Source organism: Massilia luteola, from assembly GCF_034420155.1.
GTDB classification, from domain to species: Bacteria; Pseudomonadota; Gammaproteobacteria; order Burkholderiales; family Burkholderiaceae_D; genus Telluria; species Telluria luteola.
The window spans coordinates 173,015-227,751 of the sequence record NZ_JAXOFN010000002.1 but is presented as its reverse complement, the minus strand read 5'-3'; the positions used below and the strand labels follow the sequence as shown (position 1 = coordinate 227,751).

Sequence of the window (54,737 nt, the reverse complement as noted above, 5' to 3'; positions counted from 1 at the left end):
GTCGAACGCGTGGGCCGAGACGATCGCGTGGGCGACCCGATCGACGCGGGTACACAACAAGTCGATACGCGAGGCCAGCAGCGGATCTTCGAGCGCGTACTGGCGGCGCACCTGCAGCAGTTCGGACTGGATCGCCACCAGTTGCGCGAGCGGATCGAGGCTGCCGCGGCGGGCGTCGGCGCCACCGGTCAGGCGGCCCAGCAGCATGTCGGATTCCGCGAGCGCCTGGTCGGCCTGGCTGCGGGCCTTCTGTTCGCGGCACAGCGCGGCCTCCAGGCGCGCGATCCGGTCTTCGCTGCGCACGCGCCGGAACAGCGCGGCGAACAGCACACCCATCATCACGAGGACCAGCGCGCCCGCCTGCATGCGCTCGGGCATGGCGAGCACGCGGCCATGCCCGGCGAACCCGACCCACATGGTCAGCACCAGCAAGGCACCGAGGGTGACGCGCAGCGACTGGAGCAGCACGGTTTTCATGACGATCCCTTCGACGAGGACTAGGATGACGCGATTAGGAACTTTCCGTATTCAAAGGTACGACTTTCCGAACGACGCGTTTTTGCTCGTCGTCAATTTTGACGTCTTTACGGCATGCCGCGACCAACGGCGGACCTCTTCTGCGACCCCGTGCCGACGCGGTATAATGGAAGGTTGACGCGAGCTTCCCCGGATTTTTATCGTGACTTACAGCATCAAAGAGATCTTCTATACCCTGCAGGGCGAGGGCGCCCATGCCGGCCGGCCGGCCGTGTTCTGCCGCTTTTCCGGCTGCAATCTGTGGACGGGACGCGAGAGCGACCGTGCCACGGCCGTGTGCCAGTTCTGCGATACCGACTTCGTCGGCACGGACGGCGAACGCGGCGGCAAGTTCAAGGACGCCGCCAGCCTGGCCGCGGACATCGACAGCCTGTGGCCGGACACTTATCCGTCCAGCAAATACGTCGTGTTCACGGGCGGCGAGCCGCTGCTGCAGCTGGACGCCGCGCTGATCGATGCCATGCACGCGGTCGGCTTCACGATCGCCATCGAGACGAACGGCACCTTGCCCGTCCCGGCCGGCGTCGACTGGATCTGCGTGAGCCCCAAGATGGGCTCGACGCTGGTGGTCGGGCGCGGCAATGAAATCAAGGTCGTCATCCCGCAGGCGGGGCAGGACCTGTCCGCCTATGAGCACCTGGAGTTCGACAATTTCTTCCTCCAGCCGATGGACGGTCCGCTGGCACAGTTCAACACGCAACTGGCGATCGACACGTGCCGCCGCAATCCCAGGTGGAAGCTCAGTCTCCAGACCCATAAACTCCTGAACATTCCCTGAAGCACACATGCTGACCATTACCCGCAAGCTGGAATTCGACGCCGGCCACCGCATCCCCGACCACAAGAGCCAGTGCCGCAACCTGCACGGCCATCGCTACACGCTGGAAATCACGCTGACCGGCGCCGTCATCGACGTCGAAGGCAATTCCGACAACGGCATGATCATGGATTTCTCGGACATCAAGGCGCTCGCCAAGGAACATCTGGTCGACGTCTGGGACCACGCCTTCCTCGTCTATGAGAAGGACGACTCGGTGCGCGGCTTCCTCGCCAGCCTGCCGGACCACAAGACCGTCGTGATCGACCGCATCCCGACCGTCGAGAACCTCGCGCAGGTGGCGTGGAACATCCTCAAGGCCGCCTACAAGGACCGCTACGGCACCGGCTTGCGCCTGCAAAAGCTCGTGCTGCACGAAACGCCGAACTGCTGGGCCGAAATCACGGATGCCTGACCCGACCGTCATCGCCAGCCCGGACGACGCCGCCTGGATGGGCCTGGCGCTGCAGGAAGCGCGCAAGGCCTGGGCGGCGGGCGAGGTGCCCGTGGGCGCCGTCGTCGTGCGCGATGGCGAGGTCATCGCCGCCGGCTTCAACCAGCCGATCGGCCGCCACGACCCGACGGCGCACGCGGAAATCGTCGCCCTGCGCGCGGCGGCCGAAAAGCTCGGCAATTACCGCCTGCCGGGCTGCGCACTGTACGTCACGCTGGAGCCGTGCGCGATGTGCTCGGGCGCCATGATGCATGCGCGCCTGGCGCGCGTCGTGTATGCCGCGCCGGACCCGAAGACGGGCGTGTGCGGCTCCATCCTCGACCTGTTCGCGCTGGAGCAGTTGAACCATCACACGGCCGTCGTCGGCGGCGTGCTGGCGGACGAGGCCAGCGCCATGCTCAAGGCCTTCTTCGCCGAACGCCGCGCCGCCCGCCGCCCGCCTCTAGCTGCCGCCACCGCGCCCGCGTCCACGGACTGACCGGCCGCGCGCGCCGGCGCGCATCGCTGACGCCACCGCTTTGCCGAAAATGGTATGCTGGCTCCATGCCGCTGCTGCGCCACGGCAGGGGAGTACATCTTGGATCAACCGCTCAACTTTCGGCACCCCTACCTGATCCGGTCGACCCGGTGCCGGCGACGCCGCCATGCCTAGTCTGAACGCCAACGGGATCCGCATCGCCTTCGACACCGCGGGCGATCCGAAAGCCGTGCCACTGCTGCTGATTTCCGGCCTCGGCCTGCAACTGACGGCCTGGCCCGACGAATTCGTCGAAGGCCTCGTCGAGCTGGGCTTTTACGTGATCCGTTTCGATAATCGCGACAGCGGCCTGTCCACCAAGTTCGAGCATGCCGGCACGCCCAGCCTCACGCTGGCCTGGCTGAAGTCGCTGCTGCACCTGCCCCTGAGCCCGCCATACCGCCTGGACGACATGGCCGACGACGCCATCGGCGTGTTGTCCGCGCTCGGTGTGGCGCGGGCCCACGTCGTCGGGATATCGATGGGCGGCATGGTCGGGCAGTTGATGGCGGCCAGGTTCCCGGCGCGCGTACTCAGCCTGACGTCGATCATGTCCAGCAGCGGCCGCCGCGGCTTGCCGGGCCCGACGCAGGCCGCCCGCCGCGCACTGCTGCGCCGGCCGCGCGGCTGGAACGGCGCCGGCGACATCGACGGCGCCGTCGACTACAACGTCCAGCTGCTGCAGGCCATCGGCAGCCCCGCGTACCCGACGCCGGAAAAACATCTGCGCCGCCGCGTCGCGCGCGCGTTGCGCCGCAACTGTTGCCCGGGCGGCGTCGTGCGCCAGATGCTGGCCGTCACGGCCTGCGGCGACCGCACCCCGCAACTGCGGACCATCGCCGCGCCGACGCTCGTGATCCACGGCGCGGCCGACCCGCTCATGCCGCCGGCCTGCGGCGTCGACACCGCGCAAGCCATCCCCGGCGCCCGGCTCGAAGTCATCGAAGGGATGGGCCACGACCTGCCGTCCCAGCTGCTGGAGCGGCTCCTCGCCTTGATCGACGCCCACGCGCACGGTAAGATGGCGCCCGACTCGACTCCAAGGCTCTTCGTCAAACAGTGACTATTTCCAAGCTGGGCATTGCCCTCGTCGCGCCGGGCGGATACGCCCCCGAGCCGGACGCCATCCCGCGCGGCATCGCGCGCCTCGAAGCCCAGGGCATCCTGGTCCACAATTACTACAGGCACGACGAGCGCCACCAGCGCTTCGCGGCGACCGACGCCGAGCGCCTCGCCCAGCTGGAGGCGGCCGCCGCCGACCCGGACGTGCAGGTGGTGATGGCCATCCGCGGCCAGTACGGCATGACCCGGCTGCTGGCGGACATCGACTTCGAGCGCATGGCCGCGAGCGGCAAGATCTTCGTCGGCTACTCCGACATGACCGCCTTCCAGATGGGGCTGTACGCCAGGACGGGCGCGCCCAGTTATGCCGGTCCGATGTTCGCCGGCGACTTCGGCGCCCAGGAACTCGTCGGCTTCACGCTGGACGATTTCTGGCACTGCCTGGCCGGCCCGACGCACACCGTCTCCGGCCGCGGCGCCGCGAATCCGCGCCTGGACGTCACGGGCACGGTGTGGGGCGGCAATCTGGCGATGATGATGTCGGTGATCGGCACGCCGTGGTTCCCGCAGATCGACGGCGGCATCCTGTTCCTGGAAGACATCGCCGAGCATCCATACCGCGTGGAGCGCATGCTGCTGCAACTGATGCACACCGGTGTCCTCGCACGCCAGCGCGCCATCGTGCTGGGCGATTTCTCCGGCTACCGCCTGGCGCCCGCGGACAATGGCTACAACTTCGACGAGATGCTGGCCTATGTGCGCGCCACGTTGCCCGTGCCCGTGCTGACCGGACTCGAGTTCGGCCACGTCCCGCGCCGGGTGACAATTCCATTCGGCGCGCGCGGGCATCTTGCGTGCGATGGCGAGCAGTGGAAGTTGACCCTGTCCGATTATCCGACACTGCAGCGGGCCTGACGCAGACCACCCCCGCAGTGGTAAAATACGCGGTTAATCGAAAACACACGCAATAAGGTTTCCCAGTGCTCAGTACAGCCAACATCACGATGCAGTTCGGCGCCAAGCCGCTGTTCGAAAATATTTCGGTCAAGTTCGGCGACGGCAACCGTTACGGCCTCATCGGCGCCAACGGTTGCGGCAAGTCGACCTTCATGAAGATCCTCGGCGGCGACCTCGAGCCGTCCGGCGGCAACGTCAGCCTCGACACGAACGAGCGCCTCGGCAAGCTCCGCCAGGACCAGTTCGCGTACGAAGACGTGCGCGTGCTCGACGTCGTCATGATGGGCCACACGGAATTGTGGAACGCCATCCGCGAACGCGACGCCATCTACGCCAATCCGGAAGCGACCGACGACGACTACATGAAGGCCGCCGAGCTGGAAGGCAAGGTCGCCGAATACGACGGTTACTCGGCCGAAGCGCGCGCCGGCGAGCTGCTGCTGGGCCTGGGCATCGGCACCGACCTGCACCAGGGTCCGATGAGCGCCGTCGCGCCGGGCTGGAAGCTGCGCGTGCTGCTGGCGCAGGCCCTGTTCTCGGATCCGGACATTCTGCTGCTGGACGAACCGACCAACAACCTGGACATCCACACGATCAGCTGGCTGGCGGACATGCTGAACCAGCGCAACTCGACGATGATCATCATCTCGCACGATCGCCACTTCCTGAATTCGGTCTGCACCCACGTCGCCGACATGGACTACGGCACGCTGAAGGTCTATCCGGGCAATTACGACGACTACATGGAAGCGTCGACGCAGGCCCGCAACCAGCAGCTGGCCAACAACGCCAAGGCCAAGGAAAAGGTCGCGGAACTGCAGGACTTCGTGCGCCGCTTCTCGGCCAATAAATCGAAGGCCCGCCAGGCGACGTCGCGCGCCAAGCAGATCGACAAGATCAAGATCGAGGAATTCAAGCCGTCGTCGCGCGCCTATCCGTTCGTGCGCTTCGAAGGCGAGAAGAAGCTGCACCGCCTGGCCGTCGAGACGGAAGGCCTGTCGAAGTCCTACGACCGTCAGCTGTTCAAGAATTTCTCGATCATGGTCGAGGCCGGCGAGCGCATCGCGATCATCGGTGCCAACGGTGCCGGCAAGACGACCTTGCTGCGCTCGATCGGCAGCGCCCCGATCACGGGCCTCGACGCCGACACTGGCCGCGTGAAATGGGCCGAGAACGCGAACCCGGGCTATATGCCGCAGGATCCGACCGAGGAATTCGCCACCGACCTGAACCTGACCGACTGGATGGGCCAGTGGACGAAGGAGGGCGACGACGACCAGGCCGTGCGTTCGATCCTGGGGCGCCTGCTGTTCGGCGGCGACGAGGTCAAGAAGTCGGTGCGCGTGCTGTCCGGCGGCGAGAAGGGCCGCATGATGTACGGCAAGCTGATGCTCGGCCGTCACAACGTGCTGCTGCTCGACGAGCCGACGAACCACATGGACATGGAATCGATCGAGTCGCTGAACGTCGCGCTGGACAAGTATGCCGGCACGCTGATCTTCGTTTCGCACGACCGCGAATTCGTGTCGTCGCTGGCGACCCGCATCCTCGAGATCAAGGAAGACGGCGTCATCGACTTCCAGGGCAATTACGAGGACTATCTCAAGAGCCAGGGACTCGACTGATACGTCGGCGCGCTTGATTGGTGGGCACCACGTGCCCACGCGTTCAACGTACGCCGGCACGGACGCGCCATATAAAGGAATACAATCGGCGGCATCCGGCCCACGCCGGCACGTTTTCGCCCGCCATGCGATCATATTGTCTATGAATACCATTGCCCCCGTTAAAGTCTTCGAATACGACCGCCCGGTCGGCGGCGTCTGTTCCACCGCCGAGGCCTGGGCGCGCACGCCGTCGCCGCTGGAAGTCGCGGAAAAGACCGCGCTGAAGGACCGCATCCGCCGCCTGCTCAAGGAGCGTGAAGCCGTCCTCGTCGCACACTATTACGTCGATGCCGACCTGCAGGACCTGGCCGAGGAAACCGGCGGCTGCGTGTCCGACTCGCTGGAGATGGCGCGCTTCGGCCGCGACCACCCGGCCAGGACGCTCGTCGTGGCCGGCGTGCGCTTCATGGGCGAGACGGCGAAGATCCTGAGCCCGGAAAAGACGATCCTGATGCCGGACCTGGACGCGACCTGCTCGCTGGATCTCGGCTGCCCGGCCGACGAATTCGCCGCGTTCTGCGACCAGCATCCGGACCGCACGGTCGTCGTCTACGCCAACACCTCCGCGGCCGTGAAGGCGCGCGCCGACTGGATGGTGACGTCGTCGATCGGCCTGGACATCGTCAAACACCTGCACGAGCAGGGCAAGAAGATCCTGTGGGCGCCTGACCGCCACCTGGGCTCGTACATCCAGAAGCAGACGGGTGCCGACATGCTGCTGTGGCAGGGCTCCTGCCTCGTGCACGATGAATTCAAGGGCGTCGAGCTGGACCTGCTGCGCGCCGAGTATCCCGACGCGAAAGTACTCGTGCACCCCGAATCGCCGGCCAACGTCGTCGCCCAGGCGGACGTCGTCGGCTCGACCACGCAACTGATCAATGCGGCGCAGACGATGGACGCGACACACTTCATCGTCGCCACCGACAACGGCATCCTGCACAAGATGCGCATGGCCGCGCCCGGCAAGATTCTGATCGAAGCGCCCACCGCCGGCAACAGCGCCACCTGCAAGAGCTGCGCGCACTGCCCGTGGATGGCGATGAACGGCCTGCAGAACCTGGCCGACGTCCTCGAATCCATGGACGGCAGGAACGAGATCTTCGTCGATCCGGAAACCGGCCGGCAGGCCAGGCGCGCGATCGACCGCATGCTCGACTTCGCCGCCGCCAAGAAGGCGAAGGCGCTGCCGACCGGGGCGCTGGAACAGGAAGCCAAACTTTTCAACGGGATCGGACCTGCATGAGCACGCTGCGCAACCCATACGCCGACGAAGGCCGGTTCGACGAGAAACTGCAGGCCGCTTTCGAACAGAACCTGCTGGCCGCGCTGCTGGAAGACATCGGCAGCGGCGACCTCACGGGCAAGCTCGTGCCGGAAGAGCCCCGCGCGCAGGCGCGCGTGCTGGTGCGCGAGCAGGCCGTCCTGTGCGGCGCGCCGTGGTTCGAGGGCATCATGCTGGCCGTTGACCAGGACATCGAGATCGACTGGCGCTATGCCGAAGGCGACGTGATGGCGGCCGACAGCATTGTCTGCACGATGACCGGCTCGCCGCGCTCGCTGCTGACGGCGGAGCGCGCGGCGCTGAACTTCCTGCAACTGCTGTCCGGCGTCGCGACGGCCACGCGTACCTATGTGGACGTCATCGCCGGCACGAAAGCGCAGATCCTCGACACGCGCAAGACGCTGCCGGGCCTGCGCCTGGCGCAGAAATACGCCGTGCGCGTGGGCGGCGGCGCCAACCAGCGCATGGCGCTGTACGACGGCATCCTGATCAAGGAAAACCACATCGCGGCCGCGGGCGGCATCACGCCGGCGCTGCGGGCGGCCACCGCGCTGGATGCCGGTGTGTCGATCCAGATCGAGGTCGAATCGATCACCGAGCTGGAAGAGGCGCTCGACGCGGGCGCGAAGTCCGTTCTGCTCGATAATTTCGACCTGGGCATGATGCGCGACGCGGTCCGTATCAACGCAGGGCGCGCGCTGCTGGAAGCGTCCGGCGGCATCAATCTGCAGACGGTGCGGGCGATCGCGGAGACGGGTGTCGACCGGATTTCGATCGGCAGCCTCACGAAGGATGTGAAGGCGACCGATTACTCGCTGCGGATCGTCGGCTGACCGTCTTACGCCGCACCAGAACACCGTCGTTCCCGCGGAGGCGGGAACCCAATTTCCCGTGATGCGCCACTGAAATTAGGCTCCCGCCTGCGCGGGAGCGACGGGTCATTGTGCGTCTTGCCCCTTACGTCCCGCTCTCGCTGGCCCTGGCCAGCGCCTCCGCCTGCGGATTGCGCCGATAGACGGATTCCCCGACCCGCGCCGCGATCCCGTCGATAGCCGCCACCACCTTGTCCGGATGCGCGTAATGCGTCATGTGCCCGACACCGGGCTGCAGTTGCAGCTCGCTGTCCGGCAGGCGCTCGTCCAGGCGCTCGGCGTTGTGGCCGACATCGACGATCCGGTCCTGCGTGCCGGCCATGATCACCGCCGGCACCTTCAGTTCCGGATAGCGCTTGGCCAGCGCGACCGCGGCCGGCACCATCATCACGGTCTCGGCGGCGCTGGCGCGCAGCTGGCTCGGCCGCAACATCATCCACACCGGCAATTCGCGGAAACGTGCGTCCACCGCTTGCGGCGCGAATACCCGCTTCGTCAGCGGCCGCCACAGCATGCGGGTGATGAGCGGCGACACGGTGTAGCGCATGAGGTCGCCGACGAGCGGGATCGCGGGCCCGGACAGCAACGGCACGTCCGCGCGCAGGCTCGGGTAGTAATAGCCCGACAGCAGGACGAGGCCACGCACGAAGTCGGGCACCTCCAGCGCCATCGACAGCGCGACCAGCGTCCCCCACGAGTGACCGAGGACGATGGCCGAATCGACGCCGATTTCCTGCAGTGCGTGATGCAGCAGGCGCGCCTGGGCCTGCGGCGTCCACACCTTGCCGCGCGGCCGTTCGCTGTAGCCGAAGCCCGGGCGGTCGAAGGCGATCACGCGGTAATGCTCGGCCGCCTTATCCATCAGGCCACTGGCCTGGAAATCGCTGGCCAGTACGCCGTTCCCATGCAATAGCACGAGTACGGGGCCGCTGCCGCGCTCCACATAGTGCAGGCGCACGCCGTCGGCTTTCACGAAACGGCCCTGGGGCGGATTCTCCGCTTCGGCCTGCTTCGTTTTGGAACGCACATAAAAATAGGATGCCGCGAGGCCAAGGCCGGCCAGCATGGCGCCGGCCTGCCAGGGTTTGATCGGCGTGCTGCGCAAAGTTGTCGTCACAGTATTCCCCCGTCGAGTGGTATGGATGGTGTGTCTGTTCCAGTGTGTTCCGAACCCTTGGTGAGCAGTTCCAGCGCGAGCGGCAGCACGCGCTCGGCCGTTTCCTCGATCTTGATGTCGAGCAGGTCGTCGGCGCGCGTGCGGCCGAGGTTGATGGCGGCGATCGGTTTGCCGGCCGCGTGTGCCATGCGGCAGAAGCGGAAGCCCGAGTAAACCATCAGCGACGATCCCACGACGAGCAGCGCATCGGCGCGCTCCATCTGGACGAGGGCGATGGTCGTGCGAGCCGGCGGGACGTTATCGCCAAAAAACACCACGTTCGGCATCAAGGTGCCGCCGCAGCACGTGCAATAGGGCAGGCGAAAATCGGCCAGTGCCGTCGGTTCGACGGACGCATCGCCATCCGGCAGCGGCGTCGCGTTCGCGCCCGCCACCTGCGGATTGAACTCTTCCAGCTGTCCCTGCACGAACGCGCGCGGGAAGACCGCCGAGCAGTCCAGGCACACGACCGTGTGGATATTGCCGTGCAATTCCAGCACGCCATGACTGCCGGCCTGGCCGTGCAGGCCGTCGACGTTCTGCGTCAGCACGGAACCGATCCGTCCGACCCGCTCCAGCCCGGCGAGCGCCCGGTGGCCGTGATTGGGCCGGGCCTGCGCGAGCACGGGCCAGCCGACCATGCTGCGCGCCCAGTAGCGCCGCTGCACGGCGTCGGATTTGCGGAAATCCGGACCGTGGATCGGCGGCTTGCCGCGCCGGGTGCCGTCGCGGTCGCGGTAGTCGGGAATGCCGGATGCGGTCGACAGCCCGGCGCCCGTCAGCACGAGGGCGCGCGGGTGGCGGTCGAGAAATGCGGCGATCCGCGCCGCGTGGTCGTGGATGGTGAATGCTTCGGCCATCGATGTGCTCCTTCCGCTTGGGATCGTAACATCCTTGATGCCCGGACGAAAACACGATTCCCGCGGCCATCGCCGCAGCCCGGCGTCAGCGCTTGGCGGACACGACGATGCCGCCGACGATCAGCACGAACGCGAGCACGTGATAGGCATGCGGCAGCTCGCCCAGGAAGGCGGACGACAGCAGCGCCGTGAACAGCGGCGTCAGGTTGACGAAGAACGCGCCGATGCCGGGCCCCGCGCGGCGGATGCCGGCACCCCACAGCGCGAACGCCAGCACGGCCGGGCCGACGGCGACGAACAGCAGCGCGGCGGCGACGGGCCAGCTCCATGCGATCGCCTGTGCGTCCAGCCCCCATTCGACGCCGGCGAAAGCCCCCGACCACAGCAGGCCGAAGGCGACCTGCGTACCGAGGAACGCCGCCCAGTCGGCGCGGAGCAGCGGCTCATCCTGCGGCTGCAGCAGCATCCAGCTGTAGAACGACCATGCGATCGTCGCGAGGATCATGTACAGGTCGCCCGCGACGAGGCGCAGCGCCAGCAGCTGGCCGACGTCGCCCCGGCACAGCACGACGAGCACGCCGGCGATCGACAGGAGCGCGCCGGCCACCTGGCGCGTCCGCACCGCCATGCCGTAGAACAGCCGGCCGACGAGCATCATCCAGACAGGCATCCCGGACGCGACGAGGGTCACGTTGATGGGCGTCGAACTTTGCAGCGCCAGGTATTGCAGCGAGTTGTACATCCCGATGCCGAGCAGGCCCAGCAAGGCGTAACGGCGCCAGCGGACCCGGATGGACGCCAGCACGCCGGCCTGGCGCAAGGTCGCCCAGCCCAGCGGCAGCAGCACGGCCAGCGCGATCGCCCAGCGCAGCAGGTTCAGCGTCATCGGCGGGACGGCCGTGCGCACCAGCCGTCCGACGATCGCGTTGCCGGCCCACAGCAGCGGCGGGACGGTCAGCAGCAGGGCGGTGGACGGGGTCAGCTTCTGGTTCATCAACCCGGTCAGCGGCGGCGCGGCGTCAGCACGCTGGGCAGGGCCTTGGGCAGGGTGTCCGGATAATCGCGGGAATAATGCAGGCCCCGGCTCTCGCGGCGCGACAGCGCGCTGCGCACGATCAGTTCCGCCACTTCGACGAGGTTGCGCAGCTCCAGCAGGTCGTTGGTAACGCGGAAGTTGCGGTAGTACTCGTCGATCTCTTCCTTCAGCAGCTTGATGCGGTGCTGCGCCCGTTCCAGGCGCTTGGTCGTGCGCACGATGCCGACGTAGTTCCACATGAAGCGGCGCAGCTCGTCCCAGTTGTGGGCGATGACCACTTCCTCGTCCGCGTTCGTGACGCGGCTCTCGTCCCACGCGGGCAGCTGCGGCAGCTCGACGGGCGGCGCCGCGGCGATCTGGTGCGCGCAGGCGCGGCCCACGACGAGGCATTCCAGCAGCGAATTGCTGGCCAGGCGGTTGGCGCCGTGCAGGCCCGTGTACGCCGTCTCGCCGACCGCGTACAGGCCCGGGATGTCGGTGCGGCCCGCCATGTCCGTCACGACGCCGCCGCACGTGAAGTGCACGGCCGGCACGACGGGAATGGGTTCCTTCGTGATGTCGATGCCCAGTTCGAGGCAGCGCGCGTAAATCGTCGGGAAGTGTTCCTTGATGAATTCCGGGCTCTGGTGCGTGATGTCGAGGTGGACGTAGTCGAGACCGCGCTTCTTCATCTCGAAGTCGATGGCGCGCGCCACGACGTCGCGCGGGGCCAGTTCGCCGCGTTCGTCGTGCGCCGGCATGAAGCGGGTGCCGGCCGCCGCGCCCGCCTCGGGCGGCAGCTTGAGCAGGCCGCCTTCGCCGCGCACGGCTTCCGTGATCAGGAACGATTTCGCGAACGGGTGGTACAGGCAGGTCGGGTGGAACTGGATGAATTCCATGTTCGACACGCGGCAGCCGGCACGCCAGGCCATCGCGATGCCGTCGCCGGTCGCCGTGTCGGGATTCGTCGTATACAGGTAGACCTTGCCGGCGCCGCCCGTGGCCAGCACCGTGTGTTCCGCCTCGCAGGTCAGCACCTTGCCGCTCTGTTCGTCCTGCACGTACAGGCCGTGGCAGCGCGGCTGGCCGACGAGGGCCGGACCCGCGTGGATGCCGCCCGGCTGCAGCTTGTCCGACGTGATCACGTCGATCGCGCAATGGTGTTCGAAGAGGGTGATGTTCGGATGCGCGCGCACCTTCTGTTCCAGGGTCACCTGCACGGCGTGGCCGGTGGCATCGGCCGCGTGGATGATGCGGCGCTGGCTGTGGCCGCCCTCGCGGGTCAGGTGGAAGCCCAGCTCCGCGGTCTCGTCGCGGGTGAAGGGCACGCCCTGTTCGATCAGCCACTCGATCGCTTCGCGCCCGTGCTCGACGATGTAGCGGGTGGCCGCTTCGTCGCACAGGCCCGCGCCGGCGACGAGGGTGTCGGCGATATGCTGGTCGTGGCTGTCGCCGGAATCCAGCACGGCGGCGATGCCGCCCTGGGCCCAGTTGCTGGCGCCGTCGAGCAGTTCGCGCTTGGAGATGATGGCGACCTTGCGGGTCTGCGCCAGATGGAGGGCGACCGACAGGCCGGCGAGGCCGCTGCCGACGATGGCTACGTCAAATTTCATCGCGTTCTCTTGGTTTTGCTTTTGTAAAGAGGCATCACTATAGACGATTTGGCGCGGATATGTGGGAGAGGGCGATGTTCAGCATCCGCGGCGGCCGTCCCGTACGTCGGCGAGAACGGATTCGTACAACCGGCGGTAGCGTGCCGCCGCCGACGCCCAGCTGTGCGTGGCCGCGATGCAGCGTGCGGCCGCCAGTCCAAGCGGGCGCAGCCGATACCTTTCGTCGAGCAACTGCGCCAGCGCGTCCGCGAGCGCCCGCCGGCTGCCGGCCGCGAACAGCATCCCGCTGTGCCCGTGCACGAGCAGGTCGCGGTGGCACGGGATATCCGACGCGACCACGGCACACCCCTGGGCCATCGCGTTCAACAGGTGGCGCGAGGGTGTCAGCGTTCCGCGCCCCGCCAGCGCAGGGAACACGGCGATGTCGGCCCGGGCCATCACGTCGGCGGCGCGCCGGCCCGCCAGCAGGCCCGTGACGCGCACATACCCGTTCAGGCCGGCCGCCGCGATCCGCGCTTCGAGCACTTCCATGCCCGTGCCCCCGCCGGCAACGAGCAGGCGCAGCGTGCGCCGCTTGTGGCGCAGGTCGTGCAGCGCGGCCAGCAGCAGCCCGATGCCGGCGGGCGCGTCGAGGTCGCCGGCATACGCGAGCAGCGGCGCATCCAGCATGTCCATGTCCGACGGCCGCGCCCCGCGGTCCAGCGCGGCCATGACGTCGGCCGCCGGCGGCAGGATGGCGATGCGGCGCGGGTGGATGCCGCTCGCCCGCAGCGCCGCCCGCATCTCGATGCTGGGCGCGGCCAGCGCATCGGCGCGCGCACCGGCGAAGCGTCCGAGCGGACCGATGCCGCTGCCGGCGGCGGCGCGGCGGTCGGCCTCGACCACGAGCGGCAAGCGGCCCAGCCGCGCCACGGGCCAGGCAGCGGATGCGTGCACGCTCGGGGCATGGACGTGGATCAGGTCGGGCCGGGTGAGAAGCACGATCCGGCGCAGGCGCAGGGCGAGCGCCGCGCCGGCCGCCAGGTCCGGGCAGGCGCGCAGCAGCCAACCCGGCGTCCGCGGCGCCGGCGTGCGGTACAGGTGCCACACATGGTGCGGCCAGGCATCCTGGCTATCGGCGTCGCACGCGGCCACCGCACTCAGGTGCACGGTCTGGATACCCTGCGCGCGCAACGCCGTCAGCAGGGCTTGTGTGCGCCGCGCGTAATCCGTCGGGCGGGCGCACGCCGCGTCCAGCACATGCAGGACACGCATCAGCGCATCCGCCGCAGGCTGTCCGCCGGTTCGCTGCGCGTGAGGGCATCGTAGACGGCCAGGTAGTCGCGCGCCATCGCCGGCATGCTGTGGCGGGCGATGACCTGGGTGCGGGCCCGTGCGCCGTGGCGTGCCGCCATGGCGGGGATGCGGCAGTAGTCGGCGACCGCCGACGCCAGCAGCTCGGTCGACATCGGGGGCACGAGGATGCCCGTGAAACCGGGATGCACCAGTTCCGTGTTGCCGCCGACGGCGGAGGCCACGACCGGCAGGCCCGTCGCCATCGCCTCCAGGATCGGGTTGGAACGGTCTTCGGCCAGCGAGGGCAGCACGAACAGGTCCATCGCGCGCAGCAGTTGCGGGACGTCGGCGCGGGCGCCCGGCAGCCACGCGCGCGCGGCCGCGCCGGCGCGGTGCAGCAGCGCCTGGCACTCGGTGCGCGCCGGCCCGTCGCCGACGAGCAGCAGCCGCAGCCGCTGGTGCGCCGGGTGCGGGGACGCGATCAGGCGCAGGAAGGCCTCGACCAGCATCGTGTGGTTGCCGGCGTCGTCCATCCGCCCGACGCTGCCCACGATGAAGACGCCGTCATGCATGAAGCCGGGCGGGCCGACGACGGCCGGCGGCCCGAGCCGCGGATGGAATTGCACGCTGTCGACGCCGTTCGCGATGTGCGACACGCGCGCCGGCTCGGCGCCCACGGATTCGATGAGCCATTGTTCGAGCTCGCCGCTGACGGCGATGAAATGGTCGACGAGCGGACACAGCATGCGGGGCAGCAGGCGCGCGGCGAGCCCGGCGGATCGCCCGGTGCCGGCCGCCGGGCGTCCATGTTCGGCATGCACGCGCAGCTTGACCCCGGCCAGCGCGGCGACGAGCTGGGCCGGCAGGCCGGCGCCGTTGCGCGTGTGGATCAGGTCGGGCCGCAATGCCCGCAGCACGCCGAACATGCGCAGGTAGTGGAGCGGATCGCGCCCGGCGCGCTTGTGCAGGTTGACGATCTCGACCCCGTGCTCGCGCATGCCGCCCTCGTAGCCGCCGCGGTCGTGCAGGCAGACGATGGCGTGGCGATAGCGCTCGGGCGGCAGATGGCGGATGAGGTTCAGCAGGCCGTTTTCCGTCTGCGCCATGTCGAGCGAGTCGACCACGTGGACGACGAGGCGCGGGCGCGCCGCCGGTTCGCACAGGGACAGCTCGCGCGGATGCTGGGCACCCATACGGCCCCGCGTCAGCGCTCGACCCGGCCGCTGCCCATGCGGCCCGGTGGCCGCAGCGGCATGAAGGAAAGGGTTCGTGCATGGCGGTCGATGTGCTTCATGGCGGCAGCTCCACGCTCGTTGACGGGTGCGCCGGGCCGGTGTCCGCGGTCGACGCTGAACTCATTATATTGCGCTGCAACGGACGTTTTTTTCGCTTTCCGGCGCCGTTGACTCGTCTCAAGGAAGCGCAGAATACGTGCAGCAACCGCGATCCGGACTTGTCCAACGAGGTGTGTACGCCGCCGCACCGAACGCCGGCCAGGCGCACGCTAGGATGGCCGTTCCATCCGTACGAGGACCCACCATGAGCACACACGACACCAACGACATCGCCGACCTGAAATCGAAGATCCGGGAAGTCCGCTTCCCCATGTTCACGTGGCAGGACGAGCATGGCCACCTGCTGAGCCAGCCAATGACGCAGGACGAGGTCGACGACGACGGCGGGATCTGGTTCTTCACCTCCACGCAGACCGCGCTGTGGGACTGCATCGCGCACCGCCCCCAGGTCAACCTGTCGTTCGCGAAACCGGAAGACAGCCTGTTCGTCTCCGTCAGCGGGCTCGCGGAGCGCGTCGTCGACCGCGAACGCATCCGCGCGATGTGGAACGCGGGCGTGCAGGCGTGGTTCCCGGCCGGCCCGGACGACGAACACGCCGTGCTGATCCGCGTCGAGCCGCACTCGGCCGAATACTGGGACTCGAACGACAGCAAGATGGTGCGCCTGTTCGCCGTCGCGAAGGCCGCCATGACGGGCACCCGGCCCGACCTGGATGCGGAACACCGCACGCTGAAATTGTAAAGACCGCGGCGCGCTGAACATTCCTCCCTTGCAATAATCGGACGGGCAGGCGTACAGTACATGCTTCTTCGGGGAGCGTGGATGAAACTGGACGGGCAGGGCGGAATGCGATGACAGGACCGCTGGAACTGGCCGCAAACGGCCTCACCGCCGTGGCCATCCTGCTGGCCGGCCGCAACAACGTCCACACCTGGTGGACGGGCATCGTCGGCTGCACGCTGTTCGCCATCCTGTTCGCCCAGAACCGGCTGTACGCCGACGTCGCCCTGCAGGTCTTCTTCGTGGCCACCAGCGTCGCCGGCTGGTGGAAATGGGTGCGCGGCGACCATGGCGAGCCGCTGCCGATCACGCATGCCGGCGCCGCGAACCTGGCGTGGACGGTGCCGCTGGGCGTGGCCGCCACGGCCGGCTATGGCGCGCTGCTGCATTTCACGACGAACGCGTACGCGCCTTTCCTCGATTCGGCCGTGCTCGTCTTTTCCGTCATCGGCCAGATCCTCATGATGCAGCGCCGGGTCGAGAACTGGACCTTCTGGCTGCTCGTGAACAGCATCGCCGCGCCCCTGTATCTGAGCCGCGGCCTCGTCCTGACGGCCGTGCTGTACGCCGGCTTCTGGGTCAATGCCATCGTCTCCTGGCGCAACTGGTACCGACTGGCTGCGCGACAGACGGCGGCGTCCGCCAAGCATGCGGAAATTTACGAAAGTTCCCAACCGTGAACAAGAAATCGCTCGCGGCTGCGGTGGCGATGCTCGCCTGCACGTATTCCGCAGCGGCGCAGACCGGGCCATCGCGGTCGGCGGCGATCCGCTGGCCGGCCCGGCCGAACCCACGCGCGCGAACTTCGGCATGAAGGGTAGCGCCGTCATCCGCGGCGGCACGCCATAATATGCGGGGAGGGCAGGCCGGGGGACACCGGCCGCGGCCCTCATCGGGATGTCCGGGACACGTCACCAATCCACCGAGGAGGAACGATGTCTTACGACGATTTCAAAGCCTGTATCGAGGCCTGCGACGCCTGCGCGGCCGCCTGCGACCGCTGTTCGACCGCCTGTCTGCGGGAAGACGACGTCAAGATGATGGCGCGCTGCATCGCGCTCGACATGGACTGCGCCCAGGTCTGCCGGACGGCTGCCGCCTTCATGGCACGCGGCAGCGACGTCGCGCGCGACCTGTGCCGCCTGTGCGCGACCGTGTGCACAGCCTGCGGCGACGAATGCGGCAAGCATCCGATGGACCATTGCCAGGCCTGCGCGCAGGCCTGCCGCGCCTGCGCGGACGCATGCCGGCGCATGGCCGGCGCCTGAGCGGTCAGTCCCGGCGCGGCGGCGCCAGGTCGTCCTCGGTCTGGTTGCCGCCGGTTTCCGGCGCGCCCAGCCCCGTCGAGCCCGGACTGGCCTGGCGGCTGCGGGTGTCCTGGTAGCCGCGGTTGATGGCCGTCGCGGCGGTGCCGGCGCCTTCGGCCTCGTCATCGGGACTCCCCTGGCGGCTGCCCGCCGCGCCGGACTGGCTGGCGCCGCGCGCCGACGGCGCTTCTTCCTCCGGCCGCGGCTTCGTCAGCGCACGGCCGCCGCTGCCGCCCGTCTCCGCCATCGTCTCGTGGGTGGGCGTGCTGCCCTGTTCGCCGCTCGTCGCGTTGCCGACGCCGATCGTCGCTGCCTGCTCGTTCTGCTGGCCCTTGCCGGCGCCGTTGCCCTGGTTGGTCGCGTGTGCGTTCATATCGCCTCCGTATGCGTAGTTCGATGAGCGATTGTTGCCGTGTGCAGGCAGGCCGTCTGTCGGCAGGCGTTGCGTGCGCGTGTAGGATGCCGGCCCAGCCGCTCAGACCGGGATCTCGGACGTGCCGCCGCCCACACTGCCGAACGCCTGCAATTGTTCGAGCGACAGGCGGCGATCGTTGAGGGCGGCGAGGATGGCCTTCAATTGCGCCGGCTCGGGCTGGATGTAGACGATGCGCTGCTCGACCTCGTCATCCCAGCAGCGCATATAGGGCACGTCGGTCTCGGCCATGATCTTCGCGTCGAAGCTGCCGTCGCGCAGTTCGCCGAACAACGTGACGCGGGTCGTGTCGGCTGTCGTGTTTTTCACCGTGATGGTCATGCCTGTTCCTTTCGAGTCGGACTGCGTCACGGCGATTGTCCCGTAGGCGCGGCCGGCCTGCAAACGCCGTTCAAGCGTGCGCGGCCGCCGAGCCGGTGGCGCTTTCGCGGCGGGATGAGATATACTGTACAAAAACACAGTTATTTCTTTCCTCATGCCGACCTTTACGCCCATCGACCTTGGTCCAACGCTTCCGGAAGAGATCGCGACCGGTGCCAGCAGCCGGCTGTACGTCAAGATGTACCGTCAGGCCGACGATGCCATCACGGAAGCGACTACCGACATCGAACTGGCGCGCGAGTTCATCGCGCACGGCGAACTCAGCGCAAAATCCATCCAGAACACGCAAAAGGAATTGTTCCGCTTCCTGACCTGGTGCCGCGAAGAACCCGGCAAGACGCTGGGCCAGCTGAACGTCGCCGACCTGAACGCGTACAAGGAATTCCTCAAGAATCCGCCGCCCGAATGGGTGTCCACGACAAAATGGCCGCGCACGGATGCGCGCTACCGGCCGTTCACGGGGCCGCTGTCGGACGCGAGCCGGCGCCAGGCGATGATCGCCGTGAAGGGCCTGCTGGGCTTCGCGGAGCAGACCGGCTATTTGCGCCGCAATCCGGCCGCGCTCGTCCGCAACGTGCGGGCGCCGTCGGCCAGCCGCATCACGCGCTACCTGACGCAGGGCGCGATCGCGCTGGCGCTGGATACCGTCGCGCGGCGTCCGGCCGGGACGCCAGCCGCCGTCAAACGGCGCGAACGCGACCGTTTCCTGCTCGTCGCGTTCGCGCACACGGGCGCGCGCCTGAACGAGATCGTCGGCGCGGCGATGGGTTCCATCTACACGGAAGGCAATGGGCGCTGGTGGCTCGACGTCGTCGGCAAAGGCGGCAAGCCGCGCCGCCTGCCGGTCCCGCAAGACATGCTGGACGCCTTCCGCGCCTACCGCCAGGCGTTCGACCTGTTGCCGCAGGCAAGCCGCGCGGACCGCACGCCGCTCGTCCTGTCGAGCCGCAGCCGCGACCTCGCGCGCATCACCGACGAAGCGGCCGCCGAAGCGATCAAGGCGGCCTTCGCCGACGCGGCGCGCGTCGCGGACGGCCTCGGCGACGCCGACACGGCCGCCACGCTGCGCCAGGCGTCCGCGCACTGGCTGCGCCACAGCATGCTGACGAACCACGCGAACAACGGCGTCCAGCTCAAGACGCTGCAGGACACGGCCGGGCACGCGAACATCGCGACGACGGCGGCCTATCTGCACAAGACCGATAACGAGCGTTACGACGAGATCATCGCCTCCGCGCGCGGACGCGGGATCCTGTAATGCGGCCGCGATCGAGCCGCCATGTTGCCTATACTGAGGCATGATCATGCAAGCGCACGACATGACCAGCGGTATCGACGGCGACGTGATCCTGCGGCCGGTCGGCCCGGTCGAACGGCCCGGAGCGGACAACCAGCGTCCTTACGAGGCCGTCATCGGCGTCACGAACGCGGCCGGACGCCGGGTGGCCGAGGCGCGCAGCGATGCGAACGGCCGCTTCGTGATCATCCTCGAACCCGGCACGTATGTGCTGCATCCCGAGTCCGAAGCGATCTATCCACACGCGCCGGACCAGGCGGTGACCGTGGTCGAGGACCATGTCACGGCGGTCCGGATCGTGTACGACAGCGGTATCCGGTGAGTATGCCGGCACCGCACCGGTTCACGCCGTAAAGCCGATGCCGACGATACGGCTGCCCCAATCATGGTTCGACAGGATATCCTCGTTGACCAGCCAGGCGCGCCGGGCATTGCGCGGATCGACCGTCACCGCCGAGTAATCGCCCCAGCGGCCGTTGCCGAACCACGTCGGACTCGTGAACGCCGCCGTGCCCGGGCTCAGGCTGTACGTGCTGCCGTTGTTGTGGTCGAAGCCGGAGAACCGCACCTGGGCGTTGGTGCCACGGGGCGGATCGGTCAATGTCCATGTCACGTACACGTCATTGGCGCTGTTGGCCGCGATCGAGGCGTTGAAATCGAACGACGTCGACGTTCCGAAGAAGAATGCGCTTTGCACGAGCGCGCCGGCCGCCGTGTTGATCTGGTAGAACTTGGGCGCCGCATAGCCGACCAGATTCACGGTATGGACCTGCCACAGGAAGTCGCCCGTCTGCGTGCTGGCGTTGACGAACCGGCCGTCGAGCGTGTCGAGCACGGCACGGGTGCCCGGTTGCGGGGCCGCGGGCGGCGCGGAATACGACGGCACCGAAACATTCACCGGCCCCGTCAGCTGGATGGCGTTGGGCCTGCTCGAATTGGTGAGCGTGTACAGGCTCAGTGCGCTGCCGCCAGATGCGGCGACCAGGAAGGTCCTGGCGTTCTGGTCCAGTACGATCGGCGGCGCGAGCGTGGCGCGCAGGCCCGTGAAGACCGGCACCGCGAAACCGAGCCCGTTGTACAGGCGCGCCTTGGCCACCGCGAACATGTCGGCGCCCCGGAAACCGCCCGACGACGTGAATACGTTGGCCGTGATGATGATCGCGTCCTGGTCCATGCCGAGTTGCGGATAATCCCAGAAATCGCCGGCATTGAAGGTCACGTTCAGGCCGTAGATGAAATACGCGCCGAGCGGGTTCGACGTGGTGGAGATCGCGACGAAATGGAATTGGCGCGTGTCCGATTCCTGGAACGCGTCGGCGGTGACGATCCAGCGGTTCCAGACGCTGTCGTAGACGGCGCGCGGATCGAACAGCACCCGGGTCGTATAGCCGAAGAAGGCCGCGAGCGACATGCTGGTGCGCTGGCTCGGGTTGGTCCGGACAAAGATGTCGACGTGCGAATTCGTCACCTCGACAAAATGGTCGAGCCCGATGGCGCCGTGCGTGTCGGGCGGGATCAATCCATCGACGTCTGTCGCGCCCGGCACATTGGGGCCGACGAGGCCGATCCGCGCACGCGGCGACGCTTCGGCTTCGGTTTCGGTGTCGAAGGGCTTTTCGGCCGCCGGGCCCTGCGCATGCAATGTCGCCTTGAGCTCGTCGTATTGATCGGCAGGTATGGTCGGCAAGAACGGCTTCGACTTCGCTTGCGCGATCGACCGCGCGGCAGGGGGCGGGTTGTTCTGCATGTCCCGCAGCATGGTCTCGACAGACCTGACCTGCGGCGCCGCGGCCTCGAGCTGCGGACCGACTTCGATTGAAGAATGTTTCACGGCATTACTCCTTTCCATTGAGTGGCCAATCTTGTCCACGGCAGATATGTCGCGGCGCGACGCGCAGCAGCCTGTCCTGCGTTCCCGCGCCCCTCACTATCGTTACAAACGGACTGAGCGTCGTTGACAGCAATCAGGGGATAGAAATCGCCGCGAAGAGGGCCGGGGATCGTTAATATCGAAAAGGAGCGGACGTCTCGGCGCGAAGATGCTGGCATCGCCACGGGGTACTCGCCGGGCTCCCGACCGGATGGGCGCCGCGCCGCTGGCGTTACGCCGATTTCAAACTTATAATGCGGCGACTCTTTTATCGTCCGATGAGCTATCCTCGCCAAACCCGTGTGCTCAGTGCTGTCGTGGCGCTGCTGAGCTTGCTGTTCATGCAGCTGGCCGTGGCGGCGTACGCGTGCCCGAACGTGGCGCCGGCGCGGAGCGCGCCCATGCTGGACGGCGCCGGCCAGCCGATGGCGGATTGCCGCCAGACCGACAGGCAAAGTCCCACGCTGTGCCACGAGCACGCGCACAAACTGATCCCATCGCTCGACAAGCCGGACGCACCCTTCGTGATGCCGTTCATCGCGGCCGGTATCGCGCTGCTGCTCTGGTGGCCCGACCATGCCGTGGCCGCACCGAATCCGCCGCGCGTTTTTCTGCACGCCTCCGGTTCGTCGCCGCCGCTCGCGATACGCCACTGCTGTTTCCGCCTATAACCTCCAGCCGCCAAGTCGTCGTCCCGCCCGGTTAAGCCCGTGGCGGTGCCGTTCTTCGCACTCTGGAGCTTTCACATGCAATTTCTTGACCTCATCGGGAGGCACGGTTCGTGCCGCCCCGACGTGTTCGGCCCGACACTTGCGCTCGCATTGTCGCTGGGCCTCGTTTTACCTCATGCACAGGCGGCGGCCGAGGCCGAAGGCCTGACGCTTGCCCAGGCACAGCAGCGTGCGCTGGCGCGCTCACGCGCGTTGCCGGCGGCGGACGCGTCCGCAGCCGCCGCCCGCGAACTGGCGGTCGCCGCCGCGAGGCTGCCCGATCCGGTGCTGCGCGCCGGCATCGATAATCTGCCGGTCAGCGGCACCGACCGCTTCAACATCGGGTCCGACTTCATGACGATGCGCACAATCGGTGTGATGCAGGAACTCACCGCGCCCGACAAGCGGCGCCTGCGCGCGGCCGGGATGGAGGCGGTGGCCGACCAGGCCCTCGCGGAAAAGGCGGTGGCGACCGCGCGCATCGAACGCGAGACCGCACTGGCCTGGTTCGACCTGTATTTCGCGCGGCAGGTGGACGATCTCGCGCGCCAACAGGTCAGTCAGGCACAACTCGACCTGCAAGCCGCGCAAGCCGCCTACCGTGGCGGCAAGGGCAGCCGGGGCGACGTCTTTGCGGCCCGTGGGCGTGTCGGTACTGCCCAGGATAAGGCCGACGAATCCGACACCCGCGTCGACACGGCGCGGCGCGCCCTGGCGCGCTGGGCCGGGCGCGACGCCGACGTCGCCCCCGCAAGCCTGCCGGATATCGACCGGATCCGGATCGATCCCGGCGTCCTCGACACCGAGCTCGCGCATCACCCCGAGATTACGGTGCTCGATCGCGAGGAAGCCGTCGCGCGCACGCAAGCCCGGCTCGCCGAGGCCAATCGGCATCCCGACTGGACCGTCGAAGTATCGCTGCAGCACCGTGGGCAGGGCTATTCGAACATGGTCTCCGTCGGCGTGTCGGTACCGCTTCAGTGGGACCGGAAACACCGCCAGGACCGCGAACTCGCAGCCGCGCTCCTGCAGGCCGACCGGATCGGCGACGAGCGCGAAGAAAGCCTGCGCGCCCACACGGCGGAGGTGCGGGCGCTGCTCGACGGGTGGCGCAGCGCGCGTCGGCGCCTCGCCCGCTACCGGCACGAGCTCGAGCCCCTCGCCGCCGAACGGAGCGCGGCCGTCCTGGCTGCCTACCGTGGCGGCAAGGCCGCGCTGGCCGACGTGCTGGCGGCGCGGCGCAACGAACTCGACGTCCGCCTGCAAGCCCTGCAGATCGAGGGCGCGGCGGCGCAGCGCTGGGCGCAGCTGAACTATCTTTATCCATCCGACCGCGGCACGGCGGCGTCTTCGCACCACCCGGAGGCAATGCCATGAACCGCCGCATCGTCATTTCCACCATCGGCGCCGTGCTTGTGCTCTCGCTCAGCGTCCTCGGCGCATATCGCCTCGGCGCCCGGGCGGGCGCGGGCCGGGGCGCGCCGGTTGCCGCCAAGGTCCTGTATTGGCACGACCCGATGGTACCCGACCAGAAGTTCGACAAGCCCGGCAAGTCGCCCTTCATGGACATGGCCCTGGTGCCGGTCTACGCTGACGAGGGCCAGGCCCCGGGCGGCGTCGCCGTCAGCCCGGGCGTCCAACAGAATCTCGGGATACGCATCGCCGCGGTCCGCAAGGGCGCGCTGGCGGGCACGCTGGACACCGTCGCCAACGTGGCGTTCGACGAACGCGAGCTCGTCCAGCTGCAGGCCCGCAGCAGCGGCTATGTGGAAAAGCTGTTCGTCCGTGCGCCGCTCGAGCCGGTACGCAAGGGCCAGGCGCTGCTCCAGTTGTACGCGCCCGACTGGGTCGCGGCACAGGAAGAGTACCTGGCGATCAGTCGCATGCCCGCCGGCGCGGATACGGCGGGCCTGCTCGATGCGGCCCTGCAGCGCATGCGGCTCGCGGGCATGACCGCGACGCAAATCCGGCAGGTCAGCGCACGCGCGCAGGTCAGTCCGCGCATCACCGTCACCGCCCCGGCCGACGGCGTCGTCAGCGAGCTGTCGGTACGCGAAGGCATGACGGTGACGCCGGGCGCGCCGCTGTTTCGGATCAACGGCCTGCGCACGGTCTGGGTCAATGCCGAGGTGCCGGAAAGCGCGGCGGCCCGGGTCCGGCCCGGGATGGCGGTACGCGCCACCAGCCCGGCTTTCCCCGGGGCGGAATTCGGCGGCAAGGTCGAGGCCCTGCTGCCGGAGGTGAACACAGCGACGCGCACGCTGAAGGCGAGGATCGTGCTGGCCAACCCCGGCGGGAAACTCGTTCCGGGCATGTTCGCGACGATTCACATGATGCCGGCGCCCGGGCGCGAGACGCTGCTGGTGCCGTCGGAGGCCGTGATCCAGACCGGGGAACGCACGGTCGTCATCACCCAGTCCGGCGATGGAAGTTTCGCGCCGGCGGACGTCGTCACCGGCACCGAGGCCGATGGCCAGACCGAAGTCCTCAAAGGCCTGAAGGAAGGCGAAAAGGTCGTGGCATCGGGCCAGTTCCTGATCGATTCCGAGGCCAGCCTGCGCGGCACGCTGCGGCGCATCGGCGGCGCGGCGTCCCCGGTGCCGGCGCGCGCCGCGCCCGCGGCCGCACCCGCGCCCGCGCCCGCGCCCGCGACCCATCATGCCGCAGGGAAGGTGGAACGGATCGCCAGGGACGAAGTGACGATCTCGCACGGGCCGATTCCCAGCCTGAAGTGGCCAGCCATGACGATGGGCTTCATGCCGCCGGCCGGCGGGCTGGCGCAGGACATCCGGGTCGGCGATACCGTGCGGTTCGAGATCCGGGCGACGCACGCCGGGAGGTACGAGATCGTATCGATTGCGCGCGACGCCGCCGCGCCGGGAGGCGCCCGATGATCGCGCGCCTGATCCGCTGGTCGATCGCCAATCGCTTCCTGGTGCTGCTTGCGACCCTGGGCCTCGCGGCCTGGGGCGTCTGGGCGGTCCAGCGCACGCCGGTCGATGCGCTGCCTGACCTGTCGGACGTACAGGTGATCATCCGCACGACGTATCCGGGGCAGGCGCCGCAGATCGTCGAGAACCAGGTCACCTATCCGCTCACGACCACCATGTTGTCGGTCCCGGGCGCCAGGACCGTGCGCGGCTATTCGTTCTTCGGCGATTCCTACGTGTATGTCCTGTTCGAAGACGGCACCGATCCGTATTGGGCGCGCTCGCGCGTGCTCGAATACCTGAACCAGGCGCAGTCACGGCTGCCGCCGCAGGCCAGGCCGTCGCTCGGGCCGGATGCGACGGGCATCGGATGGGTCTTCGAATATGCGCTGGTGGACCGCACCGGCAGGCACGACCTCTCGCAATTGCGCGCCCTGCAGGACTGGTTCCTGAAGTACGAGCTGAAAACGGTGCCGAACGTGGCCGAGGTGGCGAGCATCGGCGGCATGGTGCGCCAGTACCAGATCCAGCTCGATCCGGACAGGCTGCGCGCCTATGGCATCACGCATGCGCGGGTGATCGATGCGGTCCGCAAGGCGAACCAGGAGGCCGGCGGCTCGGTCCTTGAACTGGGCGAGGCCGAGTACATGGTCCGCACGTCGGGTTATCTGTCGTCGCTCGACGACTTCCGGCGCATCCCCCTGGCGACGGGCGGCGGCGGCGTGGCGGTGACGCTGGGCGACGTGGCGCGTGTGCAGGTCGGACCCGAGATGCGGCGCGGCGTCGCCGAGTTGAATGGCGAAGGCGAGGTGGCCGGCGGCATCATCGTCATGCGCTCCGGGAAGAACGCGCTCGCGACCATCGCCGCGGTGAAGGCCAGGCTCGCCCAGCTCAAGTCGAGCCTGCCGGCGGGCGTGGACATCGTGCCGACCTATGACCGTTCGCACCTCATCACACGGGCCGTGACGAACCTGGAGCACAAGCTGGCCGAGGAGTTCATCGTGGTCGCCGTGGTCTGCGCGCTGTTCCTGTTCCATCTGCGCTCCGCCCTGGTCGCCGTCGTCTCGCTCCCGCTCGGGATCCTCGCCGCCTATACCGTGATGTATTACCAGGGCGTCACCGCGAACATCATGTCGCTCGGCGGCATCGCCATCGCCATCGGCGCGATGGTCGACGCGGCGGTCGTCATGATCGAGAACGCGCACAGGCACCTGGAGGCTTGGCACCATCGGCATCCCGGCGCGACGCTCGACGGCGCCGCGCACTGGCGGGTGGTCGAAACGGCGGCCGCCGAGGTCGGGCCGGCGCTGTTCTTCTCGCTCCTGATCATCGTGCTGTCCTTCATTCCCGTGTTTGCGCTGGACGCGCAGGAGGGCAAGCTGTTCGCGCCACTGGCGTTCACCAAGACGTATGCGATGGCCGCCGCCGCGGGCCTGGCGGTGACGCTGGTGCCGGTGCTGATGGGCTATCTCATTCGCGGCAGGATCCCGCGTGAAGACACCAACCCGCTGAACCGCGTCCTGATCCGGGTGTACCGGCCGTTGCTCGAGATCGTGCTGCGCCGGCCGAAGACGACGCTCGGCGTCGCGGCCTGCATCGTGATCGCGACGGTGTGGCCGGTCAGCCGGCTGGGCAGCGAGTTCATGCCGCCGATGGACGAGGGCGATCTGCTGTACATGCCGTCGGCGCTGCCTGGGATCGGCATCGGCAAGGCCGCGGAGCTGCTGCAACAGACCGATCGGTTGATCAAGACCGTGCCGGAGGTCCGGACCGTGTTCGGCAAGGCGGGCCGGGCGGAATCGGCCACCGATCCGGCCCCGCTCGCGATGTTCGAGACCACCATCCAGTTCAAACCGCGCGACCAGTGGCGCGCCGGGATGACGCCGGACAGGCTGGTCGCGGAGCTGGACCGCGTCGTCAGGGTGCCGGGGCTGTCCAACGTGTGGGTGCCGCCGATCCGCAACCGGATCGACATGCTGGCGACCGGCGTCAAGAGCCTGGTCGGCATCAAGGTCGCGGGCGCCAGCCTGCGGGAGATCGACCGCATCACGGGCGCGATCGAAGCCGCCGTGCGCAAGGTCCCCGGCGTCTCGTCGGCCTTGGCCGAACGACTGAACGGCGGGCGCTACATCGACGTGCACATCGACCGCGCGGCCGCGGCGCGCCTCGGCTTGAACGTGGCGGACGTGCAGGGCGTGATCGCGGCCGCGGTCGGCGGCGAAGACATCGGCGAGACGGTGGAGGGCTTGCAGCGATTCCCGATCAACGTGCGCTACCCGCGCGAAGTGCGCGACTCGCTGGAGAAGCTGCGCGCGCTGCCGCTGCTCACCGACGCGGGCGCCCAGATCCGGCTCGGCGACGTGGCCGCCATCCGCATCGACGACGGCCCGGCCTTGCTCAAGAGCGAAAACGCACGCCTGTCGGGCTGGGTGTACGTCGACGTCCGGGGACGCGACCTGACGTCGGCGGTGCGCGCGATGCAGCGGGCGGTCGCCACCGAAGTCCGGCTTCCCGTGGGGTATTCGGTATCGTGGTCCGGACAGTTCGAATACCTGGAACGCGCGGTCGCGAAGCTGAAGGTGGTCGTGCCGGCGACGCTGGCCATCATCTTCGTGCTGCTGTACCTCACCTTCGGGCGTTTCGACGAGGCGGCCCTGATCATGGCGACCCTGCCGTTCGCCCTGGCCGGCGGGGCGTGGATGTCATGGCTGCTGGGCTACAATCTGTCGGTGGCCAGCGGCGTCGGATTCATCGCGCTCGCGGGCGTGTCGGCCGAATTCGGCGTGATCATGCTGCTGTACCTGAAGCAGGCGTGGGACGCCGGGCTCGCCGCCGGCCGCGGCAGCGAGGCGGACCTGGTCGAAGCGATCCGCGAAGGCGCAGTCCTGCGTGTGCGGCCGAAGGCGATGACCGTCGCGGTGATCATCGCCGGCCTCGTGCCCGCCATGACCGGGACCGGGACGGGTTCGGAGATCATGCAGAGGATCGCGGCGCCGATGGTCGGCGGGATGATCACGGCGCCGTTGCTGTCGATGTTCGTCGTGCCTGCCGTGTACCTGTTGTTGCGACGCCGTCGCGTGCGGCGGCTCGCGTCGGCCGCTGTCCTGGCGCGCGAACGGGCGGCATGATCGCGAACGGCTCTCGCGCATGTGGTGAAATTTTGGTCCGCATCATTGGTTTATGCCGGCATCGCGATGGGAACCGGGACCGGCGTCGCCGTCGAGTCGGCGCACATCACCCTGCTCGGTGCGCCTCACATCTGTTCGCCCGGCGGCGCCGTCGACGCAAGCCATGCCGCCAGCACGACAGCCGCCAGCAGCAGCAATGCCTCGATCCGGAGGACACGCTTGAAACGCGCCGGCAAGCCGTCCGGCGCGGCACGACCGGCGGACTCGCGCGCGAGCCACGGCGGCATCACGACGAAGCGGTTGAATCCACCCAGCGCCGCAGCCAGGCCCGCGACGAGCACTTTCGCCACCAGGGTGTTGGCGTAGGGGTTCCCGATCAGGTAATCCCATCCGCCGATGCTGCGCCAGGCCGCATACCCGCCGGTGACGAAGACGGCGCCCAGTGCGACGGTCGCCGAATTCGACAGCGACGCGACGTAAGCCGATCTGGCGCGCCAGTCGCTTGCGGCCATGTTCCCGGACGTTTTGAGGATGATGGCGGCGGCGATGACCACTTCACCGACCCACAGGCTGATTGCGCCCAGGTGAACCCAGTCCGCCAGCACGCGCACGCCGAAGTCGCCGTCGCTTGCCGCGTGGCTGACCATGCTCCGCGTGTACCAGAACACGGCGAGCGCCGCCAGGGTCACGCGCGCGGGCCAACGGCTAGCGCCGCCCCGGGCGAGGGCGCCGGCGGCGGCAACGGCCAGCCCGGCCGTTCCGACGCAGTAGGCGAATCCAAGGTGGGTGGAGAGCAGCATTGTCCAGACAGCGCGCCCCGCCTCGGCAAGGGGAACCTCGGCCATCGCCGCCGACTCGAGCCACAGCCATACGACGCTGGCGGCAAGCGACACCGCGGCAGCGGCGACGGCGGCCATGCGGACCGGCCGGCGCCGCGCCGCCGCCCAGTCGGAAGCGTCGCGGCCAAGCCAGAGGCGCGAGACGCTCGCACCCGTGAGCACGGCCACCGCCAGGTTCAGCAACGCCGTGACGAGCCGCTGGACGGTCGGCAGGTCGGGCGCCATCACTTGACCGTGAACGGAACGTCGCCTTTTCTCTTGTGGCCGTCATGGCTCATCGCCAACCACCGGATGCGATACGCCCCCGCGGACAGCGGCGGCAGCGGGGCCGTCATGACGGTCGGGTCGGCGTTGTCGACAGTGGCGCCGCCGATCGGAATCTCCTTGTTGCCGGTACCCAGCAACGTGATCTTGCTGAAGGCCGGCTCGAGTGCCTCGTTGAATTTCAGGCGAACCTGCTTTGGTGCACTGCCGAGCGCGCTGCCGGCCTTGGGATCGGACGACTGCAGTGTCGCGTGCGCGAACGCGGGCGAGGTCACGGCGCTGGCGAGCGCGCATACCGCCAGAAAGCGTTTGATGGACATGTTGACTCCTGATTGACTTGATCGAAGATGGTAGCGCGCCAGGCGGGCCGGAAGCAGACTCAACTGCCGTGAAGTCCTGGTTGACCACGACGGCGACGTCGATCAGTCCGGCGCTTCGGCAAGTTCAGCTCACCCATCAGCTTGACGAACCGCGCCCGGCTCCGGTGCGCAAGACAGGCATTGTTGCGCTTTTCCCATCCGATTGTCGACACCGGCTGGTTCCTGTAGTCGTGCCCCAGCTCGGAGGCCGGTATCGCCGGGCAGGGCGAGCCGCGCATGGTACTCGCGGAAAAGGATCGCTCGCGGCCCGGGGAACATCCAGCAATCAACGGCGGAGCCAGACTCATGGAAGTCGTCCGTCCTGGCTGAACGATTCAGCCGCCCACGATGCCGCGCAGGGTCATCAGGATATGCCGTTCGAATCCTGGCCGAGCGCCTCGATCGGCGCCATAGGGCAGGGCACAGCCCGCAGTTCTGAAAGAGTACATGACGCACATCAGCATGCTCATCATGGATTCCGCCTCGGCTTGGCACACGCCTTTCCACCGGTAGGCAACTGCAAGAGCGTTGCGTGGAGCGGAACCGGGTAGGGCGCATAACCCGGTTCGCGCCGGTAGCGCGCCAGTTCCACCCTGAGCGCACGCTCGCGCCTCGACTTTCGCGTCACTGCATCCACTGCCGCATTCGGCTCAAGCCGGAGGTGTTCTTCAAGATAGCGCGATCGGGTTACGCGCGAGGCAGCCAACGTTGACCGGCCATGAAAACAGGCTATTCAAAAGCACGGCTGCCTGCCTCCGGGTGGCATCGAACCAGGGATAGGCGAAGGGGTGCCGGACGGGTGGTTCTTGGATACTTGCGGCTGCTCTGCAGCCATCCAAGGGCTACGCGGCTGACGATCGGAGGAATGCCTTGTACACGAAGCCAGTCCCCGTGAGTCAACGGGGAGGCGGCTTACCCATTGAAACGAGTACTATCGAAGCACGGGTCCCGCGTCTTTTCGGCAATTGTCGAATGTCGTGCGCCTGTCGCACTTGCTCCGATAATACTCGACATTATTTATCGTAATGTCGAGTTAATCGCCTTATAGCTCAGTATCGAAGTGGGGTCCGATTTAGTCACGTAAGACACGAACCCAATTGCTCAGCGTCGTATTCATCTCGTAAAGTTGACCGAGCCGAATGAATTCGATGATTAGCCGCTGCCTAATCTGCCACTACTTGCCATTTACGAGCCGGCCACGGCGGGTGCGTACGCGGATCTCATCTGGATTTTACGAGCGTGGAGACAAATGCACACTTGGATGACGAGGATAGTTGGACGCTGACGGAACGTCAACTGCTGACCAGGCCAACAGAGCGCGTCCGCACCGCCGAAGCCTAAGCGACAGGCAGAGCCAAGCCTACGAGCGTTTCGAATGCTGTCGGCCGTGTCGAGTCCAGCGACGAACACTTCAGGCCATTTGCCTTCCGTATTCTGGTGACGGCGAGAGCTACATTGCCTGACATATCTGCTTCGCTTAGTGCGGCACGGCTGTTTCCGCGGACGACGTTTGAAGAATGGAACTGGAATGTCGCTGTCAGCCGGCTGCGTGAGTTGTCGCCGTCCTTGCGACAAGGGAGGCCTGACTCTCTTTAGGAACGCGACGATCTCGACAACCATCGGGTCGACCGGAGCAGCCAGACGGAAGCAGCCACTACGCACTTGAGTCGACATTGCACCCACACGAGATCGGCTTGGGTGAAGTCGGGATCTTGTCGGGGCAGCCATGGCCGCCAACAAAATAGACCGCCGGCGCGTAGGGAAGCAAACAGTAGCGGTGCGCACGATCTGGCTGGGTTAGGTGCTCGGGCTCGCGACAAGAATTTGTACCTTTTCTGCCGACTCTGCGAAAACCCCATATTCATGTCGCTGCGAACCCCAATATCGTGTCGGCGTACTCGTACTTCGGCGTACTAGAACTACAAAATACGGGTCTAGGTCAGCGTCATATTTGACATAATATAGATTATGCGAATTCTCGGACCGGATGCACGAAGGGCAATTTTTCACCATGCCGGGACGCACAGACCCGGCCTCAGCAGCCAGAGACAATGACTCTGGCTTTTTTTTCAACTCGATTGCGGAGGTACTGTGCGCTACCCGAATCTGAGATACGGCAATCCCACCGAACTAGCCTACTACGCCATCGCATGGCCGCTGCCCGATCTGGCGCGCATGCTACGCCGCGACGAGCGCACCGTCCGCGACTGGATCAAGGGCCGCACGCGCGTGCCCTGGTGGGTTCCTGAAATCCTGCGGCTCAAACGCCTTGAGTCGGACCTCCGCCACCGGCAAATGTTCTGGGCCGTTCCCGACAAAAAGCCGCTCACGAAACTCGGTGTCGTGACCGAGGCCGGCGCCATCGTTGGACCGGCGCCGCTCGTCCAAACTGCGTGACGCGTCACGCAATCTTCGCCTTCACTTCCAACTTCATCAGGCGGCGCTCCGTGCGCAGCACCCACGCGGCGGCGGCCAAGCCACCCGTGAATACGCCGGAGCCCGTCAGCAACTGGACAAGCTCCAGCGCGCTCACGGCTGCTGCCCCGTGGTCTGTTGCGCCACGGGCGCGGCAACGGGTGCCGGCGCCGCCTGGACAACCGGTGCCGCGGCCGCCGGTTTCTCGGGCATCGCCACGGCTGCACCGGCCGCGCCGATGGTCGTGAGGCCGATGATGGCCTGCGCCAGCGCGCCGCCGTCGGTGTGCACGAACGGCACGATCGCATTCGCGATGGCGGCCACGGCCTGAACCTTGGTCGGGTCGAGGCCGAACATCATGCCGATGACGGCGAGGCCCGCCCAGGTGGACGGCTCGCGCAGACGTTGAGTAAAGCTGATTGCCATGTGATTCTCCATTTCGAGGTTGAGGGACTACGGGTTTAAATTGCGTCGTACAGCGGGTTGCCCTTCGTGTCGCGCACGGTGATTGAGTGCGACGCGACGAACGTTTTTAACGTCGGAAACGCCTTGAGGATGGCCGAGGCAACCAACATGCTTGCCACCATCAGGACGACTTCGCGCGGCTTCATTCCGGCAGCGTGACGGAGTTGGTCGTCACGTACTGTTTCAGCGCCGGGAAATTGCTCAGCACGTACGACGCGATCAGCACACCGCCCAGCACTACCAGCGCTTCGCGAAGCACTTCCGGCACGGTCGGCATGATCTGCTTGAACAGGGTTTCTACGTTTTTGCTCATGGTCTTACTTGAATGGGTTGATGTAGCCTAGGAAGTCGCCGGCTGGGCATGCGAAGGACGCGTCAAGCGTGCGGCTCTCCGCCATGGCCCTTTCGCATTCGGTCATGTCGGTGCGCGGAATGCCGATCTGGTCGCCCAGGCCTTCGGCAACGCCGGCCACCGCGCCGCCCGCCGCATTAGCCGCAGCCTCCCCCAGCGCTTGCCCCGCATCCGCAGCCGCACCCTTTTTTTTTATGAGTACCAGCAGGACCAGCGCCGCGACGCCCGCGCCAATGATCATGAATTTCTGTTCGCCGAACATCAGAAGGTCCCCTGTGTAAGTTTGTCCCACCAGCCCGACGAACTGGTGTCGATGCTGTATCCGCCCGACGCGTCGACGTTGACCGGGATCGGTGCCGGAACGCTGATCTCCGGGCCGTCGCTCGACGCCGAGCCGATTGCAGCGGCGATGGCCGCCTGATCGCTCGCGTTGATCTGCGCCACCTGCGCCTTCGCGGCCTGGTAATGCTGGTAGACCGCATATCCCAGCGCGACGACGGCCACGCCCAAAATGAGATCGTGCATTTCTTCGCGCGTCATACGGTGCTCCCGGCCATACCGGCCTTGCTCATGATCGTTGTGTAATAGTCGATGGTTTCGGCCGGCGCCGCGCCCAGGCCCTTGCGCTGCACGTTCCCGACGCCCCAGTTGTAGGCCGCAAGCGCGGCCTCCCAGCTGCCGGTCTGACGGTACAGGCTCGCCAAGTAGCTCGCGGCGCCCGGGATGGCCTGCGACGGGTCCAGCGCGGCATCGGCGCTGCCCAGCACCTGGGTGGCCGTCGCCGGCATGAACTGCGCGATGCCCATGGCCCCCACCCTACTCCGCGTCGTGCCGTCGATGATGGCCGGGTTGTAGCGGCTTTCCTTCCACAGCAGCCACGCGAGGATCGATACCGGCACACCGTTTTGGTTCGCCGCATCGGTAATGGTTTGCTGGTACGGGTCGGACCCGGACGGCCAGTCGGTAATCATGCCCATGAGGGTGTCTGCTCCATCTGCAAAAATGTTTGAGTTGTCGTCGCCAGCGGTCGGCACGGCCTCGTCGTCACCGCCGCTGTCCTGCTGACGCATCAACAGATATGCCGCAGTTGCTGCGAAAGCTATGATCAGGGCTGGCTTGCTCATTAGGCCGCCGCCTGTGTCTGAACCTGACTCTGTGAAACCGTCGCCGCCCCATTTGCCGTTGCGCCGCCATCAATCAGCATGGTCCCGGCCTCGTAATCGACCGATCGGACATACGTCGCGCCGGCCGGCACGGTCACGATGCGGTCGCCGCCGTTGAATGCGCGGGCATCTGCCGGCGTCGTGAACGTGAACACGTTGCCTGCGACAGTCCCGGCCTTGTTTATTGCTGGCGCGGTATAGAACGCGCCCGCCGATGAACTGATGTTGATCGTCCGATTGTTTGCGTTGCGCACGGATCCTCCCGGATACCACTTGGCCGGCGTACCCATACAGTCTTGTATGCCGTTGCGAAGGTTTTCATGCTCCAGAGTGAACCCATCGAACCGGACGTTTGCCAGCGGGATCGATCCGAACGCTAGCCGAACTTCCTGGCCGATTGTGAAGCATCCGACGCTTACGCCTGGCACGTAGTCGGGCGGGTAAAGCTCCGTCGTTAGGAACAGCGCGTTGACGCTCACGTTCGACAGGAAGTTTCTGCGCACGCTTAGCTGCTCGACGCCGCTGTCGCATCGCACTGAGTATTTCGCGGTCTTAAGGTAGTTGCCACGAATGCGGACGTTCCGGCAGTTACCGTCACCAGATCCGCCCAGGCGAATGAGCGTATCCGTGGCCGATGTCTCGTTGTAGATGCCTTCGATATTCACGGTCGACACGTTGTCGATCTTGATTTCCCCACCGTCGAAGTTCGCCCCGTTCACCAAGTTGATCACGACGCCGTGCTGCGTCCCGGCCGGCAGCGCGTCCGACCAGCGCAGGTCCCCGATATTTGCCGAGTACAGGACTGGCGAATCGTAATTGCCGCCGTCGATGGTCAGCGCGTTAATTTCCGACGTGAGCGACGGCGCGTAAGCGGACAGGTTCGTATTGCACTGCCACGCGTTGCAGTTCGTGAGCTTGACGGAATACGTGCGGACGACGATGCCGTAATCGAATTGCGGCGTATCGCAGTTGATCAGGTGCGCATTCGGGCAGTCGACACGAATACCTTTGACCAGCGCCGTGCGCAGTGGCACGGAACCCTGCACCTTGAGGCCCACGATGCGCCGTTTCACTGCATATCCGGCGCTCGCGATGATGACGGCGAACTTGTCGATGTCATTCTCGGCGCCACCGATGGCGGCCGTCGGCACGAGGAAGCCGCCGTCACAGGTTCCATTGGCGGAAATCGTCAACGTCGCGCTGTGGCCGTAGCCTGTTGGCGTGTACGGTAAGGACCACGGCAGACCGGTAGCGTACATCGCATTCAGCGGAATGTAGTCGTCCGAGCCGTCGCCCTTCGCGCCCCAGTATTGCGGTATGACCGGGCCGCTTGCTGCTCGCTTCCATCTCACTCCGTTCGCGGCCACGATGATCGTACCGCCGTTGTCCGCGCTGGCCTTGTCGGTGTCGTCGCGCTGGAAGTGGCCGACGATGCCTTGAGGCGCCGCGGTGCCGAGATAGCCCGTGACATAGGCCACTTTCTTGTTTCCGTTGTAGGCTCGCAGGCCGGCATAGTCGGCCACGCTCACGGTGCTTGACTTGTCGGAGCGAATAATCTGGCTCATTTCGCACCCATCACGCGCACGTCCGCGCCGGCCGTGTCGCTCGTGACATACCACGCCACGCCGGCCGCGTCGTCCTCGACGTAGCTGTCGCCCGGTTCCAGGATGATCGCCGCTGTGTTCATGGTCACATTGGCGTTACCGATTGCCACGCGTGCCGCGCCGTCGTTGTTCCTGACGGTCAGCCGCTTGAGCGTCGCGTCATTGCTGAGCACCTGCGCCGCGCCAGTGTTTGCGACGACGGGCCGCGCATCGACGAGGATCGACAGGGCCGCGCGCTTGATCGGGACTGGGTGTGCGTCGTCGTTGTTGATGCCGACATTGTCGGCCGTGACAGTCACGGTTCCGCCGCCGATGTCGACCGGCACGCGCGCTTCCACCGTGTTGGACACGACGACTTGCCCCGACACGTTCACAAGCGAACCGTCCGCGAACCCCAGCGACACATCGTTTTTGCTCAGGAACAGCGCCACGGTGCAGTCGACAGGCGCCGTCAGCGTAACGGCGTCGTACGGCTCCACGAACTTGAAGGCCTTCTTCCGGTTCGGCATCTTCGGCAGGTCGCGCCCGCCGAAGCTCGGCGTGATGTCCAAGCCCTGCGTGGCGCCCAGGTCATCGATCAGAATGACGGTGCCGGCCACCGTCATATTCACGGGCTTGTTCGCGGAAAGCGTGATGGTGTAGTAGGACATGTCAGCTCTTTCCGAATACCTTGACGGCCACGAGGCCAATCACGGCGATGGCGACGTAGGACACGATTTTTTGTTCGCCGGCCTTCGCGGTCTGGTAGGCATCGGCCAGTGTGGCCGACGTGTTTTCGTACGCCTTCGCCACGCTCGCGGTGCTGTTGGCGTTCGCCGCCTGCACATCGTCAAGCGCGGTCGTCGCCATGGTCATGACGTTGCCTGTCGCCTTGCTCCACGCGGCGGATACGGACTGGTTCGCCGTGTCGTACGCGTCCGATACCTTGTTCAAGCTGTATTTCGACAGGTCCATGTTCGACGCCAGCGCGCCCGAGTAGGCATCGCTCGCGGCGGCCAGCGCATCCTTGGTGACCTTCGCATTCGCGTCCAGCGAGGCCGCCGCCGTCTTTGCGGCGCCCTGCGTGATCTGGTTCGCGAAGTCGTACGACGCCGCTACCGCGCCGTCATCGATACTGGTGTAGTTGGTCGTGTTGTGACTGTCCGTGTTGGACGTGACCGTATTGCCCGAGGCCTGCGAGAAGTTGACCGAGCCGGCGGCCGCATTGATGCGGTTATCCTGCGTCGTGCTGGTCTGTGTCTGGTTCGCCTGGCTGTCGCTGCTCGATGAACTCATTTCAGTTTTTTCCTCATAACGTAGCTGTCCAGCGTCCAGCCCTGTTTTTGTAACTTGTGCACGAGGCCACGGCGGCGGGTGTTGATCGTGAGGCGGTCGGCGGTTGCGCACTGCTGCGCGATGTATGGCACGACGACTTCCACCAAGTCCACGCCCGGCAGGCCACCGGCCGCGCCGACGATGAACACTTCCGTTCCGTGGTCGCGCTTCACCTGCTTGAGCGCGTAGCGCGCTACGATCCGGCCGTCCACCTTCACATCGAACAGCATTGCGCCGGCAAGGCACACGTCCATGTCGCCCAGGCCGCCCGTCGTGTCGCGCTTTGCGTCGAACGCGCGGGCGTAGGCGGCGCGCGCGGCGTCGTCCAGCTCGCCGCGCTCGATCATCGCTACTTCTTCCGGAGCAGCAACCACGCGCCCACCCCCAACAGCACGAGCATCATCGGGTTGCCGCTCGCGGCGGCAGCGGCCGCCGTCGCCGGCGTGCTCGTCGCCGCAGAGTCGTTGTTGCCGGTCCCGGTCGTCTGGATCACCCAATTGCCTTCGTTCAGCGCACCCATGCCGCCGCCGACAGCGGATCCGCCCTTGGCATCGGATGATGCCGACGACCCGAAGCTGAGCTGTAACGGCGGGATCATGCCCGCACCTGGAGAAATTCCGGCCATGGCGTCAGCGCTCCAGCACGAGCAAGGCGACGAGCGCGATCCCGCCGAACATCAGCAAGCGCTGATTCGTGATCTTCGCCTGCTGCTGCGCGACAGCGATGGTCGTCGCGGCGTTCGTCGTCGTAACCTGCTGGGTCGTCTTCGCCTGCTCACGTTGAAGTACCGTGTTCAGGACGCTTGACAAGCCGCCTACGAGGCCGCTTTCCCACGTCGGCGGGATGTAGTAGCCGCTTCCGGTGCCGGTCGGCGTGCTCGGCTGCTCGTCCGGCGCACCGTTCGACACGTCCGGCAGGACGGTTCCCGTGTCCTCACCGAAGGGGCTGAGCCCCATGTCGTCAAAGAGGTCGTCCATGTGCGCCCTCTTCGATCAGTTCAGCGCGCGCAGGTCGGCGATGTAGTCGACGTAGACCTTCGCTTGGTCCGGCGCCGAGGTGGTCAGGCGCAGCAGGGTTTCCGTGGCCTTGGTGGTGTCCAGCATGCCCATGAGGTTGCCGTCTTCGATGAAGTCGATCATCAGCATGTTGGCTTGCGGTGTCAGGCGGTTGCGTTTTTGCGCATAGGTGATCGACCCCACCGACGCACGTTTGCGCGGGAAGCCGTTCGTGCGCAGTTCGGCATTCGTGACGTTGCCGCCGTGGTGAATTCGGATACGCTTGATCAGGCCACCGTTCGCGGCGGACGGCAGCGAGTAATCGTTGTCGCCGGTGACGCCCAGGGGGATCGTGAAATCCTTGCGGCGCAGGATGTACATGTTGGTGGTCGGATCGCGATATTCGCCCTCGCATTTCAGCGTCATGCCGGCGGCGGCCGTCGATTTGATCTGCACTTCGAACGTCAGCGAGTTGAGCAGGTTGCGCGGGATCGACGCGAGGTACATCGCGGCGGCGCCACCACGGGCGTTCGTCTCGGTGAAGTCGAGTGTCATGGTGCCGGCTTCGGTGTAGACGCCCATGTAGGCATCCAGCAGGGCCAGATTGGCCGCGTCGTCCTTGAAGAAGGTGACGCCGTTGGCCTTGCCTTCGATCGTGCCGATGTCGGCCTTCGTCAGGCCGCCGCCCAGCTTGAAATGCAGCTTATCGAACGTCGCGTTGTACGACAGTTTCAGGACCGCGATATTGCCGGGCGTCGCGTTCTGCAGGTCGATCATTTGATCGTAATAGGACATGTTTTTTCCTGTGCTATGTGTTGACGATCCGCCCGCAGGCGGCGCTCACGTGCTGGCCGACTTAGGCGCCCGGCAGGTATTTGCCGACGACGGGAATCGAGAACTGGCTTTGCACGACGGAGCAGATTGCGAACGCGGCCAGCGCGATCAGCGCGGTATGCATGACTTCTTTCGACATGGTTTCCTCACGAATGGGTTAAGGGTTTCGAACAAGAGGCCCCACGATGCCGTCCCGTCGACGGGCTGACAATGCGCAGTACCCGATACCCTTACCCATACCGTTACAGCTTCGCGTTGACGCCATTTCGCAACGAACGGTCGGGATTTTTGTGAAAAAAGTGGAAGTCCGGCAGTTCGCGGACCTGAAACATGGCCTTGCGGCGTTGCGGCCGGCCACCCGGGCCGGTCGCCTGGAAGGTGTCTTGCAGGCCCAGCGAATCCGCCATCACTTTCGCGTCGGCGTCGTAGTTCACGCGGTAGCAACGCACTTCCGTGCAGTTGCCGAGGAAGTCCTTGTCGATGTTCGCCGGGCGCTGGCTCACGCCGATCAGGGTCAGGCCGCGATGGCGGCCGGCCGTGCTCAGCTTCTTCCATGCGGGCGGCGCCCACGACGGCATCGTGACCTGGCTTAACTCCTCGACCAGCACGTGCGCGCCCCGGCATTCGAACACGACGCGGCAGAACAGATCGAACTGCGTTTTCAGTTCCTTGTCCGACCCGGCCGCCGGCCAGTACACGATAGCGCGCGCGCCTGCCTTCACCTGGGCCACGAGGTCAGTCACCTTACGCACGACGACGCCGCCGCAGAAAGACGCGTAGTCGTCCGTGTCCTCCAGTGGGGACCATACGATGAGCTGCGAATAGTTGTGCAGGAGGTCTTTTTTGATGTAGCTGGATTTTCCCGTGCCGGACGCGCCGATGACCGCGTGAATCTTCGCCGTGTTCTTGGTGCCCCCGGCGGCGCGTTTTTTGGCCCCTACAGGCGCTTTTTCCGGTGCGGGTGCTACGGTGGACCCAACTTGAGGCGCGCGCGCCGCCTGCGCGCTCTTTTCGACCGCCTGTTCTGCCGCCGCGCGGCGCGCCTTGCCCAGGAGCGTCACGCCGTCACCTGTACTGGTTCGGGCTCGACCACGCCACGTAGGCGACGGTCCGCCGCTTCCGCAGCCGCCGCCTTACGTGCCTTGACCGCGTGGACGACTGGGACCACGAGCGGGAACGAGGCCACGGCCAACGCGATTTCCGGCGCGAAGCGGGACATCGTTTCCCCGGCCTCCCATCCGTGTTTCGTCGCTACCGCGTGCATGGCGGTTCCCCACTGCATGCACGCCGCCTCATGGTAGACGCCTTGCAGCTCCGGCATCGCCATCGACAGCATGCCGCCGACCATGGCCGGGATCTGCGCCCAGCCGTACGACGGGTCAATGATCGGTTCCGGTGCCGGCGGGTTCTCGATGGCGTCGATGCGGGCCTGTTGCTCAGCCTCGACGGGCGCGGCCTCCGCCGCGATCTGGTCAAGCACGTCCATGCTTTGCACCTCCCAATACGGGACTGAACCAGTTCGCCTTCGTTTTCGCTCCGGCCGGTTGCTGTACCGGTGGTGTACCGGTCGGCAGCGGCGGGACCGGCGCGGCCCCTACAGCGTGTGACGGTTTCGGTACAGCCGGTGTCGGTTCCGGTAACGGTACGGATACCGTTACCGGGCGCATCGCCTTGCGAAGCAGACCGTCGCGGTGATCGTTACGGGTGAACACCTGGGCATTGCAGCGGTGCGCGCAATGGCCGTAGGCGTGGCCGTTCTTGTCGGCCTTGACCGGCATTTCATGCCCGCATACCGGGCAATCGATGTTGCCGATGATCTGCTTCGCGTCGCTCACGCCTGGTCCTCCGTCGTCTGGTTGAGGTCGACCACGACGGCGCCGGCCTCGTCGGCCGACAGCGCCGCGCGGTCCTGCTCCATCAGCTGGTTGGTGATCGGATGGCCGATCAGTCCATTGTTCTCGCCATAGTCCACTTCCGTTTTTTTCACGTCTTCCATCACATCATCCCTTTCAGGTTGTTCCAATTGAGGTAGTCCGCCAGTTCGCGAAAGAACGTCTTCGCCGGGCCCGGCAGAAAGAACCCGTATTGCCGCATAAGCGCGCAGGCTTTCGCCTCAAGCGCTGAATCCATGCGTTTTTGCTCCAGTTGATCCATGAGGATTCCCCGTTTTTGCCGCGCGAGAGCGGGCCTGTTGATCGAAGGCGGACGCTATCGCCCGCTCCAGAATGTCTACCTGCTCCGCAGGCTCGATGTATACGTGCTGGAATTCGTCGGATGAGAACCAGCAGTCATCGAAATCGGCCACCGGCCCCGGCTCCGCCATGCCCGAGAACCACTCGTTGCCGGCTCGCGGGCGTCCCGCCCACGTGGACGCCGTACAGTTATTTACAGGGCTCCAAGGAACGGCAACCCCGACCCGGGCGGCCGTACGTGTCCATGTGTGACGCGTGCTCTTGTACGTCACGTCCGGCGCGACCCGCTCGTACACGCCGACCGGCGCGAGCGCGTCGCGCGCGCCGTAGCGACCCTCTACGCGGGCCTCTTCCTTTGCGATGGCGATGCGGTAATCGCGACCCATGTTCACGCCGCCTTGGGCGCGCAGGTAGTCGGCGTAATCGGCCGGCTCGACCATCACTTCGCCGGTTTCCTCGTCCACGGCCTCAACGCGCTGGCAGGCGTTCCAGGCCATGCGGATCGCGGGCGACGCGTCCGCCACGGCCTCTTCGCTCACGCGGCGCAGTTCGCGCCACACGATCACGGGAGGCTGTCCGATGGGCTGAAACTGGCGGATGCTCCACACTGCCGCCCAAGCGTCCACGCGCTGACTTGCGCGGTCCGCGTCATTGGCAGGCATTTCGATCTTGACCGGCTGTCCGTCCGCGCCGATTACCTCGTCGTGCGCGGCCTCGCTGTCGTCGTTGATGTTTTTGCTGATGTACTTCGCCAGATAGGCGGCGGCGCTACCCTTCGCCGGTTCGATCTGTTCGAACTTCACGCGATTGGTGCGCGCGCCCGGCTCGTCGCCGTCCACCTTGAGCGCGTGTTTCGTCACGATGGCCTTGAACGTCTCGACCTGTTCAGGGCGCATGAACAGCAGCATGTGCCAATGCACGCAGCCGTCGTGGTGCGGTTCTGCGATGCGGAACCCGTACGGCTTGACGCCTTCCCGGCCGTAGTCGGCGCGCGTGTGCGTCCATACCTTCGCCAAGTACTTTTGTGCCTGGCGGGGCGTGCTTCCGTCGTACTTTGGATTCATCGTCCCGGACGCCGCCAGCACGGCATGAAAGCGTGACGGCGCCGTCGTCGTCACGAACAGGCCCACGTGCTGCATGTCCTTCGCGACGGCCTCGCATCCGGCAAGCCGCAACATCAGTTCCCCGCGACGGATACGCGGATTGCTGGTCGTCTTGCTCGCGGCGTCTGCCAACGTGCATTCGTATCCGTCCTCGTTCGCGATCGTCACCGACTCCAGCGCCTTGCGGTTGCGCGCCACCTGGGCGAGCCGGCGCGACACGGTTTCGTCACTCGCGTACGCGCCGGCCCGCACCGACACGAAGCCCAGCCGGATTGCAGCGGCCTCGATTGCGCGGCCGTGCACGCGACGCATGCTACGGCGCCACCACATCGGGTCTGTGCAACGCGCGATGGCCTGCGCGTCGTCATCGACGGTCGGCGGCTCGATGCCCGCGGTGCTGCACACGTGCGCCATGCGCGCGCGCAGTGCGGCCGGCTCGTGGATGAACGCGCCGTGCGTCGCGCAATCGGACGCGTAGCGCTCGGCCAGCACGCAAATATGGGCGTCCGTGGCGTCCAGAGGAAACGGCGCGGCCGTCACTTCGTCCAGCAGCCGGCACAGGTCGCGATATCGGTCGGACTCCGGGCCGTCGTCGCGCAGGGCGGCCGACAGTTCGCGGTAGGCGCGGCGGCCCCAGCGCACCGGCAGGCCGGCTACTGTTTTTACGCCGCGTTCTTGCTGGATCGTTGGCATCAGTGCAGGTAGCCGGCGCGGTTCGTGTTGTGGGCCGCCATGCATTGCACGATGAGGCGCATTTGCGCGATGTGCGCGGCCAGCGCGAGGCGCACGCGCTCGCGGTCCTGATCGTTGAACGTCGCCAATGGCAGACCGGCGCGCTCGCGCGGCATTCCCGCGACGCCCACGGCGCGCTCACGCTCGCGGAGCGGCAGCAGATGCCACCATTCCTCACGGTTGATTTCGGCCGCACCTACGTCGTCCAGGCGGGCCAGCGCGGCTGCTTCTTTCGGTGTGAGCGTCTTCATCGTCAGTCCCCGCAGAAACATGGAATTGCATCGTCCTCGGCGTCCTCGAACAGGTTGCCTTGTGCAAGCGCGTAGTCGTGCATGCGTTGGTAGCCCGGACGGTCGTTCCTGAACCGCCACCCGTCGCCCTTGGATGGGCCGTCGATGTTCTCGCTCGCCCATTGCTCTTGCTTGGCCCACCAAACGGCCAAGCCCGGCCTCTGCCGGATCATCGAAAATACTTGTCGCGGGCCTTTCAGGAAACATAGATCGCAGTTCCCGCCCGGGGTAACACCGTTCACGTTCTTTAGCCCAAGGTCGAACGGTTGCGAGTTCCAGAACGCCATAACGTCGTGCTTCGTGACGCCGACATCCGCCAACGGCATAAGCATCGTTTCCTTCGACGTTTCGGTACTGCGACCACGTGCGCGGATCTTCGCCACGCGGCGCTGTTCGTCGGCGCGGATTCCTATCATCTGGTCCCAGCGGCCCCACCCGAGTGTGCGAATGTGCCGGTGCATCGCCCTGATCTTGAGTTCAGTGGTACAAAAACGCGTGACTGGGTTCGGCAGGTATCGGCGCTTGCGGATCAGGGCCGCGAACGGCTCGCCGTCGCGACTTGCAGTTTCGAAGTCAACCACGGCATAGCCGGTTTCATCGTCGCGGAACTCGACCCACAGAATGGGCACGTTCCAGTGACGGCCACAGTCGCGGACGAATTCAAGGGTTTCTTCTGCTTCCTTGCCGGTGTTGGCAAAGAACACGCGGACGTGATCTGGCAACGTACCGCCGTGTGCTTGTAGAACCCGCCACAGCATGTAGCCGCTCGTACGGCCGCCGCTGAACGAGATTGCTCCCTCGCCGTCGAAATAGAACGGATCGCGCATCATCGCTTCCTCAAGTACTGCGTGCGCAGCAAGTGCGCGATGGCGTCGTTCGCGGACTGGTCGCGCGCCTTGCGCCGGGTGTGGAATTCCTCGACCAGTTCGGCCGGCAGGTTGACCGTGATGGCCTTGAGGCCGCGCCGCTCGCGCATCTTCGCGACGCGGGCGGCGGTCTTTTCGCGTTGGGTCGGTTTGGCCCGGCGCTCGCCGGCCAGATCGCACGTCGGCAGGAGGTCGGCGGTTTTGGTGTCGATGGGCTCACGCATGAGGGCCACCCAGCAGCATGTAAGCGGCCGGCGCCGCGATCAGGAGCGCGCCGAAGAACGCGGCGGCGGCGTTTTCGATGTGGGCGCGCATCACAGCATCATCAATTCTGCAATGGCGGCCTGGACGTCTGCGAGCTCCCACATCAGATGGGCGCGTAGGCGTTCGTTTTCCTGCTCAAGCTCCAGCCAGTCCGCCAATTGGCGCTCACGGGCGTACAGAGCTACACGGGCGACAGATACTGTCTTGTAAGTGATTTTGTAACCTTGTGTTTCCGACATTTGGCCTCCTCAGGCGTTTTTGTCTCTCAGGCAGAAGGTCGCGGGGCGCGGTCGGGGCCGCCTGTAGCCTGAGGAGACGAGAGATTTCCCCGCGACAAAACGGAGACTACATCTCACGTGTCATACACGTCAAGCGAAATGCACGTCAATTGTGTTGCGGTTGTCACGTGCAATGCATTGGGTTATGGTTCGCCCATCGCCGCGCAAAAACGCGGAATTAGCCCTGAGGAGAGCTATGAACACCCATGAATATCTCGATGCCGTCAAGCGGCATCTAGGCATAGCGTCGGACTATGCATTGGCAAAAAAGCTTGGTTTTTCGCAAAGTGCGATGAGCAGCTACCGCACCGGGCGCCGCGTTCTCGATGATGACGCGGCGTTGACGGTAGCCGAAGCGCTCGGCATCAACCCGCTCGTGGTGATCGCGGCGGCGAACGCCGAACGCGCAAAAACGGACGAACAAAAGGCCCGGTGGACGGGCCTTATGGAAAAATTTTCCGCGTCTTTTAATACCCTCCTATCAGGTAGCTGGTCGGGTGTGGAGCGCCGCCGGGACTGGTCCCGGCGGTTAGCGCACGCTCGCTGATAGGTAGTAAATCCGGTTCGAGATAAATATAGATTATGCGAAATTTAGACCTCGTCGTAACGCGTCACGAAAAATCACAGTACGTACAAGCGCCCTTACGTAAAACCGATGACACTTCTTACCTATCGTGACGGTCTGGCCTGCCTGCCACCGGCGCGGATCCTTCGCCAGCTGGACACGATACAAGGCACCGGTCGCGGAATTACGGAACACCAGTTCCACGTTACGGCCGTTGAACGGCGCAGCCCAGCATGATAAACCCCTTGTTACGTGGCTTTTCGCCCGGCGAATTTCACGTCGACACGGATGAAATCACGCACTAATACCATGATGGTTTTTGGGCCGGATGATTCGCTACAGACTAAAAAATCATCGACACAGCGAGCGATCCAGCCTGGTTTTGCAGCCACCTTCCTGTGCGCTGTGCTGCCGAGATTGTTGTCGAGGCAGGTTCAGACCGCGATTCGCCTGTGCCTTCTTGCATCGATTATCGGAGAAGTCCGGAAGCAGCGGCACGCCAGCGCCGATCGGCCGCAAATCGCCCAGGCTGGCCGCGACGCCCAGGTCAATGATCCGCAAGGCAGGCTGCGCGAGGCCGAGCGTGCTGCCGCCGACGCCATGGCTCACGCCGCCCGTCGCGCCGGCGAACCGTCTGTGCCGGAAGGTCGGGACTGGCCGCACCCGTGCCGAACCGGAGGGCAGCCCGCAGCCGGTGATGCGCTTTGCCCGCGTGGACGAACCGGGTTATACGCCCTTCCGCACGGCGCCCTCTTCCGGCAGCCGCGACGATATCCCACGCTGCGTGCGCGCCCGGTTCATATGTGGAATCGCTGACCCACGGCCGATCCGGCTGCTGCGCCTTGAATCGACGGTGGACGAACACCGCCTGGGCGAAAACGTACTCGCCAAGCGCACGACTCGTTTGCCTCGCGCAGCGCACGCACCTCTCGCTCCAGCGCCTTGATGCACTCGTCTTCGGCGATGGTCGACGCTGGACGCCGGCCTGAGTCACGCTCTTGCTGGCGTACCCGGCGACGTAGTGTTTCAGGTATGCAGCCGATCTCGGCCGCGATCGATTCGATTGCGGGCTGCTTCTTCAACGCTCCAATTTCTCAAACAATGGAGCCTCTACAAAATCCGGGGCGGTTCACTGCGGCCCGTTTCCGGCGCCGCAGTGGTCATTCGCTACGTCAGGAGCATAGCACTCAGTTGGTATAGATCAAACCGCGGCCGGCGCCACTGAAGTAGACGCGCCCGTAGGTGTTCCAGTCGCCCGCCATCGCGCCGATGCCGCCGTACTGGTGCGCATCATCGTTGAAGCGCGCCCAGGTCGCACCGCCATCGTCGGAGTGGTACAAGCCCCACACGCCATTCATCGTACCCACGACGTAGATCGCCGCCGGGTACGGGCTGCCTGCCTGTGCCTTGCCCAGGGCGATCACGCTGGCGCCATGCAGTTGGCCCCGCGCGCCGTCGTCGCCGACCGTCGCGAAGCCGTTCAGCTTGGTCCAGGTCGACCCCGAATTGGTCGAGTGGTACACGGCGTTACCGTCGGCCAGCCAGAGGTCGCCCTCGACGTTGGGGTTGACCACCATCGACGTGAGATCAAAGGCATTGTGGTACAGGTTCGCCGACACCGAGCCCTGGCTCAGCGTGAAGTTGTGGCCGCCATCGGTCGAGACGTAGACCTTGCCCGCCGGGCCCCAGAATGCGCCACCCGAATCGTACGCATAGACCTTGTTCGGATTCTTCCGGTCGACGACCAGGCGATAGCCGTTAGGCCAGCCGCCGGGGTTTGCCGGCGCCGGCAGGTTGGTCGCGGTCCAGCTCGCGCCATTGTTCGTGGTATAGGATGGCACCGTGGCGGACGGCGCCCAGATCACGTTGTTGCGCGACGTGGTCACGATACTCCCGTTGTCGGAATCGTTCGCTGCCGCGCCCGCAGGCAGGGTCGCGAAGTTCGACCACGAGTTACCGGCGTCGCCGGACCAGAAGCCGAAGACGCTTTTTGGTTGACTTGCATTGTTGAAGCCGGCACCGACGATGTAATTCGGATCAGACCACAGCACGTCCGCGTAGTTGCCATTGTTCCAATCGGCGAGAGGGCCCCTGGTCGGCGTCGTCGCGAGGTCGGTCTGGACCCATGTCCCGATGTCGCCGGCGCTGTTGACGAACTTGTACGGCGCGCCGGCCGGCGGCGTGACGACGGCCAGGGTGGCGGTCTCCTCGAGGTTGTTGTTCGGGAAATCCCAGCTCGGCGTGGCCGACGACGCGTTCCAGGTTTCCCAGACGCCGCCGCCGGTGACGTGCATGATGTGGTCGCGGTTGGCTGGATCGATCTCGATGTCGTCGACCCAGCCCCAGAACTGTCCGCCGTAATGCAGCATGCCGCCCGCGATTTCGCGCCAGGTGCCGCCGCCGTTGTCGGACAGCTGGACGACAGGACCGGCGGAGCTCCAGGTCCCGGTCACGGCCAGCGCGATACGGGCCGTCGAGCCGGTGCCGTACACGGACACACCGCCGTAGCCGCCGCCGGTCGTGATGCTGGAGAGCTGGGTCCAGGACTCATTGCCGGCCACGCCACCGAACTTGTAGAGGTAACCGGGACCGCCGGCGCCCTCGCCGGCGTTCTGGTTGAATACCACATAGTACATGCCGTCGCTGGTACGCACCATGTGCGGGACGTAGTAACCGGACACGTTCGACGGGACCGACACCGGCGTCCACGAAAAGCCGCCGTTGACGGACTTGTACAGGGTCGAGGTCAGGCCCGCCACCTGGCCGTAGTCCGGCGCGACGGCGGCATACATGATCCAGGTCGTCTGGCCGCCCCCCACGTTCGAGTTGTCGAACATGATCTGCTCGACGCCCTTCACGGCGCCGATAGCCTGGATCTGGGCGCCCGTGAGCACGATGCTCGACAGAGCCGTCTGGGTCCACGTCTGACCCGAGTTCGTGCTTTTCCACAGGCCGGCCGTGCGCGAGGCGTAGAACATCGTCGACGGATTGGTGGGATCGAGCTTCAGGCGTTCGCCGATGGCCCGGCCGCCTTCATTGCCACCCACCGGGAAAGGCAGGTCGTAGTGCGTCCAGGTGAGGCCGCGGTTGCTGGAGGCATAGATACGGCCGTTAGTCGGGTTGCCGCTGCCGTCTTTCGTATACACGCCGGTGACCAGGTAGACGAGCTGGTCGTTGGCCGGATCGAGGCCGATGCTTTCGACGCCGTGAAACTCGCTCTCGCCCCCGTTGAAACCGAGACCGTCGGTGATGGGCGTCCACGACCCGTTTGAATCATTCCAGCGGTAGGCGCCGCCGACGTCGGTGCGTGCGTACATGAGGCCCGCGGTCGTCGGATGGTAGACGAGGCCGGTGACGTAGCCGCCACCGGCCCACTTCACGCTCGTATAAGTGGTGACCGAGCCGGTCGTGGCGGCGAGGACCGGTGCGGTGCCGGACGCACCGGGGGGCGCACTGCCCCCGCTGCAACCCGCGAGCAGCGCCCCGAGCAACGCCGGAATGATGTAATTGTGCTTCCGAATCATAATGTCTCCTCAAAATAGGATTGGCTTGGCGTTTCCGGTATCGAACGTAGCTCCACCGCGCTGGTCGCCATGCCTGACATCATCGGGCGTGGCGACCGGGAAGACTGCGCCTGACCGGCGCGAAGCGCGCTTCCTGTGCCGGGGTCGTCGGCCGATGTCTCGTGGTGATGTCTTTCATCACCCGACGCGCCATGCCTCGCCCCGACATCTTTTATATAGTTAAAACCCATCGAGATTGGGTCCCAGTGGCGACGAAGCCGCCACCGCCGCATGAAGGCAGCACAGGCTCGACAGCGGAACTGGCCTCTTTATTTTGTGTCTGCGACCGGGGGCGGTAGCGGAACCCGGCCCCTGTGCGAAACATAGGCCGGCCCTCATGAACAACGATATCGCCGCCAATCGAATTTCTTGTAAACCGCAGAAATTGCAAGCAATGTTTGTCACAGTGAAACCGGCCGCGGCCACTGGCGGCAGGTCGGCAAACTGGCCAGAGGAAATGGCTGCCACGCTCCAACCGTGGAACTATCGTGGATCGGCCGGCGACATGGATACTGGCCAGGGGTGGAATGGCCGACGCGCCCGCGCCTGGCGCGAGCGCTGGACGGCAGCGGTTCAGCCGCGGCATGCAGGCTGCGTGATGAGGACGAGCGGGATCGGGCTGCGTGGTCGCAACCTGCCGGGGCAGGCCGAGCGCTTGGGATGAAGCGGTTCAGGCGGGCCGCGTCGATCGGCGCGGCCATGCCCGTCCGCGTCTGTTCCGGGCCTTTTTTAAACGCGGTGAAATGACTTGCTTGCTCAGGGCGCAGACGGTATGAAGGTGACGATGACGCGTCCGTAGCGCGTCAGCGGCGGACTCCCCTTATCGGTAACCTTTACGATGAAGTGGGCGGTCTCCGTCTTGGTCACCACGGGCGCCTGCCCCCAAACGGTATGATGGTTTTCCGCATACCCGAGCTTGATCTCCTTCCTGTAGCTGCCTGCTTCGGGATACTGAAACCACAGGTAGCTCAAGCTATCTCCGTCGGGATCGGAGCTGCCGGCCGCGCTCAGCATGAAGCCCTCGCCGGATTTGACGGTCAGCCGATCGCCAGGGGTGAGCTTTACTACTGGCGGATGATTCGCCTCCTTGTATGGCTTGGTGCTCCACTCCATTCGGGCTGCGAAATCGTTCTGGAAGTCCTTGCGCCAGCGCCAGATGGTGGTCCTGTACCCAGTGGAGACCTTGTCGTGGGCGTGCACGGTGCGGCCGAAATCGCTGTGGACCATCGGCCTGTAACTATCCACGGCGTTGGTCCAGATCGCATGAGGCTCTTGCAATACAGGTACGTTGCCGGTGAAGCCGTCAGGATTCGTATCTTTCAACGCAGGCGTGTAGAACTCGTAGCGCCCACCCCAGCCGCCCCAGTCCGGATGCTCGGGTGCGTTCAGGCCGTTCGGTATCAAGGACAGGAAGGATGGCGTATCGCCCTCCATGCCAAAAGAAACATCCGGATACACCGCGCCCAGCGCTCCATGCCCCTGTTGAATATGCGCCGCGATCCAGTCGTTGCTCACTTCCGTGTTGTCGAAGTCCGGCTCGACCACGTGGATGCCAGTCCAAGTGCCATTGCCATACCCGCCGGGGCTGACGATGTAAAACAGATCGGGAAACTGGGTGCGTATCCAGATACCGGAATCGTCCTGATCGGAGATCGTGTAAACCCGCAACTTGCTTAGCAGGCGAGCGGTCTGCTGCGGTGTCCTGTCGTGGCCAATCCGATACAACGCTTGAGCAAGCGTATTGGGACCGCCCCAGACCGCAACCCATAGGGGCCGCGTATCATTTTTCTCCAGGGCCTTGATGATGGCGTCCGATCCCGGCGAGTCCTTGCCGTCGCCGACACCTTGCATGCCGTAGACTGGTAAGCCGGAGCGCACCAGGGCTTTGAGCGCCTGCGCTTTCGGGAACCCCGGTTCGTGCTTCAACAAGTTGGGTTGTACCCGGCCATAGGCGTCGATGATCGCACGTATGGATGCCGGTGCGATACGCGACTTCTGATGCGTGGAGGTCGTGGCGACGATCCCTTCGATATCGATCTGGTTCGCGTACAGAAGCAAGCGTACGAGCGACTGGCTGTCATCGGGATCGGCCTCGATATCGGTGAGGACAATCAGGCGTTGCTTGGGTTGGGCGAAGCCAAGGGCCGGCACGCAAGCGAGTACCGTCGCCAACATCGCCGTGATTGGAAGTAGTCGCATCATCTCAGTTTGAATTGGGGACAAGGGAACGGATACCTCCGTTCCGCCTGTCTGCTTGTTATACGATCGTAGGTTCGGCAGCTTACGGGGTTGCGCCCTTCACCAGCGCATCGAGGAGGTCGGGGTCGAGGACTGCATTATCGTTGCTCCGGTCGATCAGGCCGCCGACGTCCCAATAGAACGGCAACACACCGTTGGCCACCGCCGCATGGGTTGTGTAGTTAATATAATAGATGCGCGACTTCTTATGCAGGGCCAGTGCATCGCCCGTCAGATTGGTACGCAGCATCGCGGCGTACTCGCCGAGCACGACCGGAATGCCGTTGTCGACAAACTGCTGCTTGATCTTCAAAAACTGCTGATCGACATAGGGCTCCTCCATCTGGTCGGCATTGTGGGCGGTGTCCGTGGTCGAATGATTACCCTTGCCCCAGTAATAGAATGCATGGCCCCACGATTCATCTTTCTCCATCAGGGTAAATTGCCAGGGATAAAAGTGCACCTCATACATCAGCTTATTGCTGACGGTGTCGTTTGGCATGACCGTCCACAGCTTCTGTGAATAATCGATGTCCACCGCCGGCCCTTGCACCACCAGGACGCGGTAAGCATTCCTGCCGCCGGTGGCGCGCACCGTGTCGATGAAGGTCTGGTGGTAGGACATGAGCACCGGCATCTGGATGGCCGTGGTGGCACTCGGCTCGTTGGCGCCGGCAAAAATCAAATGTTCGTCGAAGTCGCGCATTTGCGTGGCGATCTGCGCCCAAAACGCCTTTTGCTTCTGGTTCACTGTGACTTGCTTGTCGGGCTGGACGTTTCGTTCGAGCCAACCGCCGTCCCAATGGATGTTCAAGATCACGTACATCTGGTTGTCGACGCAGTATTTGACGACTTGTTTGACGCGGTCCAGCCAGGCCTGGTCGATCTTGGCGGTCTGCTGGTTGGCGTACTGATCCCAGGCAACCGGCAGTCGGATGGCGTTGAATCCATTCGCCTTGATCGCCTTGATCAGCGCCTCCGTGATCGGGGGATTGCCCCAGGCGGTTTCTCCGCCGATCGCCTCCATCGTGTTGCCAATATTAAAACCCAGACGAATCCGGCTGGCGATCTGGACAGCGGTGCTGCCCATGCCGGTCGCATCGGGCGCGACCGGATTCGTGTTGTAGTCGGGATAGAGATCCGCGGCGGGCGCCGTTGGAGCTGGCGTTGTCGGCACCGGCGTCGTATCAGCCGGCGTGGTGGCGGCTGGCGTCGGTGCCGTCGGCGCCGCGCTGCTTCCCGAGCCGCCGCCACAGCCAACGTTGAGCGACAGGATTCCAATTAATAAAAATGCACGGATGAACTTCATCATAACCTCGAAATTTTCATGCTGACAAATTGTCATGCAGCCCAGAAGGTTTTCTCAGGCCAAGTGCCAGCATTGGGGGGCGCAGCGCAGTCATTTATCTTTGTAGTTAATCCGGAACCAATCAAAATCCGCATACCCGCCGGGATTTTTTGTTGCATAGTTGAATAATGCAAAGCGATAGCCCATAAAATGCGGGATGGCGTAGATCATTTTCAATGTGTCGCCGATCCGCTTCCACTCCTTTCCGTCCAGGCTATACGCAAAGGTGGCCTGGTCTTTCATGTCGGTAAAATCGCAATCGATCTTTAAATAGACTTGGTTTTGCGTCAACGGAATCCGCTGCACTTCCACCGGATTATCGGAGTCGGCATTGACCATGACGATCCATTTTTTTCCGTTTTCGAGCTTGACGCCAACCTGTCCAAAATTCTTTTGGAAGGCGCTTAATCCCGCGAAATCGCCTTCCTTCAATTTGGAAACGTCCACCAGGGTGGAGCCGGTGCTTGCCGGACCGATCGTACGCTGGGTGAGCGTATTTCTTGCCTGTACAAATGAGGTGTCGATCCGGGCTGTTTTCAGCCGGAGATATCCCTTTCTTTCCTGTACCGACCAGAGTTTATTGTCCGGATTATGGTTCCATTGCCAAACCAAAGGTAATGCCGCCTGTCCCTTCTTGCGATCGAATTCATCGGAAGCAACCAGATTCGGAATCAAGCCCGTGCTTGCCGGCAGGTCCAGCGTGTCCGGGGCTTTCCCATTTTCGCCCAATACGGGCCAGCCGTCTTCCCATTTGACCGGCACCAGATAAGGAATGCGGCCAACGGCCCCATAATCGCGGAAAAGATAGGCGAACCAGCGCCCGTCAGGAGTGTCGATCAATCCACCTTGGGCAATCCCTCTATCCTGGAAGGCCACTCTGCCTTCCCACGGCCCATCGAGACTATCCGCCCGATGTATCAGGACGGTTCGCATTCCCCCGCGTGGTGCGCATATATTAAATAAATAATATTTCCCATGGATTTTGAAGAGCTGGGATCCCTCCGCGCTCAGGCCTACTTGTTTTCCTGTCGGGGTACTTGCATTATCGATCAGAACCCTCTCCGGAACGCCTGGCTTTACTCGCGTCAGGTCGTCATTCAATTCGACGATTTTTAATTTTTCTGCGCCATGAATCAAGTACGCCTTGCCATCGTCAAAAACCAGGGAATTGTCGTGATACGCCGGCTTGAAGGACGCCCTTTTCCAGTTTCCTTTTTCGATGTCCCGGGTCCTGAAAATATAAGTTTCGTCCGTGGTGTATGAAAACGTGCTCAGATAATACATGCCGTTATGAAAGCGCAGGCTGCTGGCCCAGGTGCCCCGGCTGTATGCGCTTTTGCCGTCTGTTAAATTCAGCTCCGGCATATCTGCCAACTTGTCCGTGGCATAATTGATTATCTTCCAATTGACAAGATCGGTCGATTTCATGATGGGCACACCCGGATTCATGTGCATGGTCGTGCTGCTCATATAATAATTCTTGCCGACCCTGATCATGGACAGATCTGGCACATCGGCAAAAATCAGGGGATTCTGGGCTTGCGCCAAGGCCACGCCGTGAACAGGCAAAACAAGCAAGGCAAAAATGAGGCTAAATTTTTTCATGGAATAAAAGAATAATTCGAGAGTTCGGCAAAATCCACGGCGCATGGCGCCCGTTCAGTCCATATGCGGTTTTGGCGAGTCGTCGATCGGCCATGCGATCAACCATGCCTGCTCGCCGAGACCGGCTTGAAGTCCTGCCCGGACCGCAAGACCGGCGAAGAGGACTTTCACATCCAGGTCACCCGGCGCGCCGCCGCACCAAGCCAGCCCGAACCGGGCTGGCTTGTTGACGGCAAGGCTGGGGCGGCCCCGCGGGCGGGACCGCCTTTGCCCCTTAGTACGTGTAGCGCAGACTCAGGCGGTAGCTGCGGCCTGGCTCGAACCAGGCGCGGGCCATGGTGCCGATGCCTTGTTGCTGCGTCTGGCGCACGACCATGTCCGTCAGGTTGCTCGCAGAGAAGTTGCCCGAGATGTGGTCGTTGAACCTGTAATCCACGCCAAAGTCCAGCTGGCCGGTCGCTTCCTGCCAGGTCGGCAGGCCGAAGCCCACGTCGGTCGGTGCCACGCCCCCGTTCGCGGCGGCGCGGGCCGGATCGGCGCTCGTGCCGTCGGAACCGCCCGTGCCGTTCGCACCCACGCCCTGCAGGAAGCGGCTGCGCCAGCTATACGCCAGGCGTGCCGACAGCGGGCCGCGGTCATACAGGAACATGAGGTTGTACGCGTTCTTCGACAGGTACTGGATCGGCATCGACGTGAACGGCAGACCGTTGGTGTCGCAACCGTACAGGCTCAGCGAGGCGTTGTTGAACGATCCATTCGCCGGGCAATACTTCTGGGTGAACGGATGATACAGGTCCTGTTTGCTGTCGATGTACGTGTAGTTCGCCGAGATACCGAAGCCCTTCGCCCAGTCCGGCAGCATACGGTCCAGCC

The 54,737-nt window shown here is 65.3% G+C and carries 63 protein-coding genes and 1 pseudogene (2 of these 64 running past the window's edge); 20 read left to right on the top strand and 44 right to left on the bottom strand.

Annotated features, from left to right (window positions below):
* On the bottom strand, positions 1 to 477 hold the 5' portion of the coding sequence (locus U9J41_RS04055) for a hypothetical protein (RefSeq protein ID WP_322400408.1). 9 nt of this gene lie to the left of the window's left edge; the window shows 477 of its 486 coding nt (coding positions 1–477); the start codon lies at positions 475 to 477; the stop codon falls past the left edge of the window.
* A gap of 202 nt (positions 478 to 679) precedes the next feature.
* Here U9J41_RS04055 and queE point away from each other — a divergent pair, with 202 nt between their 5' ends.
* The 8 genes from queE to nadC all read left to right on the top strand — a co-directional run bounded on the left by queE (position 680) and on the right by nadC (position 8,126).
* Complete coding sequence (gene queE / locus U9J41_RS04050) at positions 680 to 1,315, top strand: 7-carboxy-7-deazaguanine synthase (RefSeq protein ID WP_322400407.1); 636 nt, start codon at positions 680 to 682, stop codon at positions 1,313 to 1,315.
* A gap of 7 nt (positions 1,316 to 1,322) precedes the next feature.
* Positions 1,323 to 1,769 carry a 6-carboxytetrahydropterin synthase QueD gene (gene queD / locus U9J41_RS04045; protein ID WP_322400406.1) on the top strand — a complete coding sequence of 149 codons (447 nt, stop codon included), beginning with the start codon at positions 1,323 to 1,325 and terminating at the stop codon, positions 1,767 to 1,769.
* The gene (gene tadA / locus U9J41_RS04040) at positions 1,762 to 2,286 is read left to right on the top strand and encodes a tRNA adenosine(34) deaminase TadA (protein WP_322400405.1); all 525 of its coding nucleotides are present in this window, start codon (positions 1,762 to 1,764) and stop codon (positions 2,284 to 2,286) included. The genes queD and tadA overlap by 8 nt, the downstream gene beginning before the upstream one ends.
* Positions 2,287 to 2,452: 166 nt before the next feature.
* Entirely contained in the window at positions 2,453 to 3,388 is a 936-nt protein-coding gene (locus U9J41_RS04035) for an alpha/beta fold hydrolase (RefSeq protein ID WP_322400404.1), read from the top strand.
* Positions 3,385 to 4,302, top strand: coding sequence for a muramoyltetrapeptide carboxypeptidase (gene ldcA, locus U9J41_RS04030; protein WP_322400403.1), 918 nt, complete (start codon positions 3,385 to 3,387; stop codon positions 4,300 to 4,302). The genes U9J41_RS04035 and ldcA overlap by 4 nt, the downstream gene beginning before the upstream one ends.
* A 65-nt stretch (positions 4,303 to 4,367) precedes the next feature.
* A complete protein-coding gene (locus U9J41_RS04025; protein ID WP_322400402.1) occupies positions 4,368 to 5,969 on the top strand; it encodes an ABC-F family ATPase in 1,602 nt (533 codons plus the stop codon).
* A gap of 142 nt (positions 5,970 to 6,111) precedes the next feature.
* Positions 6,112 to 7,254, top strand: a complete 1,143-nt coding sequence (gene nadA / locus U9J41_RS04020) for a quinolinate synthase NadA (protein ID WP_322400401.1) — start codon at positions 6,112 to 6,114, stop codon at positions 7,252 to 7,254.
* A complete protein-coding gene (gene nadC / locus U9J41_RS04015; protein WP_322400400.1) occupies positions 7,251 to 8,126 on the top strand; it encodes a carboxylating nicotinate-nucleotide diphosphorylase in 876 nt (291 codons plus the stop codon). The genes nadA and nadC overlap by 4 nt, the downstream gene beginning before the upstream one ends.
* 124 nt (positions 8,127 to 8,250) lie before the next feature.
* Here the strand turns inward: nadC and U9J41_RS04010 are convergent, their stop codons facing one another.
* From U9J41_RS04010 to U9J41_RS03985, 6 genes are all read right to left on the bottom strand, one after another.
* Entirely contained in the window at positions 8,251 to 9,282 is a 1,032-nt protein-coding gene (locus tag U9J41_RS04010) for an alpha/beta fold hydrolase (protein ID WP_322400399.1), read from the bottom strand.
* Complete coding sequence (locus U9J41_RS04005; protein WP_322400398.1) at positions 9,279 to 10,181, bottom strand: NAD-dependent protein deacetylase; 903 nt, start codon at positions 10,179 to 10,181, stop codon at positions 9,279 to 9,281. The genes U9J41_RS04010 and U9J41_RS04005 overlap by 4 nt, the downstream gene beginning before the upstream one ends.
* Positions 10,182 to 10,266: 85 nt before the next feature.
* Positions 10,267 to 11,175: a DMT family transporter gene (locus U9J41_RS04000; RefSeq protein ID WP_322400397.1), complete on the bottom strand. Its 909-nt coding sequence runs from the start codon at positions 11,173 to 11,175 to the stop codon at positions 10,267 to 10,269.
* 8 nt (positions 11,176 to 11,183) lie between these two features.
* Entirely contained in the window at positions 11,184 to 12,857 is a 1,674-nt protein-coding gene (gene nadB, locus U9J41_RS03995; protein ID WP_322400727.1) for an L-aspartate oxidase, read from the bottom strand.
* 30 nt (positions 12,858 to 12,887) lie between these two features.
* Positions 12,888 to 14,063, bottom strand: a complete 1,176-nt coding sequence (locus tag U9J41_RS03990) for a glycosyltransferase family 4 protein (RefSeq protein WP_322400396.1) — start codon at positions 14,061 to 14,063, stop codon at positions 12,888 to 12,890.
* Positions 14,063 to 15,277 (bottom strand): glycosyltransferase, encoded by a 1,215-nt coding sequence (locus U9J41_RS03985; protein WP_322400395.1) that lies wholly within the window; start codon positions 15,275 to 15,277, stop codon positions 14,063 to 14,065. The genes U9J41_RS03990 and U9J41_RS03985 overlap by 1 nt, the downstream gene beginning before the upstream one ends.
* A gap of 346 nt (positions 15,278 to 15,623) precedes the next feature.
* On the opposite strand from U9J41_RS03985, the gene U9J41_RS03980 reads away from it, so the two are divergent.
* From U9J41_RS03980 to U9J41_RS03970, 3 genes are all read left to right on the top strand, one after another.
* Entirely contained in the window at positions 15,624 to 16,121 is a 498-nt protein-coding gene (locus tag U9J41_RS03980; protein WP_322400394.1) for a pyridoxamine 5'-phosphate oxidase family protein, read from the top strand.
* A 110-nt stretch (positions 16,122 to 16,231) separates the two neighbouring features.
* Complete coding sequence (gene pnuC, locus U9J41_RS03975) at positions 16,232 to 16,840, top strand: nicotinamide riboside transporter PnuC (RefSeq protein WP_322400393.1); 609 nt, start codon at positions 16,232 to 16,234, stop codon at positions 16,838 to 16,840.
* A gap of 255 nt (positions 16,841 to 17,095) precedes the next feature.
* A complete protein-coding gene (locus U9J41_RS03970; RefSeq protein ID WP_322400392.1) occupies positions 17,096 to 17,428 on the top strand; it encodes a four-helix bundle copper-binding protein in 333 nt (110 codons plus the stop codon).
* Between the two features lie 4 nt (positions 17,429 to 17,432).
* Here U9J41_RS03970 and U9J41_RS03965 read toward each other — a convergent pair whose 3' ends face one another.
* On the bottom strand, positions 17,433 to 17,840 hold the full coding sequence (locus tag U9J41_RS03965) for a hypothetical protein (protein WP_322400391.1): 408 nt from the start codon (positions 17,838 to 17,840) through the stop codon (positions 17,433 to 17,435).
* A gap of 102 nt (positions 17,841 to 17,942) precedes the next feature.
* Positions 17,943 to 18,221, bottom strand: coding sequence for a hypothetical protein (locus U9J41_RS03960; RefSeq protein WP_322400390.1), 279 nt, complete (start codon positions 18,219 to 18,221; stop codon positions 17,943 to 17,945).
* A gap of 154 nt (positions 18,222 to 18,375) precedes the next feature.
* Here U9J41_RS03960 and U9J41_RS03955 point away from each other — a divergent pair, with 154 nt between their 5' ends.
* Positions 18,376 to 19,539, top strand: coding sequence for a tyrosine-type recombinase/integrase (locus U9J41_RS03955; RefSeq protein WP_322400389.1), 1,164 nt, complete (start codon positions 18,376 to 18,378; stop codon positions 19,537 to 19,539).
* Between the two features lie 46 nt (positions 19,540 to 19,585).
* Entirely contained in the window at positions 19,586 to 19,900 is a 315-nt protein-coding gene (locus U9J41_RS03950; protein ID WP_322400388.1) for a hypothetical protein, read from the top strand.
* Positions 19,901 to 19,921: 21 nt separating this feature from the next.
* On the opposite strand, the gene U9J41_RS03945 is transcribed toward U9J41_RS03950, so the two are convergent.
* Complete coding sequence (locus tag U9J41_RS03945) at positions 19,922 to 21,409, bottom strand: hypothetical protein (protein WP_322400387.1); 1,488 nt, start codon at positions 21,407 to 21,409, stop codon at positions 19,922 to 19,924.
* Positions 21,410 to 21,726: 317 nt separating this feature from the next.
* On the opposite strand from U9J41_RS03945, the gene U9J41_RS03940 reads away from it, so the two are divergent.
* From U9J41_RS03940 to U9J41_RS03925, 4 genes are all read left to right on the top strand, one after another.
* A complete protein-coding gene (locus U9J41_RS03940; protein ID WP_322400386.1) occupies positions 21,727 to 22,119 on the top strand; it encodes a hypothetical protein in 393 nt (130 codons plus the stop codon).
* Between the two features lie 75 nt (positions 22,120 to 22,194).
* Positions 22,195 to 23,535, top strand: coding sequence for a TolC family protein (locus tag U9J41_RS03935; protein ID WP_322400385.1), 1,341 nt, complete (start codon positions 22,195 to 22,197; stop codon positions 23,533 to 23,535).
* Positions 23,532 to 25,052 (top strand): efflux RND transporter periplasmic adaptor subunit, encoded by a 1,521-nt coding sequence (locus tag U9J41_RS03930; RefSeq protein ID WP_322400384.1) that lies wholly within the window; start codon positions 23,532 to 23,534, stop codon positions 25,050 to 25,052. Before U9J41_RS03935 ends, U9J41_RS03930 begins: the two co-directional genes overlap by 4 nt.
* Complete coding sequence (locus U9J41_RS03925; protein WP_322400383.1) at positions 25,049 to 28,216, top strand: efflux RND transporter permease subunit; 3,168 nt, start codon at positions 25,049 to 25,051, stop codon at positions 28,214 to 28,216. The genes U9J41_RS03930 and U9J41_RS03925 overlap by 4 nt, the downstream gene beginning before the upstream one ends.
* 125 nt (positions 28,217 to 28,341) lie before the next feature.
* Here the strand turns inward: U9J41_RS03925 and U9J41_RS03920 are convergent, their stop codons facing one another.
* Together U9J41_RS03920 and copC are read right to left on the bottom strand one after the other, a co-directional pair.
* Complete coding sequence (locus tag U9J41_RS03920; RefSeq protein ID WP_322400382.1) at positions 28,342 to 29,280, bottom strand: copper resistance D family protein; 939 nt, start codon at positions 29,278 to 29,280, stop codon at positions 28,342 to 28,344.
* The gene (gene copC / locus U9J41_RS03915) at positions 29,280 to 29,639 is read right to left on the bottom strand and encodes a copper homeostasis periplasmic binding protein CopC (protein ID WP_322400381.1); all 360 of its coding nucleotides are present in this window, start codon (positions 29,637 to 29,639) and stop codon (positions 29,280 to 29,282) included. The genes U9J41_RS03920 and copC overlap by 1 nt, the downstream gene beginning before the upstream one ends.
* 2,130 nt (positions 29,640 to 31,769) lie before the next feature.
* Between copC and U9J41_RS03910 the strand changes: the two genes are divergently transcribed.
* On the top strand, positions 31,770 to 32,075 hold the full coding sequence (locus U9J41_RS03910) for a hypothetical protein (protein ID WP_322400380.1): 306 nt from the start codon (positions 31,770 to 31,772) through the stop codon (positions 32,073 to 32,075).
* A 4-nt stretch (positions 32,076 to 32,079) separates the two neighbouring features.
* Here U9J41_RS03910 and U9J41_RS03905 read toward each other — a convergent pair whose 3' ends face one another.
* The 24 genes from U9J41_RS03905 to U9J41_RS03790 form a co-directional block, all read right to left on the bottom strand.
* Entirely contained in the window at positions 32,080 to 32,211 is a 132-nt protein-coding gene (locus tag U9J41_RS03905) for a hypothetical protein (protein WP_322400379.1), read from the bottom strand.
* Complete coding sequence (locus tag U9J41_RS03900; RefSeq protein WP_322400378.1) at positions 32,208 to 32,519, bottom strand: hypothetical protein; 312 nt, start codon at positions 32,517 to 32,519, stop codon at positions 32,208 to 32,210. The genes U9J41_RS03905 and U9J41_RS03900 overlap by 4 nt, the downstream gene beginning before the upstream one ends.
* A 35-nt stretch (positions 32,520 to 32,554) precedes the next feature.
* Positions 32,555 to 32,704, bottom strand: a complete 150-nt coding sequence (locus U9J41_RS03895; protein ID WP_322400377.1) for a hypothetical protein — start codon at positions 32,702 to 32,704, stop codon at positions 32,555 to 32,557.
* Entirely contained in the window at positions 32,701 to 32,871 is a 171-nt protein-coding gene (locus U9J41_RS03890; protein ID WP_322400376.1) for a hypothetical protein, read from the bottom strand. Before U9J41_RS03890 ends, U9J41_RS03895 begins: the two co-directional genes overlap by 4 nt.
* 4 nt (positions 32,872 to 32,875) lie before the next feature.
* The gene (locus tag U9J41_RS03885) at positions 32,876 to 33,172 is read right to left on the bottom strand and encodes a hypothetical protein (RefSeq protein ID WP_322400375.1); all 297 of its coding nucleotides are present in this window, start codon (positions 33,170 to 33,172) and stop codon (positions 32,876 to 32,878) included.
* Positions 33,172 to 33,450 (bottom strand): hypothetical protein, encoded by a 279-nt coding sequence (locus U9J41_RS03880; RefSeq protein ID WP_322400374.1) that lies wholly within the window; start codon positions 33,448 to 33,450, stop codon positions 33,172 to 33,174. Before U9J41_RS03880 ends, U9J41_RS03885 begins: the two co-directional genes overlap by 1 nt.
* Positions 33,447 to 34,034, bottom strand: coding sequence for a lytic transglycosylase domain-containing protein (locus tag U9J41_RS03875; RefSeq protein WP_322400373.1), 588 nt, complete (start codon positions 34,032 to 34,034; stop codon positions 33,447 to 33,449). The genes U9J41_RS03880 and U9J41_RS03875 overlap by 4 nt, the downstream gene beginning before the upstream one ends.
* Positions 34,034 to 35,638, bottom strand: a complete 1,605-nt coding sequence (locus U9J41_RS03870; protein WP_322400372.1) for a hypothetical protein — start codon at positions 35,636 to 35,638, stop codon at positions 34,034 to 34,036. The genes U9J41_RS03875 and U9J41_RS03870 overlap by 1 nt, the downstream gene beginning before the upstream one ends.
* A complete protein-coding gene (locus U9J41_RS03865) occupies positions 35,635 to 36,327 on the bottom strand; it encodes a hypothetical protein (RefSeq protein WP_322400371.1) in 693 nt (230 codons plus the stop codon). The genes U9J41_RS03870 and U9J41_RS03865 overlap by 4 nt, the downstream gene beginning before the upstream one ends.
* A 1-nt stretch (position 36,328) precedes the next feature.
* Entirely contained in the window at positions 36,329 to 36,952 is a 624-nt protein-coding gene (locus U9J41_RS03860) for a hypothetical protein (protein ID WP_322400370.1), read from the bottom strand.
* A complete protein-coding gene (locus tag U9J41_RS03855; RefSeq protein ID WP_322400369.1) occupies positions 36,949 to 37,338 on the bottom strand; it encodes a hypothetical protein in 390 nt (129 codons plus the stop codon). Before U9J41_RS03855 ends, U9J41_RS03860 begins: the two co-directional genes overlap by 4 nt.
* 2 nt (positions 37,339 to 37,340) lie before the next feature.
* The gene (locus tag U9J41_RS03850) at positions 37,341 to 37,616 is read right to left on the bottom strand and encodes a hypothetical protein (RefSeq protein WP_322400368.1); all 276 of its coding nucleotides are present in this window, start codon (positions 37,614 to 37,616) and stop codon (positions 37,341 to 37,343) included.
* Positions 37,617 to 37,620: 4 nt separating this feature from the next.
* Positions 37,621 to 37,968 (bottom strand): hypothetical protein, encoded by a 348-nt coding sequence (locus tag U9J41_RS03845; protein ID WP_322400367.1) that lies wholly within the window; start codon positions 37,966 to 37,968, stop codon positions 37,621 to 37,623.
* Positions 37,969 to 37,983: 15 nt separating this feature from the next.
* Positions 37,984 to 38,781 (bottom strand): major capsid protein P2, encoded by a 798-nt coding sequence (locus tag U9J41_RS03840; RefSeq protein ID WP_322400366.1) that lies wholly within the window; start codon positions 38,779 to 38,781, stop codon positions 37,984 to 37,986.
* A 281-nt stretch (positions 38,782 to 39,062) separates the two neighbouring features.
* Positions 39,063 to 39,881, bottom strand: a complete 819-nt coding sequence (locus U9J41_RS03835; protein ID WP_322400365.1) for a hypothetical protein — start codon at positions 39,879 to 39,881, stop codon at positions 39,063 to 39,065.
* On the bottom strand, positions 39,878 to 40,306 hold the full coding sequence (locus tag U9J41_RS03830; protein ID WP_322400364.1) for a hypothetical protein: 429 nt from the start codon (positions 40,304 to 40,306) through the stop codon (positions 39,878 to 39,880). The genes U9J41_RS03835 and U9J41_RS03830 overlap by 4 nt, the downstream gene beginning before the upstream one ends.
* Positions 40,293 to 40,655 (bottom strand): hypothetical protein, encoded by a 363-nt coding sequence (locus tag U9J41_RS03825; RefSeq protein WP_322400363.1) that lies wholly within the window; start codon positions 40,653 to 40,655, stop codon positions 40,293 to 40,295. The genes U9J41_RS03830 and U9J41_RS03825 overlap by 14 nt, the downstream gene beginning before the upstream one ends.
* Positions 40,652 to 40,816 carry a hypothetical protein gene (locus tag U9J41_RS03820; protein WP_322400362.1) on the bottom strand — a complete coding sequence of 55 codons (165 nt, stop codon included), beginning with the start codon at positions 40,814 to 40,816 and terminating at the stop codon, positions 40,652 to 40,654. Before U9J41_RS03820 ends, U9J41_RS03825 begins: the two co-directional genes overlap by 4 nt.
* Positions 40,816 to 40,974 carry a hypothetical protein gene (locus U9J41_RS03815; RefSeq protein WP_322400361.1) on the bottom strand — a complete coding sequence of 53 codons (159 nt, stop codon included), beginning with the start codon at positions 40,972 to 40,974 and terminating at the stop codon, positions 40,816 to 40,818. The genes U9J41_RS03820 and U9J41_RS03815 overlap by 1 nt, the downstream gene beginning before the upstream one ends.
* Positions 40,934 to 42,808 carry a replication endonuclease gene (locus U9J41_RS03810; protein ID WP_322400360.1) on the bottom strand — a complete coding sequence of 625 codons (1,875 nt, stop codon included), beginning with the start codon at positions 42,806 to 42,808 and terminating at the stop codon, positions 40,934 to 40,936. Before U9J41_RS03810 ends, U9J41_RS03815 begins: the two co-directional genes overlap by 41 nt.
* Entirely contained in the window at positions 42,808 to 43,098 is a 291-nt protein-coding gene (locus U9J41_RS03805) for a hypothetical protein (RefSeq protein ID WP_322400359.1), read from the bottom strand. Before U9J41_RS03805 ends, U9J41_RS03810 begins: the two co-directional genes overlap by 1 nt.
* A 2-nt stretch (positions 43,099 to 43,100) precedes the next feature.
* Positions 43,101 to 43,967: a phosphoadenosine phosphosulfate reductase family protein gene (locus U9J41_RS03800; RefSeq protein WP_322400358.1), complete on the bottom strand. Its 867-nt coding sequence runs from the start codon at positions 43,965 to 43,967 to the stop codon at positions 43,101 to 43,103.
* A complete protein-coding gene (locus U9J41_RS03795; protein WP_322400357.1) occupies positions 43,964 to 44,227 on the bottom strand; it encodes a hypothetical protein in 264 nt (87 codons plus the stop codon). Before U9J41_RS03795 ends, U9J41_RS03800 begins: the two co-directional genes overlap by 4 nt.
* Before the next feature lie 90 nt (positions 44,228 to 44,317).
* The gene (locus U9J41_RS03790; RefSeq protein ID WP_322400356.1) at positions 44,318 to 44,506 is read right to left on the bottom strand and encodes a hypothetical protein; all 189 of its coding nucleotides are present in this window, start codon (positions 44,504 to 44,506) and stop codon (positions 44,318 to 44,320) included.
* A 235-nt stretch (positions 44,507 to 44,741) separates the two neighbouring features.
* On the opposite strand from U9J41_RS03790, the gene U9J41_RS03785 reads away from it, so the two are divergent.
* Positions 44,742 to 45,092 (top strand): DUF3693 domain-containing protein, encoded by a 351-nt coding sequence (locus U9J41_RS03785; RefSeq protein WP_322400355.1) that lies wholly within the window; start codon positions 44,742 to 44,744, stop codon positions 45,090 to 45,092.
* Between the two features lie 33 nt (positions 45,093 to 45,125).
* Here U9J41_RS03785 and U9J41_RS29300 read toward each other — a convergent pair whose 3' ends face one another.
* From U9J41_RS29300 to U9J41_RS03770, 4 genes and pseudogenes are all read right to left on the bottom strand, one after another.
* The gene (locus U9J41_RS29300) at positions 45,126 to 45,383 is read right to left on the bottom strand and encodes a DUF4832 domain-containing protein (RefSeq protein WP_425260027.1); all 258 of its coding nucleotides are present in this window, start codon (positions 45,381 to 45,383) and stop codon (positions 45,126 to 45,128) included.
* Positions 45,384 to 45,461: 78 nt separating this feature from the next.
* Positions 45,462 to 45,719: a hypothetical protein gene (locus tag U9J41_RS03780; protein ID WP_322400354.1), complete on the bottom strand. Its 258-nt coding sequence runs from the start codon at positions 45,717 to 45,719 to the stop codon at positions 45,462 to 45,464.
* Positions 45,720 to 45,961: 242 nt separating this feature from the next.
* Positions 45,962 to 46,177 (bottom strand): annotated as a pseudogene (locus U9J41_RS03775) (IS3 family transposase); the annotation flags it as partial.
* Positions 46,178 to 46,297: 120 nt separating this feature from the next.
* The gene (locus tag U9J41_RS03770; protein ID WP_322400353.1) at positions 46,298 to 48,634 is read right to left on the bottom strand and encodes a dockerin; all 2,337 of its coding nucleotides are present in this window, start codon (positions 48,632 to 48,634) and stop codon (positions 46,298 to 46,300) included.
* A 376-nt stretch (positions 48,635 to 49,010) separates the two neighbouring features.
* Between U9J41_RS03770 and U9J41_RS03765 the strand changes: the two genes are divergently transcribed.
* Positions 49,011 to 49,337, top strand: coding sequence for a hypothetical protein (locus tag U9J41_RS03765; protein WP_322400352.1), 327 nt, complete (start codon positions 49,011 to 49,013; stop codon positions 49,335 to 49,337).
* A 92-nt stretch (positions 49,338 to 49,429) separates the two neighbouring features.
* Here the strand turns inward: U9J41_RS03765 and U9J41_RS03760 are convergent, their stop codons facing one another.
* From U9J41_RS03760 to U9J41_RS03745, 4 genes are all read right to left on the bottom strand, one after another.
* Positions 49,430 to 50,896, bottom strand: a complete 1,467-nt coding sequence (locus tag U9J41_RS03760) for a nucleoside hydrolase-like domain-containing protein (protein WP_322400351.1) — start codon at positions 50,894 to 50,896, stop codon at positions 49,430 to 49,432.
* 58 nt (positions 50,897 to 50,954) lie between these two features.
* Positions 50,955 to 52,223, bottom strand: coding sequence for a glycoside hydrolase family 5 protein (locus U9J41_RS03755; protein WP_322400350.1), 1,269 nt, complete (start codon positions 52,221 to 52,223; stop codon positions 50,955 to 50,957).
* Positions 52,224 to 52,310: 87 nt separating this feature from the next.
* On the bottom strand, positions 52,311 to 53,864 hold the full coding sequence (locus U9J41_RS03750) for a glycoside hydrolase family 43 protein (protein WP_322400349.1): 1,554 nt from the start codon (positions 53,862 to 53,864) through the stop codon (positions 52,311 to 52,313).
* A 274-nt stretch (positions 53,865 to 54,138) separates the two neighbouring features.
* On the bottom strand, positions 54,139 to 54,737 hold the end of the coding sequence (locus U9J41_RS03745) for a TonB-dependent receptor (protein ID WP_322400348.1). Its footprint extends 2,551 nt past the window's final position; the window shows 599 of its 3,150 coding nt (coding positions 2,552–3,150); its start codon lies beyond the right edge, outside the window; it ends in the stop codon at positions 54,139 to 54,141.

Bases quoted from the DNA above. Each gene is read 5' to 3' on its own strand.
- U9J41_RS03805 (WP_322400359.1), bottom strand. From the start codon at position 43,098: ATGAAGACGCTCACACCGAAAGAAGCAGCCGCGCTGGCCCGCCTGGAC.
- U9J41_RS03965 (WP_322400391.1), bottom strand. From the start codon at position 17,840: ATGAACGCACACGCGACCAACCAGGGCAACGGCGCCGGCAAGGGCCAG.
- U9J41_RS03860 (WP_322400370.1), bottom strand. From the start codon at position 36,952: ATGAGTTCATCGAGCAGCGACAGCCAGGCGAACCAGACACAGACCAGC.
- U9J41_RS03960 (WP_322400390.1), bottom strand. From the start codon at position 18,221: ATGACCATCACGGTGAAAAACACGACAGCCGACACGACCCGCGTCACG.
- U9J41_RS03930 (WP_322400384.1), top strand. From the start codon at position 23,532: ATGAACCGCCGCATCGTCATTTCCACCATCGGCGCCGTGCTTGTGCTC.
- nadC (WP_322400400.1), top strand. From the start codon at position 7,251: ATGAGCACGCTGCGCAACCCATACGCCGACGAAGGCCGGTTCGACGAG.
- U9J41_RS03925 (WP_322400383.1), top strand. From the start codon at position 25,049: ATGATCGCGCGCCTGATCCGCTGGTCGATCGCCAATCGCTTCCTGGTG.
- U9J41_RS03980 (WP_322400394.1), top strand. From the start codon at position 15,624: ATGAGCACACACGACACCAACGACATCGCCGACCTGAAATCGAAGATC.
- U9J41_RS03750 (WP_322400349.1), bottom strand. From the start codon at position 53,864: ATGAAAAAATTTAGCCTCATTTTTGCCTTGCTTGTTTTGCCTGTTCAC.
- U9J41_RS03900 (WP_322400378.1), bottom strand. From the start codon at position 32,519: ATGGCAATCAGCTTTACTCAACGTCTGCGCGAGCCGTCCACCTGGGCG.
- U9J41_RS03790 (WP_322400356.1), bottom strand. From the start codon at position 44,506: ATGTCGGAAACACAAGGTTACAAAATCACTTACAAGACAGTATCTGTC.
- U9J41_RS03830 (WP_322400364.1), bottom strand. From the start codon at position 40,306: ATGGACGTGCTTGACCAGATCGCGGCGGAGGCCGCGCCCGTCGAGGCT.
- U9J41_RS03810 (WP_322400360.1), bottom strand. From the start codon at position 42,808: ATGCCAACGATCCAGCAAGAACGCGGCGTAAAAACAGTAGCCGGCCTG.
- U9J41_RS03885 (WP_322400375.1), bottom strand. From the start codon at position 33,172: ATGTTCGGCGAACAGAAATTCATGATCATTGGCGCGGGCGTCGCGGCG.
- U9J41_RS03935 (WP_322400385.1), top strand. From the start codon at position 22,195: ATGCAATTTCTTGACCTCATCGGGAGGCACGGTTCGTGCCGCCCCGAC.
- U9J41_RS03765 (WP_322400352.1), top strand. From the start codon at position 49,011: ATGAACAACGATATCGCCGCCAATCGAATTTCTTGTAAACCGCAGAAA.
- U9J41_RS03970 (WP_322400392.1), top strand. From the start codon at position 17,096: ATGTCTTACGACGATTTCAAAGCCTGTATCGAGGCCTGCGACGCCTGC.
- U9J41_RS03990 (WP_322400396.1), bottom strand. From the start codon at position 14,063: ATGCGTGTCCTGCATGTGCTGGACGCGGCGTGCGCCCGCCCGACGGAT.
- U9J41_RS03820 (WP_322400362.1), bottom strand. From the start codon at position 40,816: ATGGAAGACGTGAAAAAAACGGAAGTGGACTATGGCGAGAACAATGGA.
- U9J41_RS03955 (WP_322400389.1), top strand. From the start codon at position 18,376: ATGCCGACCTTTACGCCCATCGACCTTGGTCCAACGCTTCCGGAAGAG.
- U9J41_RS03855 (WP_322400369.1), bottom strand. From the start codon at position 37,338: ATGATCGAGCGCGGCGAGCTGGACGACGCCGCGCGCGCCGCCTACGCC.
- U9J41_RS03875 (WP_322400373.1), bottom strand. From the start codon at position 34,034: ATGAGCAAGCCAGCCCTGATCATAGCTTTCGCAGCAACTGCGGCATAT.
- U9J41_RS03770 (WP_322400353.1), bottom strand. From the start codon at position 48,634: ATGATTCGGAAGCACAATTACATCATTCCGGCGTTGCTCGGGGCGCTG.
- U9J41_RS03865 (WP_322400371.1), bottom strand. From the start codon at position 36,327: ATGTCCTACTACACCATCACGCTTTCCGCGAACAAGCCCGTGAATATG.
- U9J41_RS04005 (WP_322400398.1), bottom strand. From the start codon at position 10,181: ATGGCCGAAGCATTCACCATCCACGACCACGCGGCGCGGATCGCCGCA.
- U9J41_RS04035 (WP_322400404.1), top strand. From the start codon at position 2,453: ATGCCTAGTCTGAACGCCAACGGGATCCGCATCGCCTTCGACACCGCG.
- U9J41_RS03920 (WP_322400382.1), bottom strand. From the start codon at position 29,280: ATGGCGCCCGACCTGCCGACCGTCCAGCGGCTCGTCACGGCGTTGCTG.
- U9J41_RS03785 (WP_322400355.1), top strand. From the start codon at position 44,742: ATGAACACCCATGAATATCTCGATGCCGTCAAGCGGCATCTAGGCATA.
- U9J41_RS03950 (WP_322400388.1), top strand. From the start codon at position 19,586: ATGCAAGCGCACGACATGACCAGCGGTATCGACGGCGACGTGATCCTG.
- copC (WP_322400381.1), bottom strand. From the start codon at position 29,639: ATGTCCATCAAACGCTTTCTGGCGGTATGCGCGCTCGCCAGCGCCGTG.
- U9J41_RS04000 (WP_322400397.1), bottom strand. From the start codon at position 11,175: ATGAACCAGAAGCTGACCCCGTCCACCGCCCTGCTGCTGACCGTCCCG.
- U9J41_RS03800 (WP_322400358.1), bottom strand. From the start codon at position 43,967: ATGATGCGCGATCCGTTCTATTTCGACGGCGAGGGAGCAATCTCGTTC.
- pnuC (WP_322400393.1), top strand. From the start codon at position 16,232: ATGACAGGACCGCTGGAACTGGCCGCAAACGGCCTCACCGCCGTGGCC.
- tadA (WP_322400405.1), top strand. From the start codon at position 1,762: ATGCCTGACCCGACCGTCATCGCCAGCCCGGACGACGCCGCCTGGATG.
- U9J41_RS03755 (WP_322400350.1), bottom strand. From the start codon at position 52,223: ATGATGAAGTTCATCCGTGCATTTTTATTAATTGGAATCCTGTCGCTC.
- U9J41_RS03795 (WP_322400357.1), bottom strand. From the start codon at position 44,227: ATGCGTGAGCCCATCGACACCAAAACCGCCGACCTCCTGCCGACGTGC.
- U9J41_RS03985 (WP_322400395.1), bottom strand. From the start codon at position 15,277: ATGGGTGCCCAGCATCCGCGCGAGCTGTCCCTGTGCGAACCGGCGGCG.
- U9J41_RS03940 (WP_322400386.1), top strand. From the start codon at position 21,727: ATGAGCTATCCTCGCCAAACCCGTGTGCTCAGTGCTGTCGTGGCGCTG.
- U9J41_RS03895 (WP_322400377.1), bottom strand. From the start codon at position 32,704: ATGAAGCCGCGCGAAGTCGTCCTGATGGTGGCAAGCATGTTGGTTGCC.
- U9J41_RS03845 (WP_322400367.1), bottom strand. From the start codon at position 37,968: ATGGACGACCTCTTTGACGACATGGGGCTCAGCCCCTTCGGTGAGGAC.
- U9J41_RS03880 (WP_322400374.1), bottom strand. From the start codon at position 33,450: ATGACGCGCGAAGAAATGCACGATCTCATTTTGGGCGTGGCCGTCGTC.
- U9J41_RS03815 (WP_322400361.1), bottom strand. From the start codon at position 40,974: ATGGATCAACTGGAGCAAAAACGCATGGATTCAGCGCTTGAGGCGAAA.
- nadA (WP_322400401.1), top strand. From the start codon at position 6,112: ATGAATACCATTGCCCCCGTTAAAGTCTTCGAATACGACCGCCCGGTC.
- queD (WP_322400406.1), top strand. From the start codon at position 1,323: ATGCTGACCATTACCCGCAAGCTGGAATTCGACGCCGGCCACCGCATC.
- U9J41_RS03890 (WP_322400376.1), bottom strand. From the start codon at position 32,871: ATGAGCAAAAACGTAGAAACCCTGTTCAAGCAGATCATGCCGACCGTG.
- U9J41_RS03850 (WP_322400368.1), bottom strand. From the start codon at position 37,616: ATGGCCGGAATTTCTCCAGGTGCGGGCATGATCCCGCCGTTACAGCTC.
- U9J41_RS03840 (WP_322400366.1), bottom strand. From the start codon at position 38,781: ATGTCCTATTACGATCAAATGATCGACCTGCAGAACGCGACGCCCGGC.
- U9J41_RS03870 (WP_322400372.1), bottom strand. From the start codon at position 35,638: ATGAGCCAGATTATTCGCTCCGACAAGTCAAGCACCGTGAGCGTGGCC.